Source organism: Pseudoalteromonas sp. SWN166 (assembly GCF_015864485.1).
Lineage (GTDB): Bacteria > Pseudomonadota > Gammaproteobacteria > Enterobacterales > Alteromonadaceae > Pseudoalteromonas.
The window spans coordinates 1-57,671 of the sequence record NZ_JADYXB010000003.1 but is presented as its reverse complement, the minus strand read 5'-3'; the positions used below and the strand labels follow the sequence as shown (position 1 = coordinate 57,671).

Annotated in this window: 57 protein-coding genes, 1 tRNA gene and 1 pseudogene (1 of these 59 running past the window's edge); 40 read left to right on the top strand and 19 right to left on the bottom strand. The window is 39.1% G+C overall.

The window, feature by feature from the left end:
• The 8 genes from I6F49_RS02615 to I6F49_RS02580 all read left to right on the top strand — a co-directional run.
• Positions 1-84 carry the 3' portion of an isochorismatase family cysteine hydrolase gene (locus tag I6F49_RS02615; protein ID WP_197178218.1) on the top strand. 528 nt of this gene lie to the left of the window's left edge, so the window shows 84 of its 612 coding nt (coding positions 529-612); its start codon lies off the left edge, out of view; its stop codon occupies positions 82-84.
• Positions 77-2,887 (top strand): PAS domain S-box protein, encoded by a 2,811-nt coding sequence (locus I6F49_RS02610; RefSeq protein ID WP_197178217.1) that lies wholly within the window; start codon positions 77-79, stop codon positions 2,885-2,887. The genes I6F49_RS02615 and I6F49_RS02610 overlap by 8 nt, the downstream gene beginning before the upstream one ends.
• A gap of 326 nt (positions 2,888-3,213) precedes the next feature.
• The gene (locus I6F49_RS02605; RefSeq protein ID WP_197178216.1) at positions 3,214-3,504 is read left to right on the top strand and encodes a hypothetical protein; all 291 of its coding nucleotides are present in this window, start codon (positions 3,214-3,216) and stop codon (positions 3,502-3,504) included.
• Between the two features lie 495 nt (positions 3,505-3,999).
• Positions 4,000-4,740 carry a putative bifunctional diguanylate cyclase/phosphodiesterase gene (locus I6F49_RS02600; RefSeq protein WP_197178215.1) on the top strand — a complete coding sequence of 247 codons (741 nt, stop codon included), beginning with the start codon at positions 4,000-4,002 and terminating at the stop codon, positions 4,738-4,740.
• A gap of 108 nt (positions 4,741-4,848) precedes the next feature.
• Positions 4,849-5,223, top strand: a complete 375-nt coding sequence (locus I6F49_RS02595) for an Hpt domain-containing protein (protein ID WP_197178214.1) — start codon at positions 4,849-4,851, stop codon at positions 5,221-5,223.
• 9 nt (positions 5,224-5,232) lie between these two features.
• The gene (locus tag I6F49_RS02590) at positions 5,233-6,630 is read left to right on the top strand and encodes a sigma-54-dependent transcriptional regulator (RefSeq protein ID WP_197178213.1); all 1,398 of its coding nucleotides are present in this window, start codon (positions 5,233-5,235) and stop codon (positions 6,628-6,630) included.
• 113 nt (positions 6,631-6,743) lie between these two features.
• Positions 6,744-7,274, top strand: a complete 531-nt coding sequence (locus tag I6F49_RS02585; protein WP_197178212.1) for a redoxin domain-containing protein — start codon at positions 6,744-6,746, stop codon at positions 7,272-7,274.
• A 238-nt stretch (positions 7,275-7,512) separates the two neighbouring features.
• On the top strand, positions 7,513-7,959 hold the full coding sequence (locus tag I6F49_RS02580; protein ID WP_197178211.1) for an Hsp20 family protein: 447 nt from the start codon (positions 7,513-7,515) through the stop codon (positions 7,957-7,959).
• A gap of 60 nt (positions 7,960-8,019) precedes the next feature.
• On the opposite strand, the gene I6F49_RS02575 is transcribed toward I6F49_RS02580, so the two are convergent.
• Both I6F49_RS02575 and I6F49_RS02570 read right to left on the bottom strand, forming a co-directional pair.
• Entirely contained in the window at positions 8,020-9,576 is a 1,557-nt protein-coding gene (locus I6F49_RS02575) for a cryptochrome/photolyase family protein (RefSeq protein ID WP_197178210.1), read from the bottom strand.
• Between the two features lie 192 nt (positions 9,577-9,768).
• A complete protein-coding gene (locus tag I6F49_RS02570; RefSeq protein ID WP_197178209.1) occupies positions 9,769-10,230 on the bottom strand; it encodes a globin domain-containing protein in 462 nt (153 codons plus the stop codon).
• 441 nt (positions 10,231-10,671) lie between these two features.
• Here I6F49_RS02570 and I6F49_RS02565 point away from each other — a divergent pair.
• The 25 genes and pseudogenes from I6F49_RS02565 (at position 10,672) to I6F49_RS02445 (ending at position 35,922) form a co-directional block, all read left to right on the top strand.
• A tRNA-Met gene (locus I6F49_RS02565) sits at positions 10,672-10,748 on the top strand.
• Between the two features lie 281 nt (positions 10,749-11,029).
• The gene (gene rimP, locus I6F49_RS02560; protein ID WP_149594524.1) at positions 11,030-11,485 is read left to right on the top strand and encodes a ribosome maturation factor RimP; all 456 of its coding nucleotides are present in this window, start codon (positions 11,030-11,032) and stop codon (positions 11,483-11,485) included.
• Between the two features lie 39 nt (positions 11,486-11,524).
• Entirely contained in the window at positions 11,525-13,024 is a 1,500-nt protein-coding gene (gene nusA / locus I6F49_RS02555) for a transcription termination factor NusA (RefSeq protein ID WP_166419166.1), read from the top strand.
• Between the two features lie 25 nt (positions 13,025-13,049).
• Positions 13,050-15,710, top strand: a complete 2,661-nt coding sequence (gene infB / locus I6F49_RS02550; RefSeq protein ID WP_197178208.1) for a translation initiation factor IF-2 — start codon at positions 13,050-13,052, stop codon at positions 15,708-15,710.
• 158 nt (positions 15,711-15,868) lie between these two features.
• Complete coding sequence (gene rbfA / locus I6F49_RS02545) at positions 15,869-16,354, top strand: 30S ribosome-binding factor RbfA (protein ID WP_197178207.1); 486 nt, start codon at positions 15,869-15,871, stop codon at positions 16,352-16,354.
• Positions 16,338-17,297 carry a tRNA pseudouridine(55) synthase TruB gene (gene truB, locus I6F49_RS02540; RefSeq protein ID WP_197178206.1) on the top strand — a complete coding sequence of 320 codons (960 nt, stop codon included), beginning with the start codon at positions 16,338-16,340 and terminating at the stop codon, positions 17,295-17,297. Before rbfA ends, truB begins: the two co-directional genes overlap by 17 nt.
• 153 nt (positions 17,298-17,450) lie before the next feature.
• Positions 17,451-17,720, top strand: coding sequence for a 30S ribosomal protein S15 (gene rpsO / locus I6F49_RS02535; protein ID WP_002958490.1), 270 nt, complete (start codon positions 17,451-17,453; stop codon positions 17,718-17,720).
• A 554-nt stretch (positions 17,721-18,274) separates the two neighbouring features.
• On the top strand, positions 18,275-20,401 hold the full coding sequence (pnp, locus tag I6F49_RS02530; protein ID WP_121954717.1) for a polyribonucleotide nucleotidyltransferase: 2,127 nt from the start codon (positions 18,275-18,277) through the stop codon (positions 20,399-20,401).
• 141 nt (positions 20,402-20,542) lie between these two features.
• On the top strand, positions 20,543-21,421 hold the full coding sequence (nlpI, locus tag I6F49_RS02525; protein ID WP_197178205.1) for a lipoprotein NlpI: 879 nt from the start codon (positions 20,543-20,545) through the stop codon (positions 21,419-21,421).
• Complete coding sequence (locus tag I6F49_RS02520) at positions 21,408-22,583, top strand: hypothetical protein (RefSeq protein WP_197178204.1); 1,176 nt, start codon at positions 21,408-21,410, stop codon at positions 22,581-22,583. Before nlpI ends, I6F49_RS02520 begins: the two co-directional genes overlap by 14 nt.
• 217 nt (positions 22,584-22,800) lie before the next feature.
• The gene (locus tag I6F49_RS02515; protein ID WP_197178203.1) at positions 22,801-25,593 is read left to right on the top strand and encodes a monovalent cation/H+ antiporter subunit A; all 2,793 of its coding nucleotides are present in this window, start codon (positions 22,801-22,803) and stop codon (positions 25,591-25,593) included.
• Positions 25,593-25,946 carry a Na+/H+ antiporter subunit C gene (locus tag I6F49_RS02510; RefSeq protein ID WP_149594532.1) on the top strand — a complete coding sequence of 118 codons (354 nt, stop codon included), beginning with the start codon at positions 25,593-25,595 and terminating at the stop codon, positions 25,944-25,946. The genes I6F49_RS02515 and I6F49_RS02510 overlap by 1 nt, the downstream gene beginning before the upstream one ends.
• A complete protein-coding gene (locus I6F49_RS02505; protein ID WP_197178202.1) occupies positions 25,943-27,460 on the top strand; it encodes a monovalent cation/H+ antiporter subunit D in 1,518 nt (505 codons plus the stop codon). The genes I6F49_RS02510 and I6F49_RS02505 overlap by 4 nt, the downstream gene beginning before the upstream one ends.
• On the top strand, positions 27,460-27,996 hold the full coding sequence (locus tag I6F49_RS02500; protein WP_197178201.1) for a Na+/H+ antiporter subunit E: 537 nt from the start codon (positions 27,460-27,462) through the stop codon (positions 27,994-27,996). Before I6F49_RS02505 ends, I6F49_RS02500 begins: the two co-directional genes overlap by 1 nt.
• Positions 27,990-28,259, top strand: coding sequence for a K+/H+ antiporter subunit F (locus tag I6F49_RS02495; protein ID WP_007378493.1), 270 nt, complete (start codon positions 27,990-27,992; stop codon positions 28,257-28,259). Before I6F49_RS02500 ends, I6F49_RS02495 begins: the two co-directional genes overlap by 7 nt.
• Before the next feature lie 9 nt (positions 28,260-28,268).
• Positions 28,269-28,601, top strand: coding sequence for a Na+/H+ antiporter subunit G (locus tag I6F49_RS02490; protein WP_197178200.1), 333 nt, complete (start codon positions 28,269-28,271; stop codon positions 28,599-28,601).
• Positions 28,602-28,730: 129 nt separating this feature from the next.
• Positions 28,731-29,228, top strand: a complete 498-nt coding sequence (locus tag I6F49_RS02485; RefSeq protein WP_197178199.1) for a DUF2059 domain-containing protein — start codon at positions 28,731-28,733, stop codon at positions 29,226-29,228.
• 385 nt (positions 29,229-29,613) lie between these two features.
• Positions 29,614-30,057 (top strand): MerR family transcriptional regulator, encoded by a 444-nt coding sequence (locus tag I6F49_RS02480; protein ID WP_165741484.1) that lies wholly within the window; start codon positions 29,614-29,616, stop codon positions 30,055-30,057.
• Positions 30,047-32,293, top strand: a complete 2,247-nt coding sequence (locus I6F49_RS02475) for a heavy metal translocating P-type ATPase (RefSeq protein ID WP_165741482.1) — start codon at positions 30,047-30,049, stop codon at positions 32,291-32,293. The genes I6F49_RS02480 and I6F49_RS02475 overlap by 11 nt, the downstream gene beginning before the upstream one ends.
• A 20-nt stretch (positions 32,294-32,313) precedes the next feature.
• On the top strand, positions 32,314-32,667 hold the full coding sequence (locus I6F49_RS02470) for a cupredoxin domain-containing protein (protein WP_165728929.1): 354 nt from the start codon (positions 32,314-32,316) through the stop codon (positions 32,665-32,667).
• 75 nt (positions 32,668-32,742) lie between these two features.
• Positions 32,743-32,958 carry a TIGR02450 family Trp-rich protein gene (locus tag I6F49_RS02465; protein WP_002958506.1) on the top strand — a complete coding sequence of 72 codons (216 nt, stop codon included), beginning with the start codon at positions 32,743-32,745 and terminating at the stop codon, positions 32,956-32,958.
• A 627-nt stretch (positions 32,959-33,585) separates the two neighbouring features.
• Complete coding sequence (locus I6F49_RS02460) at positions 33,586-33,798, top strand: calmodulin (RefSeq protein WP_007585535.1); 213 nt, start codon at positions 33,586-33,588, stop codon at positions 33,796-33,798.
• A gap of 169 nt (positions 33,799-33,967) precedes the next feature.
• Positions 33,968-34,174 (top strand): calmodulin, encoded by a 207-nt coding sequence (locus I6F49_RS02455; protein WP_165728928.1) that lies wholly within the window; start codon positions 33,968-33,970, stop codon positions 34,172-34,174.
• 371 nt (positions 34,175-34,545) lie between these two features.
• Positions 34,546-34,740, top strand: a pseudogene (locus tag I6F49_RS02450) (EF-hand domain-containing protein); the annotation flags it as partial.
• A gap of 234 nt (positions 34,741-34,974) precedes the next feature.
• Positions 34,975-35,922: a PDC sensor domain-containing protein gene (locus I6F49_RS02445; RefSeq protein ID WP_197178198.1), complete on the top strand. Its 948-nt coding sequence runs from the start codon at positions 34,975-34,977 to the stop codon at positions 35,920-35,922.
• A gap of 32 nt (positions 35,923-35,954) precedes the next feature.
• Here the strand turns inward: I6F49_RS02445 and I6F49_RS02440 are convergent, their stop codons facing one another.
• Positions 35,955-37,571, bottom strand: coding sequence for a M28 family metallopeptidase (locus I6F49_RS02440; protein ID WP_197178197.1), 1,617 nt, complete (start codon positions 37,569-37,571; stop codon positions 35,955-35,957).
• Positions 37,572-37,713: 142 nt separating this feature from the next.
• Here I6F49_RS02440 and I6F49_RS02435 point away from each other — a divergent pair, with 142 nt between their 5' ends.
• Positions 37,714-37,863: a hypothetical protein gene (locus I6F49_RS02435; protein ID WP_197178196.1), complete on the top strand. Its 150-nt coding sequence runs from the start codon at positions 37,714-37,716 to the stop codon at positions 37,861-37,863.
• A 13-nt stretch (positions 37,864-37,876) separates the two neighbouring features.
• Here the strand turns inward: I6F49_RS02435 and I6F49_RS02430 are convergent, their stop codons facing one another.
• Both I6F49_RS02430 and I6F49_RS20605 read right to left on the bottom strand, forming a co-directional pair.
• The gene (locus tag I6F49_RS02430) at positions 37,877-38,731 is read right to left on the bottom strand and encodes an MBL fold metallo-hydrolase (RefSeq protein WP_442961240.1); all 855 of its coding nucleotides are present in this window, start codon (positions 38,729-38,731) and stop codon (positions 37,877-37,879) included.
• Positions 38,732-38,787: 56 nt separating this feature from the next.
• The gene (locus I6F49_RS20605; RefSeq protein WP_442961239.1) at positions 38,788-38,970 is read right to left on the bottom strand and encodes a hypothetical protein; all 183 of its coding nucleotides are present in this window, start codon (positions 38,968-38,970) and stop codon (positions 38,788-38,790) included.
• 122 nt (positions 38,971-39,092) lie between these two features.
• On the opposite strand from I6F49_RS20605, the gene I6F49_RS02425 reads away from it, so the two are divergent.
• The gene (locus tag I6F49_RS02425; RefSeq protein ID WP_197178195.1) at positions 39,093-39,686 is read left to right on the top strand and encodes a TetR/AcrR family transcriptional regulator; all 594 of its coding nucleotides are present in this window, start codon (positions 39,093-39,095) and stop codon (positions 39,684-39,686) included.
• A 69-nt stretch (positions 39,687-39,755) separates the two neighbouring features.
• Here the strand turns inward: I6F49_RS02425 and I6F49_RS02420 are convergent, their stop codons facing one another.
• From I6F49_RS02420 to leuS, 14 genes are all read right to left on the bottom strand, one after another.
• Positions 39,756-39,995, bottom strand: a complete 240-nt coding sequence (locus I6F49_RS02420; protein WP_007585551.1) for an RNA recognition motif domain-containing protein — start codon at positions 39,993-39,995, stop codon at positions 39,756-39,758.
• A 170-nt stretch (positions 39,996-40,165) separates the two neighbouring features.
• Complete coding sequence (gene lipA / locus I6F49_RS02415; RefSeq protein ID WP_002958515.1) at positions 40,166-41,131, bottom strand: lipoyl synthase; 966 nt, start codon at positions 41,129-41,131, stop codon at positions 40,166-40,168.
• Entirely contained in the window at positions 41,128-41,781 is a 654-nt protein-coding gene (gene lipB / locus I6F49_RS02410; protein ID WP_166419152.1) for a lipoyl(octanoyl) transferase LipB, read from the bottom strand. The genes lipA and lipB overlap by 4 nt, the downstream gene beginning before the upstream one ends.
• 19 nt (positions 41,782-41,800) lie before the next feature.
• A complete protein-coding gene (ybeD, locus tag I6F49_RS02405; RefSeq protein ID WP_197176541.1) occupies positions 41,801-42,079 on the bottom strand; it encodes a DUF493 family protein YbeD in 279 nt (92 codons plus the stop codon).
• 175 nt (positions 42,080-42,254) lie between these two features.
• Positions 42,255-43,418 (bottom strand): serine hydrolase, encoded by a 1,164-nt coding sequence (locus tag I6F49_RS02400; RefSeq protein ID WP_165728924.1) that lies wholly within the window; start codon positions 43,416-43,418, stop codon positions 42,255-42,257.
• A gap of 99 nt (positions 43,419-43,517) precedes the next feature.
• Positions 43,518-44,282, bottom strand: coding sequence for a septal ring lytic transglycosylase RlpA family protein (locus I6F49_RS02395; protein ID WP_165739928.1), 765 nt, complete (start codon positions 44,280-44,282; stop codon positions 43,518-43,520).
• The gene (rodA, locus tag I6F49_RS02390) at positions 44,282-45,388 is read right to left on the bottom strand and encodes a rod shape-determining protein RodA (protein WP_197176542.1); all 1,107 of its coding nucleotides are present in this window, start codon (positions 45,386-45,388) and stop codon (positions 44,282-44,284) included. The genes I6F49_RS02395 and rodA overlap by 1 nt, the downstream gene beginning before the upstream one ends.
• Positions 45,385-47,253, bottom strand: a complete 1,869-nt coding sequence (gene mrdA, locus I6F49_RS02385; protein ID WP_197176543.1) for a penicillin-binding protein 2 — start codon at positions 47,251-47,253, stop codon at positions 45,385-45,387. The genes rodA and mrdA overlap by 4 nt, the downstream gene beginning before the upstream one ends.
• A 9-nt stretch (positions 47,254-47,262) precedes the next feature.
• A complete protein-coding gene (gene rlmH / locus I6F49_RS02380) occupies positions 47,263-47,733 on the bottom strand; it encodes a 23S rRNA (pseudouridine(1915)-N(3))-methyltransferase RlmH (RefSeq protein WP_007585562.1) in 471 nt (156 codons plus the stop codon).
• A 37-nt stretch (positions 47,734-47,770) separates the two neighbouring features.
• Positions 47,771-48,088: a ribosome silencing factor gene (gene rsfS, locus I6F49_RS02375; RefSeq protein WP_165728920.1), complete on the bottom strand. Its 318-nt coding sequence runs from the start codon at positions 48,086-48,088 to the stop codon at positions 47,771-47,773.
• 55 nt (positions 48,089-48,143) lie between these two features.
• On the bottom strand, positions 48,144-48,779 hold the full coding sequence (gene nadD / locus I6F49_RS02370) for a nicotinate-nucleotide adenylyltransferase (RefSeq protein WP_197178194.1): 636 nt from the start codon (positions 48,777-48,779) through the stop codon (positions 48,144-48,146).
• 21 nt (positions 48,780-48,800) lie between these two features.
• Positions 48,801-49,838 carry a DNA polymerase III subunit delta gene (holA, locus tag I6F49_RS02365; protein WP_197160000.1) on the bottom strand — a complete coding sequence of 346 codons (1,038 nt, stop codon included), beginning with the start codon at positions 49,836-49,838 and terminating at the stop codon, positions 48,801-48,803.
• On the bottom strand, positions 49,838-50,329 hold the full coding sequence (locus I6F49_RS02360; protein WP_197159992.1) for an LPS-assembly lipoprotein LptE: 492 nt from the start codon (positions 50,327-50,329) through the stop codon (positions 49,838-49,840). Before I6F49_RS02360 ends, holA begins: the two co-directional genes overlap by 1 nt.
• A 1-nt stretch (position 50,330) precedes the next feature.
• Complete coding sequence (gene leuS / locus I6F49_RS02355) at positions 50,331-52,919, bottom strand: leucine--tRNA ligase (RefSeq protein WP_166419146.1); 2,589 nt, start codon at positions 52,917-52,919, stop codon at positions 50,331-50,333.
• 196 nt (positions 52,920-53,115) lie between these two features.
• Here leuS and I6F49_RS02350 point away from each other — a divergent pair, with 196 nt between their 5' ends.
• From I6F49_RS02350 to I6F49_RS02330, 5 genes are all read left to right on the top strand, one after another.
• Positions 53,116-53,574, top strand: coding sequence for a zinc ribbon-containing protein (locus I6F49_RS02350; RefSeq protein WP_007585575.1), 459 nt, complete (start codon positions 53,116-53,118; stop codon positions 53,572-53,574).
• A gap of 77 nt (positions 53,575-53,651) precedes the next feature.
• Positions 53,652-56,072 (top strand): Lon protease family protein, encoded by a 2,421-nt coding sequence (locus tag I6F49_RS02345; RefSeq protein ID WP_231609626.1) that lies wholly within the window; start codon positions 53,652-53,654, stop codon positions 56,070-56,072.
• A 20-nt stretch (positions 56,073-56,092) separates the two neighbouring features.
• Entirely contained in the window at positions 56,093-56,569 is a 477-nt protein-coding gene (locus I6F49_RS02340) for an FKBP-type peptidyl-prolyl cis-trans isomerase (RefSeq protein ID WP_197160109.1), read from the top strand.
• Positions 56,570-56,594: 25 nt separating this feature from the next.
• Positions 56,595-56,849: a hypothetical protein gene (locus I6F49_RS02335; RefSeq protein ID WP_197159988.1), complete on the top strand. Its 255-nt coding sequence runs from the start codon at positions 56,595-56,597 to the stop codon at positions 56,847-56,849.
• Positions 56,850-56,991: 142 nt separating this feature from the next.
• Positions 56,992-57,528, top strand: a complete 537-nt coding sequence (locus I6F49_RS02330; RefSeq protein ID WP_197159986.1) for a hypothetical protein — start codon at positions 56,992-56,994, stop codon at positions 57,526-57,528.
• Positions 57,529-57,671 lie beyond the last annotated feature (143 nt).

The window sequence follows — 57,671 nt, the reverse complement described above, 5'->3', positions numbered from 1 at the left end:
TTTTACTGTGAAGAGGTTTTCCCTCTTTATGCGCGAGTTTGTGATAGCAATACTTTTATAAAGCATTGGAGAGAGCATGAATAATAATGATGAACTACAAGTGCAAATCCAATATGCACTTGTTGAAAAACTCTCCAATAGTAATCGACGTCAGGCAAAGTTGTTAGCTATTTTAGATGAGTGTATTTTTGAATGCGATAAACATTTAAACCTTACTTATATTAATGAGGCTTGGGAGAAAAAACTAGGTTACTCAAACGATTCGTTAATCGGTTCTAATATAACTAAGTTAATGAATTGCGATGATATTATGCATTTTGTTGCATACAGTTGTTGTTTGCTTGAAGGAAAGCAGGCTCCAAGTGTAGAAATACAAATAAAAAATAGTAGTGGGCTCGTAAATTGGTTTGAGCTGAGATTAGTTTATGATGATAAAAGCGGTTTTATAGGATCACTCTATGATATTCAGCGTCATAAAGACTCTCAATTTTTGCTAACGCAGCAGCAAAAATATGCTAAACGTTTATCCCTTGTTGCGAGTCATACAAACAACTTAGTTATTATTACAGATAAATTTGGTGTGATTGAGTGGGTTAATAATAGTTTTGAAGTACTTACAGGTTACACCTGTGATGAAGTTATAGGTACTACACCAGGTGAGTTATTACAGGGCCCGAAAACATGTAAAGAAAGTTGTAAGGTTATGTCTCATGCAATAAAAAATGGGCTTCCTTTTCAAGTAGAAACTATAAATTACGATAAAAATGGTAATGTTTATTGGGTTGCTATTGATGCAAGCCCAGTGCGAGATGATGCAGGGCAGGTGATGCACTTTATTGCCATAGAAACTAATATTACTCAGCGAGTTAAAGCTGAGCAAGCAATGGCTGAGATAGAATATAATTACCATTCTGTAGTTGATAATATTCCCGATATTGTTTTACGCCTGGATACACTCGGTAATTTATTATTTATAAATCAAGCGTGGCAGCATGTATTACATACTAAAGTAGATGAGAGCCTCGGATTACCTATAATTAAATTTATAGCAAAAGAAGATGTAGAGAAAGTCAGCAATACGCTGCTTGATTATAAACAAGGTAAGCGCGACATACGTCGCTTCGATATACGTTTAATTAATGCCGAAGGTATAAATAACTGGGTTGAAATTACACTAACTCCCATTGTTGGTCGCTACGAAAGTGATTTATTGTCAATTGCAGCAACACTGGTTGATATACAAGAGCGTATAGAAAGTGAACAAACATTACTTGAAGCTAAACATCAGGCTGAAACACTAGCTGAGTCAAAAAGTCGATTTATGGCAAATATTAGCCATGAAATTCGCACGCCATTAAATGCTGTGATTGGATCTGCAGATATTTTACATCATACAGGTTTAACGTCTGAGCAAATGCGCTACACACAAATGATTAAAACGAGTTCGGATGCGTTGCTGAGTGTGCTTGACGACGTATTAACATATTCGCGTTTTGAAGCACAAGCTATAACGCTCGATAATCAACCATTTAGTATTGATACGTGTATTGAAGAAGCAATAGATATTATTACTCAAAGTGCTTTACAGAAAGGGCTTGAGGTTATTTTTGATTTATATCCAGATGTTCCCACTCAAGTAATTGGCGATCATGCGCGTATAAGGCAAATAGCTATTAATTTATTAGCCAATGCAATTAAGTTTACGCAGCAGGGCGTAATAACGGTTACGGTTAGATGTACTCACAATAAAGGTAATAATTTAAATCTTCATTTATCTGTGAAAGACACAGGAATGGGAATAGCAAAAAATAAGATCGAAAGCATGTTTATGCCTTTCATCCAATCCGATAATTCAATTACCCGAAAACACGGTGGTAGTGGCTTAGGGCTAGCTATATGTAAGCAGATTTGTGATGTAGTAGGTGGAGATATTTCGGTTAGTTCTGAGCTTAACAAAGGGAGTGAGTTTGTAGTTAACTACCCACTACAAATAGACACAACTGACTCAATTTTAAGAGAGGGATTTGCAGCTCGAAGTAAAAAACCAAAAGTATGGATAGTAGGAAGTAACCAAATTCTAAAAACAGCGTTAGAGCACACGGTAACTCGATTTTCTATCGCTTTTGAGCACTATGAAATATGTCCAGATATACCAGAATATAATGATTTTCCAGATGCGATTATATTAACTGACCCTCAAATGTTAGTCCAAACGCGCGTGCGTATAAGTACATATAACTCCCTTAATTCACCGTGTTTATTCATTATAGACTTACATGGAGAAAGCTTATTACCGCAAAATCTTAACGACAGAGAGCTTAGGTTAAATGGCCCTTTTAAAGTATCGCATGTACCGCGAGCAATTAGTTTGCTGGAAGAGCAGCTGTTTCATTTGGATATTATATTTACCAATCGTGAACAAAAAGAGGTTTTAGAAAGCCCCTCAGGGTTAACTCAGTTGAACGGAACCACCATATTGGTTGCTGAAGATAATACAAATAATCAAATTGTAATTAGGCAGTTTTTAGAACAAAAAGGATGCCAGGTACATATAGCTAGTGATGGGCAAGAGGCAATAGGCAAGGCTAAAAACAATAAAATTGATATTATTTTTATGGATATCCAAATGCCAATACTCGACGGGATCTCTGCGACCAAAGCAATTAGGCAGCTAGGTATAGTAACCCCAATAATAGCACTCACAGCAAATGCGATTCATGGTGATAAAGAGCGATTTATAGAAGCGGGGATGAATGATTATTTAGCTAAGCCAATTGTAAGTGAAACACTTTATTTATTACTTGATAAATATGCACCAAAACTGGCTATTGAATCTAAGTATTTAAAGCTCACTCGTTTAGCGCAAGCGTGGGAAATGTTGAGTTAAGCAATATAAAAGTAGATTTATGTTGCATAAAACTTGATAAACGGAGAAATTGACCTAGTATTTTAGGAGTAAGTTAAATTTATTTTTTAGTATTTAATGAGTGTTTTTATTATGGTTTTTCAATTTGATTCGCAAATTGCAATTCAAAATAAAAATATAATGTTACGTATTGCTTTTTTATTCTAAATTTAATTTTCAATTTGTTTTAATGTTCTGATTTTATTGTCTATTTTATTTTCCGTTTGTTTTTGCCTAGTTGGCACGGCTTTCGCAATATATTAAATACCAAATCAAGACGAATTTAGTTAAATTTTAAGGGGTGCAATATGCAAACAAATACAAAAGCCAAACAACAGCCTAAAAGTAATAATTGGGTGCTTACACCTGAAATCATGGTTTTGTCTATTTTGCTTGTAGCTACTTTAGTAATAGGCATTACAGTTTTACGCGGTAGCGATTCTGTAGAGCCGTTAACAAATATTCAGCCGATTACTTTTACACAAGCTGATGTTGAAAATGCACAGTCAATGAGTAACACGTTTGACTCGCAAAATACTAACTATGCACAACATGTAACAGCCCTTAAAAACGAAAATAACGACACCCTTTCAAACTAGAGACTTTTGCGCAGGTAACTATTTATTGTTGCCTGCGTTTTTTTGTTTTCTACCACAATTATTAACTTTTTAAAACTAGCTTTAAAATTATCTGAACGCCTTCCAACTTAGGTCATGGGTAATCTAATCAGTTTTATAAAACCTCCCCTTTATGCTCACCTTTAATTACTAACTCTAACTTTTTGCCAATAATTGTTTGCTGATTTCTAAGCTTTTTAGGTTTAGTAAACGCTCACTTATTAATTTAGGTGCATTGCAAACTGAATTGCAAAATGCAAATAAAATGAAACAATTTAAAATTTCAAAAAAATAAATTTAACATACTGAATTTAATGGTTTTTATTTTTATTCTTTAGCTTTTTAAATGGTCTATAACTTGCTCTTAAATGTATAAGTCACTAAGGGTGAAAATCGGAGCAAACCATGAATGCATTTAAATATCTAGAATCGGAAAGTCCAGTCAATCTCGCAAGATGGCATGAGTTAGAGAGAATCATGTCTGATGCGATGCAAAATAATTATTTTAAAATGGTTTATCAACCGCTTGTATCACTAGGGACAGGAAAGTTGGTCGGCTTTGAGTCGCTAGTAAGGTGTCAATCACCAAACTTTGGTATTGTAGGTCCTGATGAATTTATACCTCATGTAGAGCAATCGGGAATGATTTTAGAGTTAGGTGACTGGATTTTTGAACAGTGTTTGTCTGATTTAAAACATATGCGACAGTTTGGTATGACAGATATTGCTGTTTCATTAAATATTTCACCGGTACAAATTTTAGATGGCGATGTGTTTTCAAAAGTAATGTCTTTACTCGAAAAGTACCAAATACCGCCAGAGGCTATTAAAGTAGAACTAACGGAAACTGCACTCATTCATAGTCCTGATAAAATAGCTAAGGCATTTGAAAACTTCCATAAAGAAGGCGTAAAAGTGTGGATAGATGATTTTGGTACTGGGTATGCATCTTTAGGTTTACTTCGTCAGTTTAATATTGATGGTTTAAAAATTGATCGTAGTTTTGTAAGTGGTATTTCAACTAATAATGAAGACTTTACGCTATGTAGTGCAATTATTGCCATGGCTCAGCGGTTGGGTTTACAAACGGTAGCTGAAGGTATTGAAGAGAACGAGCAGTTACAAATATTAGAACAACTTGGTTGCGATATTGCTCAGGGCTACTTGCTTGATAGGCCGCAAACATTATCAAAAAGTATTGATACTTGGGCTCTGTAATTGTTTATATTCATTTTGATTTGCAAAATGCAAAAAACAAATTACTCTTAAACTACAATTCCTACATTTTATTAATGTACGAAGCTTTAACTTACACAAAGGTGGTTTATGCCTATATCAGAGCAGTTTGTCGATAAAAGTATTACCGAGCTAAATGTATTAACTCAACTCGAAAAGGATGTTGGGACAACCGTGTTAGCTCGATTAATTAACTTATTTATTGACGAATTAGTCACTATGGCTAACCAATTAGATACGGCAATTAGCAGTGAAAATATTATAAAAATTAAAGAAGTAATGCATGTTCTAAAAAACTCAGCCGCTTTATATGGAGCGTCTCCTTTAGCTGCATTAGCAACACAATTACATGATTCACCACCATCAACCACAGAAGAAAACTTGCACGCAGCGCTTGTTATTAAGCACAACTTGGATAAAACCCGAGATGCATATCAAATAATGAGTAATAGTATCGCTATTTAGGAGAAAGCCGTGTCAGATGTAATGGATAAAGGTCTTGTTTATATTGTTGAAGATAGCATCGCCAGTGGTGCTTTGTATGCAAGTCAGCTTGAACAGGCAGGTTTTGAATGTAAGCATTTTACTGATGGTTATTCTGCCTTGGTCGGTATTAAAGAAAAAATGCCGGCGGTAATAGTACAAGATGTTTGCTTGCCAGATATAAGTGGGCTGGAGGTTTTACAATTTGTAAATAAACAAAAAAATCCTGCTAATGTAGTAATGATCACCTCTAATAGTTCTATTGATATAGCAGTAGAAGCAATGCGTTTAGGAGGCTTTGATTTTTTAGAAAAACCCTTCACAAGTCAGCGACTCATTAGCTCAGTAGAAAGTGCGTTAACACCAAAAGAGCAAGTTAAAGTACAGCCATTGGTTAAAAACAGAGATAAAAGCCAAGATTTTGTTGGTGAATCTCTCGCAATGAAAACCGTTTTTAGATTGCTTGATAGTGCCGCTAGAAGTAAAGCATGTGTATTTATTACAGGTGAAAGTGGTACTGGTAAAGAAGTGTGTGCGCAGACCCTCCATGATGCAAGCCCGCGAAATAAAGGACCTTTTATTGCTATAAACTGTGCAGCAATTCCTGCTGAGTTATTTGAATCAGAATTTTTTGGTCATGTTAAAGGTGCGTTTAGTGGTGCGTTAAGCGATCGAAAGGGCGCAGTTGAAGTGGCCAACGGCGGCACGTTATTTTTAGACGAATTATGTGAAATGGAACTTAACTTACAAGCTAAATTGTTACGCTTTTTACAAACAGGCATATTTAGCAAAGTTGGCAGTAGTGAAGTATTACACAGCGATGTTCGCTTAGTCTGTGCAACAAACAGAAACCCAATAATAGAGGTTGCTGAAGGGCGCTTTAGAGAAGATTTATATTATCGTTTAAATGTTATTCCCGTAAAATTACCTCCATTAAGAGAGCGCGGAAACGATATATTACTGCTCGCTGAGTATATTTTAAAACAAAAAAGCGATAGTAATGCAAAGCACTTTATTGGCTTTTCTGATGAAGTTAAGGCGCTTTTTTGTAATTACGATTGGCCAGGAAATATTCGCGAACTACAAAATGTAATTGAAAACACAGTCGTTATTAATGATGGCGATATAATTGAAAAGGACATGCTACCAAATTCATTTGGATTAGGCGCTGTAAAGCATTCAAGCTCAACTAAGTCAATTCACAATACAAACGAGCAGAGTGTCCAATTATCTCCTATGTCTGTTCACGATATAGAACCTTTGTGGCAAGTTGAAAAAAGGGCTATTGAAAATGCAATTAAAAGCTGTGAAGACAACATTCCTCTTGCTGCTGCTTATTTAGGGGTAAGTGCATCCACCATTTATAGAAAAATAAAAGGATGGTCTTAAAGTTGTAATAGATTTTTAATTACATTTTTCAGGTTGAATTAATGAAAGTTACCCTAAGCTCTATGGGTAAGAGCAAATTAATTTTTAATCTGAAACAGTAAAAGGAGATCGCAATGAGTAACACTAGTTTAAAACCTGCGGATATTATGCCATCACTAGTAGTGAGTGATGTTGATGAGAAAAAGATAGATTTAGTCGACAGAATAAGTGACTCTGCGTGGAAAATGATTGTTGTTTATCGAGGCCAGCACTGCCCTAAGTGTACTGCGCAACTCAACGAGCTTGCTAAAGTTCATAAAGACTTTAAAGATGCTGGTGTTGAAGTGGTTGCAGTAAGTGGTGATAGCCATGAGCAGCTTAATAAACATCTTGAAAAAATAGATATTAACTTCCCAATTTACTATGGTTTAACAATCGAACAAATGACAGATTTAGGGCTACATATTAGCGAGCCTCGCAGTGATGCAGAAACTGACCATCCATTTGCTGAGCCAGGGATTTTTGTACTTAATGAAAAAAATCAGCTTCAAATGGTCGATATATCAAACAGCCCGTTTGTTCGTCCTGATTTAGAGCAACTGCTAGGTGGGATTAAGTTTTCAAGAGAAAACGACTATCCGATCCGAGGCACATTTATTAAATAACATTCGTTTTACATGGTTTCAAACAAGGCACTTTTCAGTGCCTTTTTTATTTATTTTTAATTTTTTTAAATTAATCTCTTGAAAACAATTTTACCGTCCATATATAGTTAAGTAGGACGCCTGATGGGTCCTAAATTAAACTTAAACAATTGAAATTTATATTATTAATTAAACTTTGCTTGAGCTTGTTCAATGGAAAAGCACATGCAAAATATCGCTTAAATATGAGGGTATTATTATGCGTACAGTAGACTTATCACCACTTTATCGTTCATTTATCGGCTTCGAACATTTAGCATCACTTATGGATGCGGCAGCTAATACAGACAAGCAGCCGAGTTTTCCTCCTTATAATATAGAAGCACTCGATAAAGACAAATACAGAATCACTATGGCCGTAGCAGGTTTTAGCGATAGTGAATTGACCATTGAGTCAGAAAACAACACATTAAAAGTTGCAGGTATTAAGGCTAACAAAGATGAAAATAACGAACGTAAGTTTATTCATCAAGGTATAGCAGAGCGTAACTTTGAACGAAAATTCCAGCTTGGAGATCATGTAAAAGTACTTGGTGCAGATTTAGCTAACGGCTTGCTAAGCATAGAGTTACAGCGTGAAATTCCAGAAGCACTTAAACCACGAAAAATAGAAATTGGTAGTGGTAACTTACTAGAAGGTAAGTAAACCTATTTAACATTAGTTTCCCCTGATTATTTAACCGCCTCACATGAGGCGGTTTTTTGTTTAAAGAGCTTCTAAATTATCAAGGTAGTAGGTTGCTTGTTGCAGCGTTTGTTCTTGAAGTGCTTTATCTTGTTTATCCCAGTTTCTATAAACCATACCAATGCGTGGGTTCTTTTCTAGCTTATCTCTGTGTCTATCCATAAAATGCCAATATAAGCTATTGAGCGGGCAAGCTTTATCACCTACTTTTTGTTTAACATCGTACTGACAGCTTTTGCAGTAATCGCTCATTTTATTAATGTAGTTACCACTTGCTGCATAAGGCTTTGTTGCAATTATTCCATCATCGGCAAACTGACTCATACCACGGGTGTTGGGCATTTCTACCCATTCAATAGCATCTATGTAAACACCTAAATACCATTCATCCACTTCATCAGGATTGATTCCCGTGAGCATACAAAAATTACCAATAACCATTAATCGCTGAATATGATGAGCATAAGCAGTTTCAAGGCTTTGCTTAAGCGAGTGGCTAAGGCAATTCATTTTAGTAGAACTGTTCCAAAAATAAGATGGTAATTTATTTTTAGCTTGTAGTTGGTTTTTAGTTGCGTAGTCGGGCATATTTACCCAGTAAATAGCACGAACATACTCTCTCCAGCCTAGTATTTGTCTAGTAAATCCTTCTACTTGCGAGAGTGAAATTTCATCAGGTCTTTGTTCGTATTCTTTTATTACACGTTTAATTACATATAACGGGTGGAGTATTTTGGCATTTAAGGCAAACGATAATCGGCTATGGTACAGGCTGGTATTATTTTTACTTTGATCTGTCATCGCATCTTGAAAGTGACCAAAGCGACTAAGTAAGTGTTCACAAAAGTATTCGAGTACTTCAATTGCCTGTTTACGCGTTGTTGACCATTGTAATATTTGCCCATCTAGCTCACCCAAGTAAGCTACATTATGCCTATCTAAGCGGGTAATAATACTACTTACATCATTATTTAATAGTTTTGGTTTTGGGATATTTGCTAAGTCGGTTTTAGAAAACTTATTACGATTGTTACTATCAAAATTCCATTTGCCACCTGTTGGCTTTTCGTCATCAATTAATATATGAAATTGTTTACGCATAGCACGATAAAAGTGTTCCATTGTTACATGCTTGTTTTTTGTAAAGCGCGTTTTTATATCGGTGAACGGTAATAAAAAATGTTCTGTGTCTGTGGCAATCACATTAAACGAACTTTCACTTTCAAACTGAGCTAATTGAGATTTAAGCCTAAACTCATCAGGGTATTGGTATTCAATAGTATCGCACTGGTATTTATTGGCGATTCGCTTAAGTAATTCAATTAGGTTTTTGTCATCAACGGTATCATCAAGTGTTAAATGCAAAACATTAAAACCTGCCGTTTTTAATGCGATAGCAAAGTTTTCCATGGCATTAAAAAATGCACACAGTTTTTGAACGTGATGTTTGACGTAGTCAGTTTCTTGTTTTAGCTCTGCAATGAGATAAAGCGTATCGTCGTCTTTTTGCTTGTACCATGAATGAGATGGATTTAGCTGATCGCCTAGTATTAGTCTGAGTGTTTTGTGATGAGTCATAGTAAAGCCAAATTTTTTTATACGGATATATTTAATTAAAGGATCGTTTTACTATTTAACTACGGGTGAATAGAGCAAAAAGGCTTAACCGATTATCAAGGCAATAAAGGCGTGTTAGACCATGGTGTTCAAATGAGTTTAATTTAGGGGGAAGTTAAGTAAGTTAAGTCGCCACCCCTAAAAATTGTATATTTAAATTTTATTACTTTGCTTTTGTTGCATTCTTTGCTGTAACGAAATGACATTAGACACATCAAATAGAGTACTACTGGCAAAACTTTCAAAATATCTAAGGGCTTTTTTCCAAGCGAGCTGGCTCTCAGGAGTAAAGTGCCTACCAAGATGTTCCTTAAGGGTTTCGTAAAACGCGTCAGATAAAAGTACAATGTCACTTTGTGAAACACTGCTTTTTTTTAGGTACATTAAATGATGTGCTAAAAAAGGAGCTACCGATGCTGGTTTATCTAAATGCTTAACAATTCGCTCTAACACACAAAAGAGAGTGAAACTCTTTTCGTTAAACTGCAAGGCCGTTGGATAATTCATCTCAATACTAGATTCAGCCAATTTGCTATGAAATCGAGCCGTAAACGCATGAAAATTTGGCTTAATAATTGTTAAGTTATTTAACAATGCTGATTGTTGTTGCTTCATTTCTATCTCGCTGCAGTGAATAATAACTATTATTATCAAGTAGGATAAAATTGATTATAGCGGGCAGTTGAAATTCTGCACGTTTATTTAGTGTTAAAGTATGGGTTTTAGTTATATCAATTTATTTTCTAGTAAACAGTAAGCATCTGAAACATATTTTAAGCATATTAAAGTTATTCAGGTTCGGCTTGTTTGATTTTCGTCCGATGCAATAAGTTATTATATTTTATGACTTAAATATGGGTATTTTATAAAGTTGACTGATTACTTATGTTACTTACATATACATTAAATTAGCATCTTGACGAATTGGAAATTTTATAAACTAATTGCGTATTATAGTTGCTAATTACCCCACACGTCCTTATAATAGCGGCCATTGTTTAGTATGTTGTAAAACAGCTAACAGCGATATTAAATTTAAGGTTTGATATCTATTGGCGCGGGATGGAGCAGTCTGGTAGCTCGTCGGGCTCATAACCCGAAGGTCGTCGGTTCAAATCCGGCTCCCGCAACCAATTCTACTAGTAAGTATTACCTTACTAATTTATATCGCGCATTCTAAGTAATGCGCGTTTTGCGTTTTAGGCTATGTAGTTTAATTAGGTCAGTTTACTGACTCGCAACCAAGCTTGGCCCTAGGCCACACAGTTTTATGCTTTATTGGTGTGACGCCCCGCTTGGTTCGGGGCGTTGTTGTATCTGCACCTTACGATTTGTGGCAATTGTCATCAAATTAAAATTTAAACTTAGTATTTTAGGGCTATAAGCCCTTTTTTTGTTTGTATGGAGGATTTTCGTGACAAAACTTGAACAAGATTTAGTAACCATGTTAACGCCTGCGGTAGAAATGTTAGGCTTTGAGTTGCATGGTCTTGAATTTGTGCAAGCGGGTCGCCATTCTACCTTAAGAGTATATATTGCTCATGAGGATGGGATCTCAGTTGATAACTGTGCGGATGCAAGTCGCCAAATTAGTGCGATTTTAGACGTCGAAGACCCAATTACAAATGAATATGATTTGGAAGTGTCGTCTCCTGGTGTTGATCGTCTATTATTCAAACAAGATCACTACGAGCAGGCGCAAGGAGAGGAAGTACGCGTGCGTACTAAACTTCCACAGGATGGTCGTCGTAATTTTAAAGGCGACTTAGTAGCAGTTAGCAACGATATGATCACACTATCTAGCGATGGTGAAGAGCATCTGATCATGCTTAGTAACATCGAACGTGCGAATTTAATCGCGAAGTTTTAAATTCGAGTGCGAAGGAATAGGGCAAGCGAGGCATTACCCATGGCAAAAGAGATATTATTGGTTGCTGAAGCCGTTTCCAATGAGAAAGCGGTTCCAAAAGAAAAGATTTTTGAAGCTCTAGAGTTCGCTCTAGCGACAGCGACAAAGAAAAAACACGATGGCGAAATTGAAGTACGTGTAGCAATTGACCGTAAAACCGGTGATTACGATACGTTCCGTCGTTGGCAGATTGCCGCTGTATTAGAAGATGGTTCTTTAGAGAATCCATACAGCGAAATCACTCTAGAAGCAGCACAGGTTGAAGAACCTGATTTGCAAATGGGTGATTATGTTGAAGAACAAATCGACTCAATCAAATTTGACCGTATTACAACACAAATGGCTAAGCAAGTTATCGTACAAAAAGTACGTGAAGCTGAGCGTGCTTTAGTTGTTGATGCATACAAAGATCAAGTAGGCGAGTTAGTAACAGGTGTAGTTAAAAAAGCAACGCGTGACTCTATTGTTCTTGATTTAGGCAATAACGCAGAAGCAGTAATTTACCGTGATGACATGTTACCACGTGAAAACTTCCGCCCGGGTGACCGTATTCGTGGTCTTTTATATGAAGTTAAGCCTGAAGCACGCGGTGCACAATTATTTGTAACGCGCTCTAAACCTGAAATGCTAATGGAATTATTCCGCATTGAGGTGCCAGAAATCGGCGAAGAGATGATTGAGTTACGTGCCGCAGCACGTGATCCAGGTTCACGCGCTAAAATTGCTGTTAAATCTAACGACAAACGCATTGACCCAATTGGTGCATGTGTTGGTATGCGTGGCGCACGAGTTCAGGCTGTATCGTCAGAACTTGGCGGTGAGCGTGTTGATATCGTACTTTACGATGACAACCCAGCACAATTTGTTATTAACGCAATGGCGCCAGCAGAAGTTGCTTCAATCGTAATGGATGAAGACACTCACTCAATGGATATCGCTGTAGAAGCTGATAACCTAGCGCAAGCAATTGGTCGTAATGGTCAAAACGTTCGTTTAGCAAGCCAGTTAACTGGCTGGGAACTAAACGTAATGACTGTTGAAGACATGCGTACTAAAAATGAAGCTGAATCTGATAAGTTACTTAACTTATTCACTGAAAATTTAGAAATTGATGATGAGTTTGCATCATTACTTATTAACGAAGGTTTCTCGACACTTGAAGAAGTGGCGTATGTACCAGCGTCTGAATTTTTAGAAATTGATGGTCTTGATGAAGAGACTGTAGATTTACTGCGTTCACGCGCAAAAGATGCATTGACAACTAAAGCACTTAAAACGGAAGAAAGCTTAGATGGCGCAGAGCCAGCTGAAGACTTACTTGCGCTTGAAGGCTTAGAGCGTCACTTAGCATTTGTGATGGCAAGCAAGGGTGTTGTTACACTTGAAGACTTGGCAGAACAAGGTATTGACGAATTAGTTGATATCACAGAAGTTTCATCTGAAAAAGCGGGTGAACTGATTATGGCTGCACGAAACATTTGTTGGTTTGCAGACGAGTAATTTATTAACGGAGGTATTACACACTATGGCAGAAGTAAATGTTGAAAAACTAGCCGGCGATATAGGTACGACTGTTGATAAATTGCTACAGCAGTTTTCACAAGCAGGTATCACTAAGCAAGCAACTGATAATGTAACAGAAGCTGAAAAAGCAACGTTACTTGATCATTTAAGTAAGCATCATGGCGGTACAGGTTCAGATGGCCCTGCGCGCATGACTTTACAACGTAAGAGCAAAAGCACGCTAAGTGTGACTGGCTCTACGGGTAAAGCAAAAGATGTTCAAGTTGAAGTTCGCAAAACACGTACTTACGTGAAGAAAAGCGCAATGGAACAAGAGCAAGAGCAAGCTCGCTTAGCTGCTGAAGAAAAAGTGCGCCTTGAAGAGCAGCAAAAAGCTGACCAAGAAGCCGCAGAATTAAAAGCGAAACAAGAGGCAGAACGCAAAGCGAAAGAAGACGCTGACCGTAAAGCCAAAGAAGAAGCTAAACGCAAAGCTGATGCAGAGCGTAAAGCGAAACAAAAGCAGATGACCCCAGAGCAAAGTGCTAAGTCTGAGAAAGATCGCATAGAAGCTGAGCGTCTGCAAAAAGAAGCAGAAGAGGCCGCATTGAAGAAAGCTGAAGAAGAAGCGAAACGTCAAGCAGAAGAAGCAAGAAAGCTAGCTGAAGAGAACTCAGCACGCTGGAAGAAAGAAGAAGAAGAACGTAAGAAACGCGAAGAAACAGCGGATCACCATCTTACGACTTCTACTTATGCACGTGAAGCAGAAGATGTTGCCGATGCTCGTGATGAGCAAGGTACACGCCGTGCTAAGAAAAAGAAAAAAGCGCCAGCAAAAGATAAATTTGCAGCGTCAAGAGGCCGTAACAAGTCTAAGCTAAAAGCGCCAGCATCATTACAACATGGTTTCCAAAAACCAACTGTTGATGTTAAAAATGAAGTGCGTATTAGCGAAACAATTACAGTAGCCGAGCTTGCATCACGCATGGCCGTTAAAGGCGCTGAAGTTGTTAAAACAATGATGAAAATGGGTGACATGGTTACTATTAACCAAGTGATTGACCAAGAAGCTGCACAACTAGTTGCAGAAGAAATGGGTCACAAAGTTATCATTGTTAAAGAAAACGAATTAGAGCAAACAGTACTTAATGACCGCCATGAAGATGGTAAGTCAGAGCCTCGTGCTCCAGTAGTAACAGTAATGGGTCACGTTGACCATGGTAAAACATCAACGCTAGATTACATTCGTTCTGCGAAGGTTGCTTCTGGCGAAGCCGGTGGTATTACACAGCATATTGGTGCATACCATGTTGATGTAAACGGCAATATGATTACGTTCTTAGATACTCCAGGACATGCTGCATTTACATCAATGCGTGCTCGTGGTGCTAAAGCGACTGATATCGTAATCCTAGTGGTTGCAGCAGATGATGGCGTTATGCCACAAACTAAAGAAGCGGTACAGCATGCACGTGCAGCTGGCGTTCCTTTAATCATTGCTGTAAACAAAATGGATAAAGAAGGCGCAGATCCAGATCGCGTTAAAAACGAACTTGCTGTACTAGACGTTATTCCAGAAGAATGGGGCGGCGATACGCAGTACGTTCATATCTCAGCTAAAACTGGCTTAGGTATTGACGACCTTCTTGAAGCAGTATTGAACCAATCTGAGCTTCTAGAGCTTTCTGCACCGACTGAAGGTATGGCGGCTGGTGTTGTTATTGAATCTCGTCTTGATAAAGGCCGTGGTCCAGTAGCATCAGTACTTGTTCAATCTGGTACGCTTAACCAAGGTGACATTGTATTATGTGGTCTTGAGTACGGCCGTGTTCGTGCAATGCGCGATGAAAACGGTAAAGACATTAAGTCTGCTGGTCCATCTATTCCAGTTGAGATTTTAGGTCTTTCTGGTATTCCAGCTGCGGGCGACGAAGCGACTGTAGTTAAAGATGAACGTAAAGCGCGTGAAGTTGCTTTATACCGCCAAGGTAAGTTCCGCGATGTTAAACTAGCACGTCAGCAAAAAGCTAAGCTTGAAAACATGTTTACTAACATGACTGAAGGCGATGTTTCTGAAGTTAACGTGGTACTTAAAGCTGACGTTCAAGGTTCTATCGAAGCAATCTCTGATTCACTAACTAAACTTTCTACTGATGAAGTAAAAGTGAAGATTGTTGGTTCAGGTGTTGGTGGTATTACCGAAACTGATGCAACACTAGCTGCAGCGTCTAACGCAATTGTAGTTGGCTTTAACGTTCGTGCGGATGCTTCAGCTCGTAAAGTTATCGAGACTGAGAACTTAGACCTACGTTACTACAGCGTAATCTACAGCTTGATTGATGAAGTTAAACAAGCAATGTCAGGTATGCTAGCGCCAGAGTTTAAACAAGAAATCATTGGTCTTGCTCAAGTACGTGACGTATTCAAGTCTCCAAAAATTGGCGCAATCGCTGGTTGTATGGTTACTGAAGGTGTTATTAAACGTAGCGCTCCAATCCGTGTACTACGTGAAAACGTGGTTATCTATGAAGGTGAACTTGAGTCACTTCGTCGCTTTAAAGACGATGTTGCTGATGTTCGTAACGGCATGGAATGTGGTATCGGCGTTAAGAACTACAATGACGTACGTGTTGGTGACCAAATCGAAGTATTTGAAACAGTTGAAGTACAACGTACTCTATAATTGTTACTAGGGTGTATTGAACGCTTAAGGTTAACGCCCGAACGTTCTACACGCTCTACGCTAAGATTTTAAATGGGGGCTTAGCCCCCATTTGCATATCCATTATTTAGTTAACTTATTATTAAAATTCAATAAGTTATTATTTTAGGACAAGTATAATGAGAGAATTTTCTCGCACTGATCGTGTTGCACAGCAAATTCAGAAAGAAATAGCTGTAATTTTGCAACGCGAAATTAAAGATCCACGCTTAGGTATGGTGACAGTGTCAGCGGTAGAAGTATCGCGCGATTTATCTTATGCCAAAATTTTCATCACGGTGTTTAACACACAAGATGAAGACGCAGCAAAGCAAAGCGCAAAAGTACTTAATGAAGCAACGGGCTATATTCGCTCGTTACTTGGTAAGCGTATTCGTGCACGTATAATGCCTGAGTTAAAGTTTGTAGTTGATAACTCATTAATGGAAGGTATGCGTATTTCTAACTTAGTGGATTCTATTATCCGCGAAGATAACGCAAAGCATGTTGATGAAGACGTAGAAAGTGTTGATGCTGCTGATGTTTTAGATAGCGAAGAAGGTACTGAGCACGTAGACGATACAGATAGCGAAGAAGGCACTGATATAGATGGCAAAGCGCACTAAAGGCCGTGCAGTTGACGGTATTTTGTTGTTAAACAAACCTGAAGGCATTTCATCAAATAAAGCATTACAGCAAGCAAAGAGTGTTTATTTTGCGCAAAAAGCTGGGCATACAGGTGCTTTAGATCCACTTGCTACAGGTATGCTACCAATTTGTTTTGGTGAAGCGACTAAGTTTACTCAGTTTTTACTCGATACAGATAAAACCTATATCGTTCGAGCACAGCTGGGTGAACGTACAACAACATCAGATTCTGATGGCGAAATTGTTAGCACTAAAGAAGTGAACGTAACGCGCGAACAGCTAACAAAAGAAATTGCTGCTTTTGTTGGTGAGTCTGATCAATATCCGTCAATGTACTCGGCACTTAAGTACCAAGGTAGACCGTTATATAAATATGCGCGCGAAGGTATTGAAGTGCCTCGTAAATGCAGAAAAATAAACGTGTTTAGCTTATCGTTTGATGAATTTGATGAACAAAGTAACGTATTACAAATGACGGCCCATGTATCTAAAGGGACCTACATTCGTACAATCGTTGATGATTTAGGCGAAAACCTAGGCTGTGGCGCACACGTTATTATGCTTCACAGAACCGCTGTTGGTCAGTATCCGGCAGATAAAATGGTCTCGCTTGATGAGATTGAAGCGCTGCTTGCTAAAGCGAAAGAAGAAGAGCTCGCGCCTTCAACTTATTTAGACTCGCTATTGCTACCAATTGATACTGCTTTAACTGATTTACCCGTTGTTGAAATTACAAAAGAACAAGGGGGAATTTTTAGTCACGGGCAAGCTGTAGAATTACCAATCACTTTACCTGATGGGGCTATTAAAGTAGTTGCAGATGGTGTGTTTATTGGTACTGGTGAGCGTAACTCAAACGGTCATTTAAAGGTTAAACGCGGTCTTGCTAGTCAGCAAGACGATTACGTAAAGCCTGAATAAGCAACTAATGTGCCTAGTAGTGGCTTATTAGTTGTAGATGGGGATAATTAACTTGTAGTTATTCCCACAGTTGGTAGAATACGCCCGCTTAATCGTTTTGGCTGAATTAGTGATCGGCTAAGACACCTTTTAAATTTAATTTTTGGAGTTACTATGTCACTAAGCAATCAAGAAAAAATCGATATCATTGCTAAATTTGCACGTGCAGAAGGCGATACAGGTTCATCAGAAGTACAAGTAGCATTACTTACTTATGATATCAACAAGCTTCAAGGTCACTTTGCTGATCACAAGCATGACTTCCACTCACGTCGTGGTCTGCTTCGTAAAGTAAGCACTCGCCGTAAACTACTTGATTACCTTAAAGGTAAAGACATCACTAGTTATACTGCGTTAATCAAAGAACTTGGCCTACGTCGCTAAGAACTAGATTATAGAAAAAGGAGCTTTTTAGCTCCTTTTTTTGTGCCTGAAATTTGTGTTTTTAAATTAAGAAAATTCTTAAACCTATTGAATTGCAATTTAATACCAACCTGCATAAATCTTTGATCAATTTAACGAATTAAATTGCACTACAACGTTGTTAAAAATTTTTTATTTAGAACAACTAGATACAAAAATTTTTGCCTAGTTCTAGCGTAATTTCCTTAACGTTAAATAGACCCCATACATAAGCAGATTGGTATAACCCCCATTTCATAGCCTACCAGTAGCTGTTGTATTTATCCGCTAATTAGCCCCGCTTAAATCTAGTGGCTAGGTTGAACAAATTTCAATCCACAAAGATCAACACACCCTAGACTCGCATTTTGAAGCAGCTTTGGTATATACTATGCGCGTAGGTAAAAAGGTTTATCTATGCTTATTCACATCATTGCCAATTGTAGTACTTAATTGATTTCCAACTGAATACAATTATGTACTGTAATTGGTACTTTGATGACAACTTATTAGAATACATTTAAGGAATATTTTAAGTGCAAGCAATTATTAAAGAATTCAAACTAGGTCAACATACAGTGACTCTAGAAACTGGTGCAATCGCTCGTCAAGCTGACGGCGCTGTACTTGCAAGCATTGGCGACACTTCAGTTTTAGTAACTGTTGTTGGTAAGCGTGAAGCACAACCTGGCCAAGACTTTTTCCCACTAACAGTTAACTACCAAGAGCGTATGTACGCTGCTGGTCGTATCCCAGGTGGTTTCTTAAAGCGTGAAGGTCGTCCTAACGATGGCGAAACACTTATTGCACGTCTTATTGACCGTCCAATTCGTCCACTTTTCCCAAGCGGTTTTGTAAACGAAGTACAAGTTATTGCTACTGTTGTTTCTGTTAACCCTGAAATCCAACCTGATATGGTTGCGATGATCGGTACTTCAGCAGCACTTGCTATCTCTGGTATCCCGTTCAGTGGTCCAATTGGTGCATCTCGCGTTGGTTACATCAACGGCGAATACGTACTTAACCCTACATTAAAAGAGCTTGAAGAAAGCCAACTTGATTTAGTGGTAGCTGGTACTGATAAAGCTGTACTTATGGTTGAATCAGAAGCTAACGTACTTGCAGAAGACGTAATGCTTGGCGCTGTTGTATATGGTCATGAGCAATCTCAAGCGATCATCACTGCAATTGAAGAATTTAAAGCAGAAGCAGGCAAGCCTACTTGGGATTGGACTGCACCAGCTAAAAACGTAGCACTTGAAGATAAAGTAGCAGCAATTGCTGCTGATAAAGTAGGCGCAGCTTACTTAATTACTGATAAAGTAGCGCGTAAAGAAGCACTTGGCGTAGCTAAAGATGAAGTTGTTACAGTATTAACAGCTGAACTTGCTGAAGGCGAGTCTTTAGATAAGCAAGAAATTGGTAAAATCTTCGGTTCACTTGAGAAGAAAATCGTTCGTGGCCGTATCGCTTCTGGCGAAAAACGTATCGATGGTCGTGAACCAGATATGATTCGTGCACTAGACGTAATGACTGGCGTATTACCGCGTACTCACGGTTCTGCTATCTTTACTCGTGGCGAAACTCAAGCGTTAGTAACAGCTACACTTGGTACAGAACGTGATTCACAGTTAATCGACGATTTAACGGGTACTCATAAAAACCACTTTATGCTTAACTACAACTTCCCTCCATTCTGTGTAGGTGAAACTGGTTTTGTTGGTTCTCCTAAGCGTCGTGAAATCGGCCATGGTAACCTTGCTAAACGTGGTATTGCTGCTGTAATGCCAACACTGACTGAATTCCCATATTCAATCCGTGTAGTATCTGAAATTACTGAATCAAACGGTTCATCTTCAATGGCTTCTGTGTGTGGTACTTCACTTGCACTTATGAATGCTGGCGTTCCAATTAAAGCGTCTGTTGCGGGTATCGCGATGGGTCTAGTTAAAGAAGACGATAAATTCGTTGTTCTTTCTGACATCTTAGGTGATGAAGATCACTTAGGTGACATGGACTTTAAAGTTGCGGGTACTGCTGCTGGTATTACTGCACTTCAAATGGATATCAAAATCGAAGGTATCACTCAAGAAATCATGCAAATTGCGCTTAAACAAGCAAAAGCTGCACGTTTACATATCTTAGAAGTGATGGACGAAGCGATTTCAGCTCCTTCTGAAGAGCTATCAATGTTTGCTCCTCGTATCTACACAATGAAGATCCCACAGAAGAAAATCGCTGAAGTTATCGGTAAAGGTGGCGCAACTATTCGTCAGCTTACTGAAGAAACAGGTACAACGATTGAAATCGGTGATGACGGTACAATTAAGATTGCCGCTACAGATGGCGAAAGTGCAGCTAATGCAATTAGCCGTATTGAGCAATTAACAGCTGAGCTTGAAGTAGGTACCATCTACGAAGGTAAAGTTGTACGTATCGTAGATTTTGGTGCGTTTGTAAACATTCTTCCTGGTAAAGATGGTCTAGTACATATTTCTCAAATTAGTACTGAGCGCGTTAACAACGTTGCAGATCACCTTTCTGAAGGTCAAGAAGTTAAAGTTAAAGTACTAGAAGTAGATCGCCAAGGCCGTGTACGTCTAAGTATTAAAGAAGCAATGGAATCAGCAGCACCTGCAGCTGACGCGCCAACTGACGCGTAATTGCTAACTTATTAATCTAGTTATATTAGCTAGATAGTAAAAAAGGGGCTGTTTAGCCCCTTTTTTTATGCTTTAATGAAACCTTATTAGACAAGGTCTGTCTTATATTAATCGCGATATATCTTGGTATTAAGGATTTTAATGATACTCAAACATTTAGCTTTGGCATCTTTTGCTATTTTGTCTTTAAGCGCTTGTCAAACTACAACAGAATCAGAACCAACCCCGATTGTTAATGTGCCTTTTATAGCACCGTTAGCTTCTGACTTTAGAAGTGAAATTGCTATTGCTCGTTACTCTGAATTATTAAACAGAGCCGACTTGAGCGAAGAACAACAAGCTAAGCTTTATTACGACCGAGGTGTACTTTTTGATAGCCTAGGTATGACTACTCTTTCGCGTATTGATTTTAATCGTGCAGTAAAACTCAAACCTGACTTAGCCGAAGTGTATAATTTTTTAGGTATTCAACACACGCTAATGCAGCAGTTCGAAAAAGCCTATGAGTTTTTTGATTCAGCACTAGAGCTTGATGAAGAGCATGAATATGCTTATTTAAATAGAGGTATAGCCCTTTATTACGGTGATAGACCAAGCCTTGCTAAAAACGACTTTGATGAATTTTTAGCGCGCTCTCCAAATGATCCATACCGCGTTTTATGGGTTTATTTAGCAAGTGCACAAGAAGATAAAGTAGCAGCAATTGAGTCACTTAAAACGAATGCAACGGCACTTGATGAATCGCAATGGGCGTATCAGTTAATCTCTCTTTATACGGGCGATATGACTGAGCATGCGTTTTTATCAGGCATTAGTGATGGTGTTAGAACTGAGCAAGAATATGCGCAGCGTTTATGTGAAGCTTATTTTTACTTAGCTAAAATGCATCAAGCAGCGGGTGAGCTTTATTTAGCATCCGATTATTTTAGGCTTGCGCTTGCGACTAACGTGCACGAGTTTATTGAATACAAATATGCGCGTTTAGAACTTGAGTTGATGGAAGGTGTTGACGCAAGTTAAGCGTTTTAAATTAGTAGGTGTATTACTTTGTTGTTTGTTAATTACAGGCTCGAGTAATCATCTTGGCGCTATTGGCTTTTGGCATGTTTTAAATGCAAAAGCCAATGTGCTACAAAGTTACTGGAATTCACCCGTTTATTTCTCAGCTCATTTAGAGCAGTTACCAAATACCTCTTTAGCTGTACTCGCTCGCAATCAAATTTCTTCAGCACAATATATGTATTCTCTTAGGCTTATTAAAAAAGATCAGAGTGATACTGCAAAACAATTTTGGCTCTCTGGTATAAATGAGTTAACAATTTCAGAGCGTAAAATATTAGCAGCAAAGTTGTTTGAACAATCACGTTGGAGCGATCTAAAACTACTCGCTAGTAAAAATAAATTACCAGCAGGGGATGTGCTAAACCATCTGAAACTTCAATTAAAAGCACCTCAGAGTAAAATATCTACCGCGTTTATTCATGATCTTGGTTTTTCATCTTTAAAAAATATAAGTAAGCCTAATACGCAATGTATGTTCAACGTGTTGGCAATGAGCGACCATCGTAGTGGCTTATATAAACTTACTGAGTTTATTAATGCTTATAACAAACAACCAGAGCCTCGCGAAAATATTTTTTGCTTTTCAAAACCAGTTTACGTAGCGGGTACACTTGAGTGCAAAAGTAATGTTAATCAGGTAGCAAAATGTGATTGGCAATCATCTAAACTCAATGATCAGCTACCGGAAGGTTTTGATTTTATAGTGATGATGCCCAAGCAGGGAACGGCTAATGTTACTAAGGGAACAATGTTAATAAACTCAAAAGCAAATTACAGTGTATTTTTGCATGAGCTAATGCACTTTAACGGTTTTGAAGATGAATATGCATTGCCTAAAACTAAACAAGCATGGCTGTGTGCACAAAGTGGTTTTGTTGCACCTAACTTATTTGTTTCCCATGGTGAGTCGCCGCCAGCCGGTTGGTATAGAGCAAAGAGTTGTCAGCTAGGTGGTATTGCTTATAAGCCTAGTGAAAAGTGGTCTATTATGCAGTATCAGCAGCTAGGGCTCTCGGTGCAGTATAGGAAGCTTTGGTTGAAGCATTTAGATATGACCAATGGTAATCCTTATCGCCATCCCAGCGCGCTTATATTTGCAAATAAGGCTACACTAAATTAAGTGTTATCAGTATTAATTAATTGTTCTTATGAGCTAAATAAAATGTTTGAAGTTGTATGAAAATCAGCCATGTGGAGTCGCTTTTTATAGACAAAATCAGTGTTTTTCAGTATAACTATAGTCATTAATGTCGTTTAAAAACAGGCAGTAAAAGCATCCCCTAGTTACCAAAATAGGGATGCCCTGATAAACTTATAATTATAAAAGGCCCTACACTATGACTTTGCTCTGGATACCCCTGTTATCCTTAATTGGCAGTGTTATTTCTGCATGCACCGGTAAGTTATCTCGTAATCAAAGCGCAGGCCTAACGGCTGTTGCTCCTTTGATTGCTTTGGGTATTACTTTATACCATGCACCTGCAGTTTTAGCGGGCGAAACCATTCGTTACTCTTTATCATGGATCCCGTCATTAGGGCTCGATTTATCCTTGCGCTTAGATGGCCTCAGTTTATTGTTTATGTTTATGATTTTAGGCATAGGCTTGCTTGTCATCCTCTACACGCGTTACTACCTCAGTGCTAACGACTCAATGGCTAAGTTATATAGTTATTTAATGTTGTTTATGACCGCAATGCTCGGCATCGTTATGTCTAACAACGTTATTCAACTTTGGTTGTTTTGGGAATTAACTAGCATCAGCTCATTTTTATTAATTAGTTTTTGGTGGCATAAGTCAGAAGCACGCAAGGGCGCGCGTATGGCTCTGGCGGTTACCGGGGCAGGCGGCTTAGCATTACTTGCAGGCTTGATGCTCCTAGGTGATATTGTTGGTAGTTACGACTTAGATGTAATTTTAGCAAGCAAAGCAATAATTCAATCTCACGATTTATACGAACTTGCCTTGGTACTTGTATTACTCGGTGCGTTTACAAAGTCAGCACAATTTCCGTTCCACTTTTGGCTACCACATGCAATGGCAGCACCTACGCCAGTGAGTGCGTATTTACACTCTGCGACTATGGTAAAAGCCGGTATATTTTTATTAGCGCGCTTTTATCCTGCACTAGCAGGCACCGATACGTGGTTTATTCTTGTTGGATTAACGGGTTTAGCTACATTGTTGTTTGGTGCTTATATAGCCTTATTTAAACACGATTTAAAAGGGCTGCTAGCCTATTCAACAATAAGTCACTTAGGTTTAATAACGCTATTATTAGGGCTTGATACTGAGCTTGCGACTGTTGCCGCTATTTTTCATATAATTAACCATGCAACCTTTAAAGCGTCGCTATTTATGGCTGTGGGTATTATTGACCATGAAACAGGCACCCGAGACATGCGCAAACTTAACGGTATGTGGCGATTTTTACCTTATACGGCCACACTTGCAATGGTCGCGGCTGCATCAATGGCAGGTGTGCCTTTACTTAACGGCTTTTTATCTAAAGAAATGTTTTTTGCAGAAACATTACATCAGCAAGTGCTGGGCTCTATGTCATGGTTAATACCGGTATTAGCTACGATTGCGGGTGCATTTTCGGTCGCGTATTCTGCGCGCTTTATCCATGATGTATTTTTTAATGGCGACCCAATTGATTTACCGCGTACTCCTCATGAACCTCCGCGTTACATGCGTGTACCGATAGAAATCCTCGTTGTAATTTGTTTGCTTGTGGGTATGTTCCCGCACTTTATTGTCGGCGGTATTTTATCTGCAGCATCTTCAGCTGTATTAGGCAAAGCAATGCCCGATTATGTAGTGGCTTTATGGCATGGCTTTAACTTACCGCTACTGATGAGTGCCATGGCTGTGGCAGGCGGTTTGTTTATTTATATTAATCGTCGATATTTATTTCAGTTCCAAGCTTCGTTACCGCCACTCAATGCTAAAAAAACCTTTGAGCGCGCTGTTTTATCGATGGTCGCGTGGTGCCAATCAAGAATCAGTCACATTGAAAATGGCTCTCTACAACGTTACTTAGTTATTATGTTAGGCGTTGTATTACTGTGTGCAGGTTGGCCATTATTTGAAATGCGAGAACTGGCAGGTACTATGCCGCGCACACCGGTAGATGTTCACAATGCAATTGGCGCAGGTTTATTAATAATAGGTGCAATAGCTACCGTTATTTGGCATCGTTCGCGAGTCGTCGCGCTACTAATGATTTCAATAGTGGGGTTAATGGTATCGGTGGCGTTTACACGTTTTTCGGCCCCTGATTTAGCCCTTACTCAGTTAACAGTAGAAGTTGCTACCGTTATTTTACTTATGTTGGCACTATTCTTTTTGCCGCAACACACCCCAAAAGAGTCAAGCTCATTACGTATATTGCGCGACTTAGGCATTGCCTCAACATTAGGTGTTGTTATTGCAAGTATTTGCTATGCATTGCTTACTCGCCCGCTTGATTCAATTTCTGACTTCTTTATTGCTAACGCTAAAACAGGCGGTGGTGGTACCAATGTGGTTAACGTTATTTTGGTTGATTTTAGAGGCTTTGATACGCTTGGAGAAATTACCGTTTTAGGTATTGCTGCACTGGGTATATTTAAAGTACTTTCGAGAATCCCACTATTTATGCCAGCCAGTGATGGAGAGGGCAGACCTTGGGCACGAGAGCGCCATCCTATTTTGTTAGCCAGTATTTCACACAGCTTATTACCACTTGCATTGTTGGTATCGGCTTATATTTTCTTACGTGGGCACAACCTTCCGGGCGGTGGCTTTATAGCAGGCTTGGTGACGTCTATTGCCTTTATTTTACAATATATGGCACATGGTTCGGCGTGGATCAGCGAACGTTTTGGTGTTAACTATCGAAAAATTATTGCGTCAGGTATTGGTATCGCACTATTTACTGGGGTAGGAAGTTGGTTCTTTGATAAGCCATTTTTAACCACATGGTTTGATTATTTTGATATTCCATTTATAGGTAAAACAGAGCTTGCCAGCGCCATTGTATTTGACCTAGGTGTTTACCTAACCGTGGTAGGTGCTACGTTAATGATTTTAGCAAGTTTAGGTAATATGACAGCAGATACCCAGAAAAAAGAGGTAAATATTTAATGGAATTATTGTACGCATCTTGCGTTGGAGTATTGGTCAGTTGCGGTATATTTTTACTGCTAAGAGCTCGTACGTTTCCTGTTGTACTTGGGCTTACTATGATTTCATACGCTGTTAACTTATTTTTGTTTTCAGCGGGTCGTCTTACTATAAATAAAGCGGTGGTATTGGGTACTGGTACAGATTATGCCGATCCTTTGCCACAAGCCTTAGTACTTACTGCAATAGTGATTGGCTTTGCAATGACCGCCTTTGTGGTTATTTTAGCAATACGTGGGCGCGCCGATTTAGGCAGTGACCATGTTGACGGCCATTTAGTAAAAAGTGCAGCTGAAAGTAAGGAGCAAAAATGATTCAACATTTAGCTTCTCTCCCTATTTTACTGCCTATGCTAGCAGCCGTTATTTTACTGCTACCACCATGTGGAAAAAGTTTACATATTCGTCGTATTGCGTCGTCCATTATGGCAATTATCACATTTGCTATTAGCTTACTTCTTTTAATACACGTACATAATACGGGTATTAACGTTTATGCCATCGGTAACTGGTCAGCACCATTTGGTATTGTGCTTGTAGCCGACATGCTTTCTACGCTTTTGGTTGCACTTACATCGTTACTTGGCCTAGGTGTTATTTTATATAGCTGTGCTGGTGATGATGCTAAGGGGAACTTTTTTCACCCACTTGTTCACTTTTTAGTGTTAGGCGTTAACGGCGCTTTTTTGACCGGTGATTTATTTAACGTATTTGTATTTTTTGAAGTATTACTTATAGCGTCTTATTCATTACTTATGCATGCGGGCGATAAACAAAATACACGCGCGGCGCTGCAATATGTAATATTAAACTTAGTTGGTTCAAGCGTATTTTTAATTGGCTTGGGTATTTTATACGGTGTACTTGGTACATTAAATATTGCAGATATGGCTCAAAAAGTCTCATTACTAACAGGTGACGACGTATATTTAGCTAAAGCAGGTGGTTTATTACTGTTAGTTGTATTTGCACTTAAGAGCGCACTATTACCACTGCACTTATGGTTGCCAAATACTTATGCAAGCGCAAAACCTGTTGTCGCTGCGCTGTTTGCAATTATGACTAAGGTAGGCGTTTATGCCATGTTACGTGTATATACCGTAATATTTGGTGAGCAAGCGGGTTTGCTTGAGCACATGGCCCAGCCTTGGTTATGGGGCTTAGCAATTGCGACCATTATTGTAGGCGCTATCGGCGTTGTGGCAGCGCAAGACTTACGTAAGCTCACCGCAAATTTGGTTGTAGTATCGGTAGGAACTTTGGTTGCTCTTGTCGCACTACAAAACATAAATGCAACAGCTGCGCTTTTATACTATTTAGTACATTCAACGCTTGTATGTGCGGCGCTCTTTTTATTGGCCGATTTAATTGCAACTCAGCGAGGTAAAGCTGCCGACAGACTCGTTGGCGGACGCATGGTTAATCAGCCATTCCTGTTGGGAGGATGTTTTATTATTGCTGCGTTAACCGTAGCTGGCATGCCGCCTTTATCGGGTTTTATAGGCAAAATATGGATTCTTAAAACCACTTTAAATAGTGAGCAAGCCCAGTTGTTTTGGCCTGTTTATTTAATTATGAGCTTTGTATTACTCATTGCGCTTTCGCGCGCGGGTACTAGCTTGTTTTGGGAACGTAAAGACAGAAAAAATGAAAATTCAGATGGAGTAAATGCGCATCCACTGCAAGTAATAGTCATTATTGGATTACTGGCTTGCTCGCCATTATTAGTTATTTTCGGCGGTCCAATAAGCGAATACATGCTTGATGCAGCTACGCAACTGCACGATATAAGCGGTGGTATTAACGCTGTAATTAGAGGAGGTGCGTAATGAGATTACAAGCCCGTTATCGTTGGTTACCTACACCGTTTAGAAGTGTATTTTTATTTGTAATATGGCTGTTACTAAATAATAGCGTATCAGCAGGGCATTTAGTGCTGGCAACTTTTTTTGCCATATTTATACCGCTACTAAGTTTTTCGCTACGCGACCCTCAGCCACTTATTTTAAAGCCTGGCTTAGCATTCAAACAGTTAATTATAGTGCTTTACGATATTGTTGTGGCTAATTTACAAGTTGCTTTATTAATAATGGGGCCTGCAAAAAAGTTACGACCTGCATTTGTAAAAGTCCCTATAGATTTAATGCATGATATGCCAATTACAATACTCGCTAGCTGTGTATCATTAACACCTGGTACGGTTAGCGCCGAGGTTTACCCTATTCCAGAATCACTCGCGGAAGGGGAGGAACCAACTCAACGCTATTTATTGATACATGTGCTCGATTTAAAAGATGAAGAAGCACTTATTAAGCAAATAAAGCAACGCTACGAAGCTCCACTAAAGGAGATATTTCAATGTTAGACACTGTATTACTCATTGTTTTTTCGATGATTGGATTATCGCTATTACTTAATTTATGGCGACTTATTATTGGCCCATCAGTGCCAGATCGTGTTTTAGCGCTCGATACAATGTACATAAATGTAATCGCCTTGATTATTTTGTACAGCATTAGTATGGACACTGGGCTTTATTTTGAAGCAGCACTGCTTATTGCTATGCTAGGTTTTATAAGTACAGTTGCAGTATGTAAGTATTTACTGCGCGGCGATATAATTGAATAAGGTGAAAGCATGATCAGCGAATGGGTTGTATCAATATTATTATTGTTTGGTGGCGTGTTTATTTTAATTGGCTCCATAGGCTTAGTTAAGTTACCCGACTTTTTTATGCGTTTACACGGGCCAACTAAAGCTACCACGCTTGGTATGGCAAGCATGTTAATTGCGGCTATGGTTTATTTTGCTAATTCAGGGCACGGTCTAAGTGTTAAAGAAATACTGATCACTATATTTTTATTAATTACGGCACCTATTAGTGGCTACATGCTAATAAAGTCCGCAATACATTATAAGCTTAAAGCTAAAGAAGGCACTAAAGGCTTGGATAATGTAGAAGACGATTAACACGTAGTAAACTTATAAAAAGCCGAATAAATTCATTTTATTCGGCTTTTTTAGTCATTGCTTGTACCCTTTACAATACTGATTAATCGTGTGACTATAAAATAATTATTTATATTAAAGGATACTATTATGGGTAAGGCATTACTTTTATCGTTACTGATTTTTTCTAGCAGTTTATACGCAGATGAAGCGGCTAAGCAGCAAAAAATAGATGAACTAATTAATGTAATGAACATGGATGCTATGGTTGATTCTATGTATGGTCAAGTTGAAGGCATGATGAAAGGCATGTCTGATCAAATGGGTGTTAAACCTTCTGAGCAGCCAATTTTTGATAAATACTACGCAGATATGACAGCAGTATTAAAAACGCAAATGAGCTGGGCTAAAATGCAGCCAATGATGGTTAACGTGTACGACAAACATTTTAATGAACAAGAAATTGCCGATATGTTAGCCTTTTATAAAACAGATACTGGGCAAAAAATACTCGCAAAAATGCCAGTTGTAATGCAAGAATCTATGCAAATGTCACAAAGCTTAATGCAAGATGCAATGCCTAAAATACAAGCTTTAGCGCAGCAACTAAGTGACGAATTAAAGCAAAGCCGTAGCGAATCAAACTAGGACATGTAGATCTTTGTGGATTGAATTTGTTCAATCCAAGGAAGATTAACTTGCGGCGCGAGGTTTGTAACCTAGTGGGCTCGGTAACTGCTCCTGCGTTATCGCCTATTTATGGGTAATTACCACACTACACAGGCTCTGACTTGCCTGAATATTAAACATGTCGCTGTAAATTAAACCACCAATGATCCGCACGCCCTAAGATTAATGCGCCTTATTTAGGCGCTTCTTTCCTGAATTACACCCCCTCCAAATAGTACACGCCTGATATCAGCTCAAGTTAACTATATTTGTGTCATTATTTTATTAGTTTTGAAATAGTCATTGACCTATGTGTTGCACCTAGGTTTATTATGAAACTACTGAAACATGACGGAGCTAAATTATGTATGTTAAACAACTCGCCAAGTTAATGGGCGTGACTGCCGATACTGTTCGTCATTACACGCGTGTTGGGTTACTTAATCCAATACGCAGTGAAGAAAATGGCTATCAAGAATATACAAAGCGAGACCAGCAACGTTTAAAGTTTATTATTAGCTCTCGTCAACTTGGTTTTTCACTCAAAGATATTCAACAGATTATAGGCGAGTCAGAGCAGGGGAATTGTCCTTGTCCGTTAACGCGTAAACTCATTACTAAACGCCTAGAAGAAACCGAAGCACTATTTCAAGAAACATTAAAATTACGAAACAGAATGCATGCAGCTCTGGAGCAATGGGATACATCAGCCGATGGTGCAAATACCAGTGACGTGTGTAGTTTAATAGAATCTTTTGTTGATCCAATAAACGATTCTGCAAATAAGGAGCAGCGTAATGACGACTAATACAAAAGACACCGCGCAAAACTTTATTATTGAAGGTGCTAATTGTGGCAGTTGTGTGGCCAAAATTGAAAAAGCCCTCAATAGTGTTCAAGGTGCGCAAAGCGTAGAAATGAACTTTGCTGAGCGTACTGTACGTGTAGAAGGTAAAGCCGACGAAAGCACGCTTATTAAAGCAGTCGAAAACATTGGTTATTCAGCTAAGCCAATGAGTAACGAATCTGATCAAGATGCACTTGATGAAAAAGCAAAGTCAGACGAGGCACATTACAAAAAGCTAATGCGTAATATGATATTAGCGTTAGGAGTCGGTACACCGTTAATGATATACGGGCTTATTTTTGACATGAGTGTAACCACCGACACACAACGAATAGCGTGGTTTTTAGTGGGTATAGTCACGCTTGTAGTTATGGCTATATCAGGTAAACAATTTTACAACGGCGCATGGCAAGCATTTAAAAACCATGCGGCAAATATGGATACATTAATAGCGCTTGGTACAGGTACTGCGTGGTTGTATTCGATGTTTGTAGTAATCGCACCAAATTTATTACCAGAAGTCGCAAGACACGTATATTTTGAAGCGTCATCGATGATCATCGGTTTAATTAGTTTAGGGCTCGCTTTTGAAGTAAAAGCACGTGGGCGAACCTCACAGGCAATTAAACGCTTAATTGGTCTGCAACCAAAAACTGCACGCGTAATACGCGATGATCAAGAGCAAGACATCGACATTAGTGATGTTGTAAAAAATGATGAAGTACGTGTTCGCCCGGGTGAAAAAATCCCTGTAGATGGCGACGTTATTGAAGGCAGCAGTACGGTTGATGAGTCAATGCTTACTGGTGAGCCAATGCCTGCCCGCAAAAAAACGGGCGACAAAGTCGTTGCCGGAAGTATTAATAAAAGTGGCACTTTATTATTTAAAGCCACGCACATTGGTAGCGAAACCACACTTGCCAATATTATCAATATGGTAAAGCGTGCACAAAACTCTAAGCCATCAATAGGGCGCTTAGCTGATGTTATATCAGGGATATTTGTACCAACAGTCATGATTATAGCAGTACTTGCTGGCCTTGCATGGTTAAACTTTGGACCTGAGCCATCAATTGCTTATGCCGTTGTTGCTGTAACCACGGTACTTATTATTGCTTGTCCTTGTGCGCTGGGACTCGCAACCCCTATGTCGGTTATGGTGGGTATTGGTAAAGCCGCTGAGTCGGGAATATTAATTCGAAATGGCGAGTCGCTGCAAACTACATCTAAAATCACCACCATGATTTTAGATAAAACAGGCACTATTACTCAAGGCACACCGCAAGTTACCGATGTGGTTACATTTAACAACAGCGACGAAAATACAGTAATGCAATGTGTTGCAAGCCTTGAAAGTAGCTCAGAGCATCCACTGGCTGAAGCAATTACGGCATACGCTAAAAAGCATGGCTTAACACTGAGTAAAGTTACCGACTTTGATGCCATTACAGGTAAAGGCGTAACTGGCAGTGTTGACGGGCAAACATTGTTATTTGGCAACAAAGCGCTAATGGATAAATACAATGTGAGTGTTGATGATGCAACCGAGCAAGCTCAAACACTTGCCAGTGATGCTAAAACGCCCATGTATTTTGCAAGTAATAATAAGCTCCACGCTATTATTGCTGTAGCAGATCCTATTAAAGAGGATTCAGTAGAAGCGATTAAACGCCTGCAAAATAAAGGTATCCACCTAGTTATGCTAACTGGTGACAACAAAGCCACTGCACAAGCTGTTGCTAAGCAAGTTGGTATTGATGACTTTATTGCAGAAGTAATGCCCGATGACAAAGTAAACGAAGTAACAAAACGCCAAGCCAATGGTGAAATAGTGGGTATGACTGGTGACGGTATTAACGATGCTCCCGCACTTGCGCAAGCCGATGTAGGCTTTGCAATTGGTACAGGTACTGATGTAGCAATAGAAAGTGCAGACATTACCTTAATGCGTGGCTCGTTACATGGCCTTGCTGATGCAATTGCCGTGAGTAATGCAACTATTTCAAATATTAAACAAAACCTATTTGGTGCCTTTATTTATAACGTGGCGGGTATTCCGATTGCAGCCGGCGTGTTGTATCCATTTTTTGGCATATTACTTAACCCCGTTGTAGCAGGAGCTGCTATGGCACTTTCATCGCTTACTGTGGTAAGTAACGCTAATCGCTTACGTTTTTTCAAACCAAATAAATCGTAATTTAAGCTAAGGAGTACATTATGTTGATGATTAATATAGGTGGTGCACTGTTAATAGCCGCAATTATTTATTGGTTTTGGCTATACAAACCAGAGCAAACACAAAGTGATGACAATAAAGTAACGATAGTCGTTGATAACGGTATCTATAAGCCTGGCCATATTCAAGTGGCTGCCAACAAAGAGGTTGTACTTACCTTTGATAGAAAAGACAGCGCACCGTGCGCCGAAACAGTGATATTTCCACAGCTTGATATAAGTAAAGCTCTGGCAATGGGTGATGGTAATACAGTTAAACTACCTGCGCTTGAAGCTGGTGAATATGACTTTCATTGCCAAATGCAAATGTACAAAGGTAAGCTAGTTGCGCAGTAACCTGAACTAAGTAGGTGTTGGGGTCGTATAGTTGCTTTATATAAGCTGTGATATTAGCAGGAGTCGCTATATTAAATGAATAAATTAAACCCTAAAAAATTATTGAATAGTAAATGGACCGCAACACCTGCTATAAATAAAGAAAAGCACTTTATTATTGTTGAGGTGGAATTTGATGAAGACGGCAATGTAATTGAGTGTATTACCGAGGCTGTTATGTCAAAAAATCAATATCCAATTAGTTGGCGAGATTTAAAAGACAACCAAAAGTGGCTACAAGGGTGGAAGTAGTTTAAATCTATATAATTTACCTCCCTCAAATAGTGGCACTTTTAGCGGTACTTTTGCAGATGGCTGGCACACGATGTAGGTTTGCTTAACTCAAGCGAACCTATATTTTACGGCGCATTAAGTTATGAACTCAATGCTATAACTTAGCTTTCACATTGCAACCTTTCTAGATGAATTCGCCATTTGGCAACAAAACAGTTAATTTCAAAATATCACTTCACAATTTTTATAAAATACCTCAAAAAAATATAACTATCTAATTTTAAATAAGTTTATTTTTTAATAAACTTGAATAAATCCTATGTAATTTCCATGTTCATATTCAGTTTATTTTGAAGACGAACCTAAATGCTCCCGTCACTGGCTTTTTAGCTAAAGTGTGTCTTTTTAATTAAAGTTAACTTATTGATTTATATTGGCTTATTTTTTTTAGTTAAATGACTGTTGCTAAAAAGCAACAAAAGCATCTCCCCAAATTTAGCTTCTCTCGCTTTATATTGTTTAACCCATTGTTTTTAAATAACAAATAAAAAGTGGCATCGAAGTTGTAATACCAAGAGTGTATTAAGCAAAACGTGATGAAAGCCAAAGGCCTTAATCGCAACAACCCAATGAAGGAATACTATTATGAAAACATTTCAATCAACATTAGTACTAATGGCGCTAGCTTCTTCATCAGCGGCTTTTGCAGCAACAGATTTTGATACGCTAGACGTAGATGGTAATGGCGCAATCAGCCAAGCCGAAGCTTCAGTAGATGCTGAGCTTTTAAGCAAATTTGAAGAACTCGATACAAACCAAGATGGTGAGCTATCTGAAGATGAGTTTTCTAAGGCCTAAAATTAAAGCCTTAAGCAGTTAATGCTCTGTGATGTTATCTAAATTCTGAGTTGCCAAAGACAACCTAAGTAGGCAAGGGAGCCTACTAAAAAGAATAACCAGGAAGTGACTAGAGAACACTATTGAGCAAATTTATTTAGGACACCGCATACTTTTGAAGGATTAAATTATGAAAAAGCTACAATCAATATTTGTGCTCATAGCTATTGTTTCCTCGTCAGTTGTATTTGCAAACACAGACTTTGAAACACTTGATACAGGCGGCAATGCTTTAATTAATCGCTCTGAAAAATCGGCGCAAGTGATAGAGCAATTTGACGAGCTGAATGTTCAAAGTAGTGGTGGTCCGACAGAAAATGATTTTTTTGAATATTAATTTATTCAAACTTTACTCCTAAAGGATCTTTGAAAAGGACTTCTTACCTCTCTCTTATCAGGCACAAAGCCTAAGGAAACGCTTATGAAAACATTACACAAAACTTTAGGGCGTATTGATCTTTGTGGATTGAAATTTGTTCAATCTAGGAACGATTAAATCGCGGCGCGAGGTTTGTAACCTAGTGGGCTAAGTAAAAACCGAGCAACAAAGAGTTAATAGTCCCTAGAAAGAACCCAAAGGGCAGCGCATGTTTGGTATTTATGCTGCGTTATCGCCTATTTATGGGGAATAACCACACTACATAGGCTCTGCCTTGCCTAAAAACCAAACAGACTGCTGCAAATTCACCCACCAAAGATCAACACGCCCTACCACTTGTAGCCCTAGCTTCTTCTTCAGCGGCGTTTGCTGCGGTAGATTTTGATTCTTTTGATACTGATGGCGACGGCGTAATTAGCAAATCAGAAGCAGAAGTAAACTCGCAACTAGTACAGTTATTTGATCAATTAGATACAGATGGAAATGGCGAGTTATCTAAAGAAGAGTTTTCAAAGGTTCAATAACAGGCTCTATATTTAAGTTAGTCGTAAAGCCTTACCAGTCATACTCACAAAGCAGCTAAGTATTTAATACTTAGCTGCTTTTTTTGTGCATTAAAAATATTAGTAAGCTATTTTTCACCAAAACAGTGCAGCCTTTAATTTATTAAATCTGTAAGTTAATGATTTTATTTTAGTTTAATACTTGGTTTTAAACTTGCTTAGCTACTTATAAAGCGAATTTATGAGTATAAATGTATGGCAAGAATGAGTTATATCAGTAGTGTTGAGCGCTACCATGAGTACGAGCACGTGATACACAGTTTGCTTGAATCTATTTTAATGAGCATTGAAGATGGACTGACCAAAGAGCGTGATACACGCTATCTTATTAAGCAATATCCATTTTTAGAATTACAGTATTGCTTAAATGCAGAAGGTTTACAGCAGGGTAATAATGTCTGCTTTAAACGCGCCTATATAAAAAAGTTAGGGGCGAGTGGTAATCAGCAAGATTTAAGTGAGCGACCCTATTTTTTGAACGCTAAAGCAAGTGATAAAGTGTGCTTTACTGATCCCTACATTTCTATAGCGACTAACCATTTATGTATATCTGCAATAAAAGAGCTCAAAAAACCAATTAATAATCAACATTACTTGGTCGTTGATGTGAGTTTAACGCAGCTTATTGAGTTTATAATGGGGGATACAGCACGAGCCAATATGTCTCCTTATTTTAAAGCGGGGTACGGAATTATAGTTGCGTGTTTATTTAGCTTAGTGCTGTTTTTATTAAACATTGTATTTGGCGATATATACGCTTTATTAACCCATGTAGATACCTCCTCAGATCCGCTAGAGCCCTTTAGCATTATTATTTATATCACCTTGGCATTAGCAGTATTCGATTTAGGTAAAACAATACTTGAAGAAGAAATCCTTATGCATAAGGATATTTTTAGGCATTCATCTACGCGGCGTACCATCACACGGTTTATATCTACAGTGCTGATTGCTATATCAATTGAGGCGCTGTTAACCATGTTTAAGGCAGCACTTGGGCAGGCGGAATATTTAATGCCTGCAATAGCGATGATGCTGGCAGTGGTAGGGCTTTTAATTGCACTGGCTATTTATGTTTATTTAGGTGCAAAGGCCGAAACGTTATTAATGCAAGCTCGTATAAAGCAAAAACCCTCCAACTAGGAGGGTTTTATATTACTCAGTAATAGCTATTACTACTTATCTTGTGCGCGCTTAGCTTTAAAGTCAGACTCGCTAGTCCACTTTGGCCAATCGCCATTGTTTGCAAGTTGAGCGGCTATATCAACAATAAGATCTATATCTTGCTTAACTCCCTCTAGCGACCAATCAGCAGAGTAGTCGTCTGCTTCTTTATGGTATTTATGCGCAATGTACTCAGGGTCGGTATCGCCCAGGCTCATAAATAATAAACTAGGCACGCCTTGCTTAGAAAGCGAGAAATGATCAGATCTAAAAAACAAGCCATTTTGCGGGCGAGGATCCATTTTAACAACACGGCCTTGTGATTTTGCAGCCTTCGCTAAATAGTTTTCCATTGTCGATAAGTCTTTACCGTATTGTAAAATGTAGTCAGTACCATCAAGCACGTTCATGCCATCAATATTTAATAAACCGACCATTTTTTTTGTTGGTACAACCGCGCCCGATGCAAACTCTTCAGAACCAATTAATCCCGTTTCTTCTGCTGTAAAGTTAGCAAAAATAATTGAGCGTTTAAATGGTTTTTGCTTGTTCATTTCGCTCATGATGCGTGCAATTTCAAGAGTTGCTGCTGTGCCAGAAGCATTATCTACTGCGCCATTGTAAATTTTAGGACCAGTGTCGGTTTGCTTCGTACCAAAATGATCCCAATGTGCGCTTATAACCACGTACTCGTCAGGTGATTCGCTACCTGTAATTTGTGCAACGACGTTATGCGATTTTGCATGGGATATTTCGTTTTTAAAAACTAGGTTTGCTTTTAAGTTAAGAGGCGTCGCTTTAAAGTCATCACTTAATGCTGCTTGCTTTAAATCTTGATAGTTTAGCTTTGCAGCATTAAACATTTGCTCGGTCGCATCAAGTGTTAGCCAGCCCATAACCGGTAATTTTGATGCGTTTAAGTTGTTATCCATTAACGTGTATTTAGTACCCGTGTTTGAGCTTTCAACTACGCCCCAAGGGTACGCTGCGGGTGCTGTTTCGTGGACAATAAATACAGCCTTTGCACCTTGGCGAGCCGCTTCTTCATATTTATAAGTCCAGCGACCGTAGTAGGTCATTGCATTGCCAGTAAATAAGGCATCATTTTGAGTCGCAAAGCCTGGGTCGTTAACTAGCACAACCACTGTTTTACCCGTTACATCAATATTTTTATAATCATTCCACTTATATTCTGGCGCATTAATACCATAGCCAACGAATACAACGTCAGAGTTACGTACATCAATTAATGGCTGAAGTTGCTCGGTACGTGCAGTGAAGTCTTTACCTGATTCAAAGCTTAAATCACCTACCTTTAACTGCATATCCTGATTAGCCGTCACCATTGCCATTTTTACAGGCTGTAAGTATTTACCCTTATAAGCTCCGGTTAAACCCAGCGCTTTATATTGCTCGCTTAAGTAGCCTACTGTTTTTACTTCGCCATGAGTAAGCGGGCCGCGGCCTTCAAAGTCATCCGAGGCTAGCGTTTTAATATGTTGTTTAATATTGCTAAGGCTTACACCAGGTGTGTTTTCAAGGTTGGTTTGCTCATCAACAGGGTCTGAGCAGCCAAATAAGGTAACTAGCAAGCTTAAGCTTGCGCCTTTTAAAAGAGTCGATGCCATAGTCTTCATATTGTTATTTAATTAGGCTTTCAATATAAAGGAAGCACCGCAGCGATGTCGAATTTTTATCGAAAACTTTTCACGCAATTGCAGATTAGTTTTATAAGGTGTATAAATAACGAACAACCTAAAGGAGCATATAATGAGCCAATGTAAAAAAAGTGGGTATTTATTTATAGCTAGTGGGATTGCATTTTGTGCTGCAGCATTATTAGCTGAGCAAGCAATGTTTTTTGCCTTAGCTGCAGCCTTTGTTGTACTAGGCACAATTACTATAAAAAAAGCGGCTTAATAGCCGCTTAGTTTTATTTAAATGATTGCAACCACCACTTATCGTGTATGGGGGCATCATTTATTGTAAATATTTGACCAAACTGTGGTGTACTTAATGCAACGTTATTGGCTGTACTTGCTGCTGTCACTCGCTCAAGTGGGTCTATCCAGGTATGAAACGCTAAATCAAATGTACCATTATGAATGGGCACCATGATTTTACCTTGCAAGTCCAAGTGCGCCTTAACAGACTCTTCCGGCGTCATATGAATATCGGCCCAGTCTTTATCATAAGCACCGGTTTCAATAAGCGTTAAATCAAATGGCCCGTACTTGTTACCTATTTCTTTAAAGCCAGCAAAGTAGCCTGAGTCACCACTGAAAAAGAGGTTTTGTTCCTTTGATTTAATAACCCACGACCCCCACAAGGTATTATTTGTATCACTAATACCTCGGCCAGAAAAATGCTGAGTAGGTGTAAAGGCAACTAATGCATGCTCAGTTTCTTGTTCTTGCCACCAATTAAATGAAGATATTTTACTTGGTTCAATCCCCCATTTTTGTAAATCAGTTTCAACACCTAAAGGAACATAAAACTGTTTTGTTTTTGCAGCTAGTTGTTTTACAGCTGCTTTATCAAGGTGGTCGTAATGATTATGCGATATAAGCACTCTATCTATCTCAGGTAGATCAGTAATGCTAATTGGAGTGGGCGAAAAGCGTTTTGGTCCTAAAAACGAAAATGGCGAAGCGCGCTCACTAAATACGGGATCAAGTAGCCAGTATTCACCATGCACTTTTAATAGCACCGTAGAGTGCCCTAATTTAACTACGTGAATGGTATTATTGCTTAATTTATCTAGCATATCTTTTGTTAATGAGTGCATAGGCACCGGACTAGAAGGGCTAATATTGGTACGTTTTTCTTTAATATAGCGCGCTATTAGTCCCAGTGTTTTTTCAATGTAGTCGGCTCAACTTTGGCATCGTTGTGAAACTTACCATTGTCAAAATGCTTAATATTAGCTGTATTTTCTAACCCATGAGCAACTAAACTTTTATTCACGCTATACACTCTACAAATAATGACGGCGATGATCACAACTAACCATTTAAAAAATGTCATCGTTAAACCTTAAAGTAAACTAGTGAGTGTAGTTTTTCATTGTTTATATAAAAAGTAAACTACTTAGTGCATTTTTTTATTGTTTGGTTAAAATACATGTATAAGTAATTGAAGATCCCATTATGAAATTATCAGAAAAAAAACGCATAGATATATTAGAAGCTGCAGAGCAATTATTTTATGAAAATGGTGTAGAGCATACCAGTATGGATCAAATTGCTGCTAAAGCGGGTGCATCAAAGCGTACTGTGTATAACCATTTTATGACTAAAGACGAACTGTTTCAGGCTATATTATCAACGATGCTGGCTAAAATTAATCATGGTGATATTATTCCCTTTGATAAAAACAAGCCTATTGAGCAGCAACTTAGCGCTATTGCAGAGCAAGAAGTAGGGATGCTCACTTCCCCCGATTTTTTACGCATTGCTAAAATAGCTTTTATGCAAATGCTACAAGAGCCACAGCTAGCTAAATCTTTGAGCAATAATACAATGGGATGTATGAGCTACTTTGAAGGTTTTTTAAAAGAGGCTACTAAGGCTAATACTTTAAAAGTTGATGACTTAAACATTGCAGCAAAACAGTTTGTGTATCAGTTAAAGTCTTTTGTATTTTATCCGTTGCTTTATGGGTTTGAAAAAGCAGAAGAGCAGCAAAATAATAAAGTAATAGAGCAAACTGTTAGTTTGTTTTTAGCTAAATATAAAGCCTAAATACAATACTGTGCACTAAAAGCAAAAAACCAGCATTAGCTGGTTTTTTAGCATAAGTTGCAGTTAGCTTTAAGCGTCTGCAAGTTTTACGCGGATCTTACTTTTATCAACAGTAGATTGGTTAAGTGCTTTAATAGCGCTTTTACTTTCTATGTCGTTTGGCATTTCTAAAAAGGCAAAACCTTTAGATTGGCCAGTTTCTTTATCAAGTACTAAGTTACAGGTAGTCACTTTACCGTGCTCTGCAAATAAAGTACGAAGCTCATGCTCTGTGGTAGCACGAGACAAGTTACGAACTAATAGTTTCATAATGAACCTAAATAATTATGTCAGTACTAATTATCTCAACTTAGATGGGTTTAACCTAATTTTATTTGATAAATGGTAAAAAAAATTTATCACATACAAAAATGCCGTTAGTTTAATTTATTAACTAACGGCATTTTTTACTATAAAAGTAGTTTAATACTTAAGTTTATTTATTTCACTTCTTTACCAGCGGCTTGTTGATCTGCGTGGTAGCTTGAGCGTACAAACGGGCCTGAAGCCGCGTGAGTAAAGCCAATTTCGTCTGCATACGCTTTTAAGCCATCAAACTCTACTGGTGGCACGTAGCGCTTAACCGGTAAGTGATGCTTAGAAGGTTGTAGGTATTGGCCTACAGTTAGCATGTCAACGTTATGCGCACGTAAATCGCGAAGTACTTCTTCAATTTCGCTAATCTCTTCACCTAAACCTACCATTAAGCCTGATTTAGTTTTAACTTCTGGGTGAGCTTCTTTGAAGCGACGAAGTAATTCTAATGACCATTTGTAGTCAGCACCTGGACGAGCTAGTTTGTATAAACGTGGCGCAGTTTCAAGATTGTGGTTAAACACATCAGGTGGCGTCTCGATTAATATCTCTAGTGCACGGTCCATACGACCGCGAAAATCTGGTACTAAAATTTCGATAGTGATTGTTGGATTGTGCTTACGAATTTCGCGAATACAATCAGCAAAGTGTTGTGCACCACCATCACGTAAATCATCACGGTCAACCGAAGTGATTACAACGTAGCTTAGCTTCATATCTTTAATCGTAAGTGCTAGCTTTTCAGGTTCAGTGGCATCAGGTTTTAATGGGCGACCATGGGCAACATCACAAAATGGGCAACGGCGAGTACATATTGCACCTAAAATCATAAAAGTAGCTGTACCGTGGTTAAAACATTCTGATAGGTTAGGGCACGAAGCCTCTTCACATACCGAGTGTAAGCCATGTTTACGTAGCGCTTTTTTAATGCCGTCAATGCGATCGGTAGATTTAGGTAAGCGAATTTTTAACCATTCTGGCTTACGTAACATTTCAGTTTTTTCTGTAGGTAAAACTTTTACTGGGATCAACGCCATTTTTTCTGCGTCGCGTAGTTTTACACCTGGTTCCATTTTGACTGGTTTATTCATTCGTTTTCAAACCCTTCAGTATGCTTAACCTGTGTTGCATTAAGCTTATTGATCATGTGTTTCACCAATCCTTCACCCGCACTTTCTAGGTTTTGAGGACCATCTAATTCTTTAGTTTGCACCATATTCATGCCCGCATAACCACATGGGTTAATGCGTAAAAATGGACTTAGGTCCATATTAACATTTAATGCTAAGCCATGAAACGAGCAACCACGACGAACTCTTAACCCAAGAGATGCAATTTTGCTGTCGTTAACGTAAACACCTGGTGCATCAGCTTTAGCATACGCCTTGATACCGTATTCGGCGAGTGATTCAATAATGCACTCTTCAAGCCACGTAACTAGTTCACGTACACCAATTTTTAAACGACGTAGATTAAATAATACATACATCATTTGCTGGCCAGGGCCGTGATAAGTTACTTGCCCGCCACGGTCAACTTTAATCACCTCAATGTCGCCAGGAGCAAGTAAGTGTTCGTCCTTACCAGCTTGACCTTGGGTGAATACACTCTCGTGCTCTACAAGCCAAATTTCATCTGGCGTATTTTCATCACGGGTGTCGGTAAAGTCCTGCATTTTTTGCCAAATTGGCATATAACGCTGGCGACCCAGTTGGCGTACGATCAAAGTGTTTTCGTTCACAACAAATCTCAACTATGGATTAAAGCATGTGGCGTACGTCATCAATATTGCTGATCACGTTGTAAATTTCTTCAATGTGTTTGCCACTAGTAACTGTTGCTATAAGGCTTACTGACTCGTAATTACCTTTACTGCTTGGTTTTACTTTAGGGGCGTAATCGCCAGGTGCTATTGGTTGTAACTTAGCTAAAATTTGATCAGTTAAGTTTACATTAGCTAAACCCATTATTCTGAATGTAAATGGGCAAGGGTACTCTAGGTACTCATCAAATTTAGTATCTTTAACAGGTTGAACCACGACGGTGACTCCTCATACAAAAGTGTGGACTCTATGCAAGCTCGAAGCTTAATACAGATAGGCAATTAGCAGTCTTGCTTATATGGGGCGCATTCTAACATTTTTCAAGCAAAAAAAAACGCCTCACAGTGGAGACGTTTAAATTAGTTACCCACGTTAGTAGGGCAACTGTAAATTACTGCATTATCTGTAAACGTAAGTAATCATAAATTTTGCTAAAGAAGCTGCCTTCTTCCACTTCTTCAAGTGTTACTAGCGGGTATTGAGCAATATCTTCGCCCTCTAGTTGTAAGAATAACGTACCTACTTTAGTACCTTTAGCAAGTGGTGCTTCAAGCGTGTTATCTAGCTCAAAGTTAGCTTTAAGGTTTTTATGCTGACCACGTGGGATAGTAATCGGTGTATCTTCTAAAATACCTAAAGATACATTTTCTTTGTTACCCATCCAAATACGTTGTTCTGCAAAGCTATCGCCTGCTTTGTACGGAGTAATTGTTTCATAAAAACGAAAACCATAGTTAAGTAGCTTTTTACTTTCTACTTTACGAGCACGTTCGCTGGTAGTACCCATAACAACAGCAATTAAACGCATATCGTTTTTAGTTGCTGAGGTAACTAGGCTGTAGCCTGCTTCTGATGTATGGCCAGTTTTAATACCGTCAACATCTAAGCTTTCGTCCCACAATAATGAGTTACGGTTATATTGCTTAATGCCGTTATAAGTAAATGACTTTTGCTTATAAAGTGCGTATTCATCGGGTACATCACGAATAAGTGCAGCACCAAGTGTCGCCATATCGCGCGGAGTTGTGAAGTGCTCGTCAGTATCAAGGCCGTGGCTGTTGATAAAGTGGCTGTTGCTCATACCTAATTTAGCAGCATGTGCATTCATTAAATCAGCAAATGCGCTTTCGCTTCCAGCAATATGCTCAGCCATTGCAACACATGCATCATTACCAGATTGAATAATAATACCGTGGTTAAGCTGATCAACACTAATTTGCTTACCTACTTCAATAAACATTTTAGAAGATTCTGGGAAGTTTTTAGCCCATGCTTTTTCGCTTACCGTTACCATATCGGTATTGGCAATGTTACCGGCTTTAATTTCAGTACCAATTACATAACTGGTCATCATTTTAGTTAAACTTGCAGGTGCTAGCTGTGTGTCAGCTTCACCTTCAGCAATTACTTTACCAGTTGTAAAGTCGACTAAAAAATAACCTTTTGCATTAACTTGAGGTGGTGCCGGAATAATTTGGGCGCTGGCTGAGAATACGGCGGCTGTACAAACTAGGCCGCATACACCTTTGAGGATTTTATGTTTAATAGATTTCATCATACTCATTAATGGTTAAAGTTAAAGATTCGCGTTACGCCATTTTATACCCAAACTACCCTGAGATGCGAGCATCCTGGGGTAGTTTGGGTATTAGTCTTACTGAGTGTATAGCAAGAACGCGTTTTGAAATTGATCTTGTTTTAATTTTTGTAATACTTCTTTTGCATGCTGGGCATCTTTAATAGGGCCGAGGTGCAATCTATAAATAGCGTCCTTTTGAACGATATTTGTTGGTAATTTATACTGACTTCTTAACGTGCTTGCTAGCGCTTCAATGTTTGTTAGTGTACTACCTGCAGCTACTTGAATATAGGTTTGATTTACAGCAGAGCCAGCAAGCGTAACGGCCTCTAGCTTAACCTTTGCTGTACCATGAGTGTAATAACCAAGCTTATAAGCGGCTGCGTACGAAAGGTCAATCACTCTATCGTCATGAAACGGGCCCCGGTCGTTTACGCGCACTATTACCGATTTACCATTTGCGGTATTGGTTACTTTAACAAAGCTAGGTAATGGCAGTGTTTTATGCGCTGCGGTCATGGCAAACATATCGTAGGTTTCACCATTTGAGGTGTGATAACCATGAAACTTACGACCATACCACGAGGCAATACCTTCCTCAGAATAACCTGTTTCATCAAGCATCGGGGAATAGCTTTTACCAAGCACTGTGTATGGGCGGCTAGCGCTAGCACTTTTAGTGGTTTCGGTTACTATAGCGTCTTGCATCTCAAGTGTAGTTGGGGCTCTTAATGGCGCTGCATCATGACGCATACTATAACGGCTACTTGATCCGCTACTACAAGCACTTAAAAGTAAAATTAATAATGTAGTAAATATAAGCTGATTAGTGTGTCGCATTATTTTAAAAGCATCCTTTTATCTGTCGCAATTGACATAATAATGCCAAATCCTGCCATTAACGTCACCATCGATGTACCACCATAACTAATCAGTGGTAAAGGTACGCCTACAACAGGTAATAAACCCGACACCATGCCTATGTTTACAAATACGTACACAAAAAAGGTGAGGGTGAGTGCGCCTGCGAGCAATTTACCAAATGCATCTTGTGCATTAACAGCAATGTATAAACCACGGCCAATAATAAACAAATACAGGCTTAGTAAAACACATACGCCAAATAAACCAAATTCTTCGCTTAAAACCGAAAATATAAAGTCGGTGTGGCGCTCTGGCAAAAATTCTAATTGCGATTGCGTACCAAGCAGCCAGCCTTTACCTTCTATACCGCCTGATCCAATAGCAATTTTAGATTGAATAATATGATAACCCGAACCGAGCGGATCGCTCTCAGGGTCTAAAAAGGTGAGTACACGCTGCTTTTGATAATCGTGCATACCGTAGTGCCAAAATGGCCATGCGGCAAGCGCTACAATAGAGCTTAAAAAGCCGATTAAACGCCAACTTAAGCCCGACAAAAACAATACAAATATACCTGAACTAGCAATAAGTATGGCGGTACCTAAATCGGGCTGTTCTTTAATTAATAATGTAGGGAGCATTACAATCATAAAACCAATAATTAAGTGCAATGGACGAGGAGGTAGGTGATTACGCCCTATATACCAAGCAACCATCATCGGTACTGCTAATTTCATTAGTTCAGCAGGTTGAAACCGTGTAACGCCTAAATCAAGCCAGCGCTGTGCGCCTTTTGAACTTACACCAAACAAAAGTACACCCACTAGCATTAATAAACCAACGCAATAAAGTGGGATTACTAAACGCTTTAGTGTGGCAGGCGAAAACTGGGCTAAAATAACCATAGCAACAATCGCACCGCCCATACGGGTCATGTGCCTAATCATCATTGAAGAGTCTTGCCCGCTGGCGCTGTATACAACCATTATGCTACCAGCCATCATGATAAGTAATGCGATAAGCAGTGGTAGGTCTAGGTGCATGCGCATCCAAATAGAGCGTTTATCGTGCAAGTCGGTCATGGTGTATCGTTCCTTGCAAGATTAACTGGATTGGCTGCAAAGTAATAATCCATAAGTTGGCGAGCAATTTGAATACCGCCGTGGTTGTTTTCTAATACAACAGAAACCACAATTTTTGGATCGTTATAAGGTGCAAACCCTACATAAATAGTGTTGTCACGTTGGCGCTCTTTAAGCGATTTAGCATCGTAACGTTCACCTTGTGCAATACTTACTACTTGCGCGGTACCGGTTTTACCCGCCGAATCGTAGTTAGTGCCTTTAAATGCTTTGTGCGCTGTACCAGATATTTTTCGGACCGTGTTATGCATAGCATCTAACGATACCTGCCAATGACGTGGATCTTTTAAAATAACAGGGGGTTTTTCTTCGTTATTTATTTGCGTTACATCGCTATCTTTTTTAACCACTTGCACTAAATGAGGCGGGTGATTAATACCACGATTAACCAATATGTTAGTTGCGTTTGCAATTTGAATTGGTGTAGCAGTCCAATAACCCTGTCCAATACCTACCGAAATAGTATCGCCGCGCCACCAAGACTCTTTAAAGCGACCTTCTTTCCATTCTTTTGAAGGTAGAATAGCGGTGGTTTCTTCGTGAATATCAATACCAGATAAATCGCCATAACCAAAACGCGCCATAAAGTCGCTTATTTTAGTTATGCCTAATCGATAAGCCGCATCGTAAAAGTAAGTATCGCAAGACTCTTCAATCGCTTTGTATACATCAACATGACCATGACCCCACCGTTTCCAGTCTCGCCATTTGTGTTCAACGTTTGGAATTTGAAAAAAGCCAGGATCCCACATTGATGTTGATTCATTTACTATATTTTCTTCAAGCGCTAATACAGCCATTAAGGGCTTTACCGTAGAGGCAGGCGCATAACGACCTTGCGTAGTACGGTTTATTAACGGACGGTCTTGGTTAAGTAACGCTTTATAATTTTTGCTGCTAATGCCGTGTACAAATAAATTTGGGTCGTAACTTGGGTTTGAATAAAGTGCCAGCACGCCACCATCTTTTGCATCCATAACTACAACAGCGCCACGCATATCTTTAAGCCCATGCTGTGCAATTTGTTGCAAGCCAATGTCTAAGGTAAGTACTAAATCGCTACCAGGTTGTGGCTGGGTCATGCTTAGAGTGCGAATTACACGGCCACGGTTATTAACTTCTACCCGTTGTGAGCCCACTTTACCGTGCAATGTCTCTTCATAGTATTTTTCTAATCCGAGCTTGCCAATATCATATGTAGCACGGTAATTGGTTGCACGATCTTCTTGTTCTAATTGGTTTAGCTCTTTTCTATTAAGCTTGGCAACATATCCAAGCGCATGCGTTAGCGTGTCGCCAAATGGGTAGTAGCGAGCCAGACGTGCCTCAATACTAAAACCAGGAAATTTATGCTGATTAACCGAAAATTTCGCCACTTCTGTTTCGTCTAAGCGGGCTTTTAATACTTGTGATTTAAAACGACGGGTGTGTTTTATATCTTTTAAAAAGTCTTGTTTATCTTGCTCTGTAATCGCAATTATTTTACTTATTTGATCAAGCGATTCGTCAAGGTCATCTACCTCTTCGGGGATGACTTCAAGGTTGTAAACAGGTTTGTTTTCAGCAAGTAGCACACCGTTACGGTCGTAAATTAAACCACGGTTGGGTGCAATAGGAATAACTTTAATGCGGTTATCGTTGGAGCGGGTTTGGTAGTCTTGGTGATCTTCTACCTGAATAGTATAAAGATTAGAAAGTAATACAGCGACTAATCCTAATACAAAAACAAAACCCACGAATGCTCGCCTAGCAAATAAGTTTGCTTCTGCGGAGTGGTCACGAATAGTGGGTCTATGTTTTAGCATGGCAAGGGGTTACTCGCGATGATAAGGATGGTTGTTATTTAAGCTCCAGCCTCGGTAAAGGCTCTCTGCAACAATTATACGCACCAAAGGGTGCGGCAATGTTAAATTAGATAACGACCATTTTTGCTCAGAAGCTGCAATGCACTCTGGAGCAAGTCCTTCAGGTCCGCCAATAAGTAAACTTACATCGCGGCCGTCGAGTTGCCATTTTTCCATATTTTTAGCAAGTTGGTGAGTATCCAGCGCTTTCCCTGTTACCTCTAACGTTACAATACGATTGCCTTTTGGAATAGCCGCTAATGTTTTTTCACCTTCAATGTGTAAAATACGCTTTATATCTGCGTTTTTACCACGTTTTCCGGCTTGAATTTCAATTAACTCAAGGGCCATATCTTTAGGGAAACGGCGCTGATATTCTGCAAATCCCGTTTCTACCCATGCTGGCATTTTGGTACCAACAGCAATCATTTGTATTTTCACGTATTACTTCCAAGCATTGTCTAAAATAAGTGAGCGTTTAGCCCCACAGTTTTTCTAGATCGTAATAGATACGTGCTTCGCTTTGCATCACGTGTACAACCACATCACCTAAATCAACCAGTGCCCATTCGCCGTCGCCTTCACCTTCATAACCTAGTGGTTCTGAATCTGCATGACGCGCTTCTTTTGCTAAGTGATCAGCAATTGACTGTACGTGACGTTTAGAAGTACCAGAACAAATTACCATGTAATCTGTGATATCTGATGTCTTAGTTACGTCAATATGAACGATGTCACGCGCTTTCATATCGTCAATTTTATCCATTGCAAAGGCGAGTAGTTGTTTTGAATCCAAGGTTTTGTCTCAATTTAAAAATTTAATGGCGCGCATTTTAACACGCTAGGAGTTTTTAAGCATCAATTTGATAGAGCTGATGCATTTGTATGTAATGACTCACTGCATCGGGCAATAGTTCATTCTTTTTATTACTTATTTTTAGCTGCTTGCGAATAGTACTTGAGGCCGCATCGAGCATTTCACCGGGTAAAAAATAAAGTTTACCGGCAAGTGACTGTTTAAGTGTTGCTGCTTCGTCTACATTTGCGTGCTGCATATAGCTTTTTAGCTCGCCATTAACAGTGCAATGTTGAGCAGGGCGCTGGTAGACCACAATATGACAAAGTTGCGTTATTGCTTGCCACTCAAACCATTTATCCAGATTGTTAAATGAGTCCATACCAATTAAAAATAAAATAGGTGTAGTGGGGTGCTCTTTACGAAGTTCTTGCAAGCTCAGTAACGAGTACGATGGACCTGTTCGGTTAAGTTCTCTTAAATCGAGTTCAAAATGAGGATAAGGTGCAATAGCTGCGTTTAGCATATTAATTCGATGCTGCGTACTAATACCCGGCGCTGCTTTGTGAGCAGGGAGTGCACACGGCATAAAATAAAGCGTATCTAAATTAAACGCATTAACGCATTGCTGCGCCATATTTATATGGCCTAAATGGACTGGGTCAAAGGTACCACCAAAAATTGCGATCATTTAACACCCATTAGCTATTTATTAATTAGCCGTGTGGCACGGCATAGGAATGTTAAGCGGCTGGCAAAATTTAATGCAAATATGTGCAAGCGCTTGGTAAGGTGCTATTAACTTACCTTGCTTATAACTGGCATCAAACAACGCTACATCACTATTTATTTGCTCTAGTGTGTGCATGTTTAACCGGTTAATAGCATTTTGAACTGGGCCTTGTTGGTTTTTCCAAATAGCCTTTTGTTTAAATAAATTAGCGATAGGCTCGCCATTTAGTAAACCAAGTTGCACACTTATTAGTGTATTAAGCTCTTTGGTAATTGCCCACAAAATGCTCACCACTTCGGTGTTATCGCTCGCAAGTTTGTTTAATACTTTTATAGCTTGTTTAGCGTGACCATTTAATAGTGCATCACTTAAATCAAAAATATCAAACTTGGCTTGATTTAAAAGCCCTTGCATTACTAATTGCTGAGTAATTAAAGTATTGCCGTGCAGTAGTGAGAGTTTTTCAAGCTCCTGAAAACACGCTAATAAGTTACCTTCAGTGGCATTAATTAAGCTTACTTTGGCGTCGTTTTGTACATTGAGCGATAAACGTTGGCATTGATCGTCAAGCCATCGTTTTACATGCGTGCCTGTAAGCGGGTAACAAGGAACAAATACGCCTAGTTTATCAAGGGCTTTAAACCATGCACCACGTTGTACTTCTTGGCTGGCTTTAGCGCCTTTAACAATTAAAATAGTATCGGGATTAACCAGCTCAACTACTTTTTTAAAGGTGTTGCTGCCTATAACGCCTGGCTTTTGTTGGTTCAAATCAAGCTCAATAATAGTGCGCGCACTAAACAGCGACATGCTTTGATACTGGGCTATAATTTCTTGCCAATCGAACCCTTGCATTAAAGTAAACTTAATTACCTCATCAAACCCTTGCTGCTTAGCAACGTCACGAATTTGCTGTACGCATTGCGTTTCTTGAAAAGGCTCTTCCCCAAACACTAAATAAAAAGGCTTTAGCCCTTTACTTAGTTCACTCGGTAATTGATTAGCGTAGCAGCGCATTATAGTTGCGACAGCTCTCTAACAATACGACGACTGGCTTGCTCACGAATCTCGCTAATGAGTAGCTCAAGCTCTTTTGCTTTTGCTAATGCATGATCCGGATCGTCTTGGTAATTACGGTACAGTTCAAAGCGTTTTTCTATCGCTTTTTCACCTGGTCGTTTAACTACATACGATACGCCATAAGCGAGCTCGTATTCAGCAACCTGACCATTTTGAAACAACGAAAGTGTTTGGCGTTCGATAGTTTCTTTACGTAAATACAATTGAGCTTTATCTTTAGCTGACGATACTAGCTTTACATTACTCGCTTTAAGTTCTTTTTTAAGCTCAGTAAATAAAGTCGATTTTTCGTCATCGCCTACAAGTGTTAGCTGTTTTAAGTTATCAGGCAAGCTAGAGGCTTTTTTTAAATGAAAGCCACAGCTTGATAACAAAAAACAGACTAGCACTAAGGCTAGTCCATTTTTAATGGCGTTAAATGCAGCCATATTAGTTAGCTACCACGTTAAGTAGTTTGCCTGGTACGTAAATAATTTTACGAATAGTTGAGCCATCTGTAAATTTAGTGACGTTAGATTCAGCAAACGCAAGGGCTTCTACTTGCTCTTGAGTTGCACCAGCTGCCACGGTTAACTTAGCGCGAAGTTTGCCATTTACTTGCACGATGATTAATTTTTCATCTTCTACAAGAGCCGACTCGTCAACTTTTGGCCACGCAGCATCTAAAATCTCGCCTTCTTTACCAAGCTCTTTCCAAAGCTCATGTGATAAATGCGGAGTAATTGGTGCAAGCATAATAATTAATGCTTCAAGTGCTTCATTAGCAATCGCTACATCTTGTTTGTCGCTCAGTGGTGCTTTTAATAACTTATTAGAAAGCTCCATAATAGCGGCAATAGCGGTGTTAAAGGTTTGACGACGTTCAACATCATCAGTCACTTTAGCAATGGCTTTGTGTAAGTCGCGACGTAATACTTTTTGTGGGTTAGTTAGCGCTGATTTATCAAGTGCTTGGTAACCTACTGTTTTAACGTCTACCGCGTATTTCCATACACGCTTTAAGAAACGGTGTGCGCCTTCTACGCCCGAGTCTGACCATTCAAGCGTTTGCTCTGGTGGTGCTGTAAACATCATGAATAAACGCACTGTATCTGCACCATACTGGGCAATTACATGTTGTGGGTCTATACCGTTGTTTTTAGACTTAGACATTTTGCTCATACCTGATGAGAATACCGGTTCACCATCTTCTTTGTGCCATGCTTTAGTTACACGGCCTTTATCGTCGGTTTCGGTGTTTACATCAGTTGGCGAAATCCAAATGTCGCCGCCTTTTTCATCTTTACGATAAAATGTTTCAGCAAGTACCATACCTTGACAAAGTAAGCGGTCAAACGGCTCGTCTGAATTTACTAAACCAAAGTCACGTAATAATTTATGGAAAAAGCGCGAGTACAATAAGTGTAAAATTGCATGCTCAATACCACCAATGTATTGGTTTACTGGTAACCAGTAGTTAGCAGCCGCTGGATCTAGCATGCCTTCGTCGTAGCGTGGGCTACAGTAGCGTGCGTAGTACCAAGACGATTCCATAAAGGTGTCAAACGTATCAGTTTCGTGAAACGCAGGTGCGCCATTTACGGTTGTTTTAGCCCACTCTGGGTCTGCTTTAAGTGGTGAAGTTACACCGTTCATTACCACATCTTCTGGTAGTCGAACGGGTAGCATATCTTCTGTTGCGGCAAGTTCTTTACCATCTTCATCGCTAAGCATTGGAATTGGAGAACCCCAATAACGCTGACGGCTAACACCCCAGTCACGCAGGCGGAAGTTTACTTTACGCTCACCAACGCCTAGTGCTTCTAATTTGTCGGCAATCGCTTTAAAACCAGCTTCAAAATCAAGGCCGTTAAATTCACCCGAATTTACAAGTACGCCTTTATCAGTAAACGCTTCTTCTTTTAGGTTTACTTCAAGGTCTGAACCCTCAGCAGGTGCAATAACTTGTTTTATATCTAGGCCGTACGCCGTTGCAAACTCAAAATCGCGTTGATCGTGTGCAGGTACTGCCATTACAGCGCCTGAGCCATAATGCATTAATACAAAGTTAGCAACCCAAATTGGTACTTGCTCGCCCGTTAATGGGTGAGTGGCGTAAAAGCCTGTTGCTATGCCTTTTTTCTCCATTGTTGCCATGTCTGCTTCGGCAACTTTGGTGTTTTTGCATTCTTCAACAAACATTGCAATAGCATCGCTATTTTTAGCGGCTTCTTGTGCAATAGGGTGGCCACCGGCAACAGCAACATACGTAACACCCATAAAGGTATCTGGACGAGTTGTGTATACGCTAAATGTTTCGTCGTTATCGGTGCGTTTAAATTCAATATCACACCCTTCAGAGCGGCCAATCCAGTTACGCTGCATTGTTTTAACTTGCTCTGGCCAATCTTCTAACTTGTCTAAATCGTCAAGTAGCTCTTGTGCGTAGTCAGTAATTTTAATAAACCACTGTGGAATTTCTTTTTGCTCAACTACAGCACCCGAACGCCAACCGCGACCGTCAATAACTTGCTCGTTAGCGAGTACGGTTTGATCCACTGGATCCCAGTTAACCGTCGACATTTTTTTATACACTAGGCCTTTTTCATAAAGCTTAGTGAAAAACCACTGCTCCCACTTGTAGTATTCTGGATGACACGTCGCAATTTCGCGATCCCAGTCATAACCAAAACCTAATTGCTTAAGTTGGGTACGCATGTAATCAATATTTTCGTAAGTCCACTTAGCGGGTGCTGTTTTGTTTTTAATAGCAGCGTTTTCTGCAGGTAACCCAAACGCATCCCAACCCATAGGTTGCATTACGTTTTTGCCTTGCAGGCGCTGGAAACGAGAAACAACATCACCAATGGTGTAGTTACGCACATGACCCATATGCAGTCGACCACTCGGATAAGGGAACATAGAAAGGCAGTAATACTTTTCTTTGCTCTCATCTTCAGTGACTTTAAATACCTGGTTTTCTTCCCAGTAGCTTTGTACTTTTGACTCTATATCTTGCGGGTTATATTGCTCTTGCATCTATGGTTCCAGACTTCTTGCAAACTAATAAAAAATTGCCGTTAGGATACCCCAAATAAAACACTATTCACAGCGTCAAAAACATGCTTTTATTAAATTGTAACTTTCAGTGCAGGTTAACCTGCTTTTTTATAGTGTGGTTAGCTAAAGACATAAGTTACAGACTGATTTAACAGCAATTTTGAAGGAGTAAAAAATGACTGATTACAAAACATGGCTTAGCAGTTTTACCCATTGGATAAAAGATGTAAAAGAGCATGGTTTAAAAGATGTGGTTTCTGGGTTTGTTGAATCTGAGCAGGCGCTTAAAGATTTAAGTCAAGAAAGATATGAGCTCTATAAAAGCTATTTAAAGAATGATATTGAACATATAGTAGAGAACGAATCACACTATAATTCGCTTGCATGGCAAGAGCTTAAAGAGTCTCTTTGGTTTGAACTTTCGCATATAGAAGATAAAACCCAGCTTGAGTGGCAATCTTTAAGTCAAGATTTTAAGCACAATGGTGTGTATCACGCAGGCGAATGGATAGCCATGGGCACATTAGTATGTAAGAATTGCACCCATAGTTACGATGTTTATCACGCTACACAAATTACACCGTGTATTGAATGTGATGGAATCTATTTTAGTCGTAAGGCACTGCACCCTTAAATATAAGTATTAAGTGGCTGCGGGCCACTTAATACGCCCAAAGGCCAGCGAATATGCTGGTAAAAAAAGAAGTTAGAATGACGAAAAAATTGCTGCCACTATCTGTTTCAAAGCTCGCACCGAGTATTTCTACTAATCACGTAAACACGTGCATGAGCAATCCATACCCAGAGCAACTTACGTTTATAGGCCAACAACGCGCCCAAAGTGCTTTAGATTTTTCATTAGGGATGGAACTGCCGGGTTACAACGTTTATGTAATGGGCGAGGCTGCTCACGGGCGCTTTACGCTTGTTAAAGATAAACTTAAGCAACACGCAAAAGACCGCTCAACGCCAAACGAATGGTTATACGTAAATAATTACGATGATCACAGAGAGCCCATTGCGCTGTTTATGCAACCAGGGCAAAGCAAGCAACTTAGTGACGATATAGATTCATTTTTAGATGAAGTGCTCGACACCTTTCCAGCTGCATTTGACAACCCAGCGTACCAACGTAAGAAAAAATCAATCGACCGTGAATTTAACGACGCCTACGACAGTGCTATTACCGCAGTAGAAATTGCGGCGTTTGAGCAAAGCGTTGCATTAGTTGAAGAAAAAAATTCAGTCGGGTTTGCACCACTTGTAGATGGTAAACAATTAAGCGACAGCGAATTTGGCGAACTTGAAGAAACGTTACGTGAAGAGTTTTTTGAAAAAATTGAAAAGCTAGAAGATGCATTAATAGAAGCATTAATAGAACTGCCACGTTGGAAACGCGAATCAAAAGAAAAACAACGCAACCTTAAAAAATCGACTGCAGAGCAAGCCACTAAACCACTTTTAAAAGACTTAGAACATAAATATGCCACGCATATTGGTGTACTGCGCTATTTAAAAGATATACGCGTTGAAATTATAGACGCGGTACTTGAATGGCTAGATGACGAAGATGAAAGTGAAGAAAGCAAAGAAGACTTTGATCGCAAAGGCATGCTTACCGACTTTTTTGCACCTAACATTTTAGTTGAGTTTAAAGAGGACGACGCAGCACCGGTTGTGTACGAGCCCAACCCAACGTTTGGCAATATATTTGGCAAAATTGAGTATTCAACATCGCAAGGCTCTTTAATTACCTGTTATCGCTCAATTCAGGCTGGTGCATTGCATCGTGCTAATGGGGGTTATTTAATTATGGACGCTGAAAAAATCATGGCAAACCCACAAGTGTGGGATGGTTTAAAACTCGCGTTAAAAACACATCAAATTAAAAACGATTTACCGTACCAAGACAGCACAGTAGGGACTAGCTTTACACTTCGCCCGCAGCTTATACCGCTTGATGTTAAAATTATTTTATTAGGTTCGCGCGAGTTGTACTACACCATAGGTGAATACGATGAAGAATTTGCAGAACTATTTAGAGTATTAGCCGACTTTGATTACTACTTGCCAAGTAGCGATAAATTGCAATACCAGTTTATTACTAAAGTAACCGAGTATTGCGAGCAAACATTAAAGTGCACTGCAACGCAGGCTGCTATGGTGCGTTTACTTAAATTTAGTTACCGCCAAGCTGAGCATCAAAATAAATTATCAGCGCGTTTTGCTGATGTACTTGAACTTATTGCAGAAGCGAGTTACTACGCAAAACAAGACAAATTAGCCGTTATTGACGCGCACCATATTGACGAAGCCATTGAAGGCAAGCAATACCGTACCGGCCAAATTAGCGAAAATATGCTCAGTGATATAAAAGAAGGCCACACACTTATTGCAACCGACGGCCAAGCCATTGGTAAAGTAAATGGCTTAACCGTATTACACATTGGCGATACCTCATTTGGTACCCCTGCGCGTATTACGGCAACGGTTTATGCTGGCGCCGATGGCGTAATAGATGTTGAACGCGAAGCTGAGCTTGGTAAAGCAATTCACTCAAAAGGTGTTATGTTGCTTACCGGTTATTTAGGTAATAAATATGCGCAGCACTTTAGCTTAACGCTTAGCGCTAATATTGCCATTGAGCAAAGCTATGGTTACATAGATGGCGATAGCGCATCTTTAGCAGAGCTGTGTGCGCTTATTTCGTCTATTACAAGCCTACCTATTAGCCAATCAATTGCGCTTACAGGCTCTATAAACCAACATGGTGATGTTCAAGCCATTGGTGGCGTAAACGAAAAAATAGAAGGCTTTTTTAAACTGTGTAAAATGCGTGGTTTAACAGGTTCGCAAGGCGTTATTATTCCTAAATCAAACCAAGTTAACTTAGTGCTTGATGACGAAATACTTAATGCGGTTGAAGCGGGTAAATTTAATATTTACGCAGTAGAAACCGTAGACCAAGCGCTTAACTTATTAATGGATATAGAAGCTGGCGATATTATTGATGACCAGTATCCAGAAAACTCAGTAAATGGCATTGCGCTTGCTCGTCTTAAAGAAATTGCCGACATAGTTAATGGCGATGATGACGACGAAAAAGACGAAGAGCCAGATAACGAAAAGTAAAACAACGAAAAAGGTTAATGATGATCAATATAATTTTGGCGGTGGTTATCGCCATTTTTTGTTTTTTAATATTTCAAAATAGTAAAAAAGCAAAACAACAAGCAGGCATAAATGCACAAATAGGTGCAGATTACTTAGCGGCTAACGCAAAAGTAGAGGGCGTGGTCGAAACCGCATCTGGCCTACAGTATAAAGTAATCCATAAAAGCGATAGTGAAAACACACCAACCCCAAAAAGTATGGTTAACGTGCATTACCATGGCACGCTAATCGACGGCACTGTGTTTGACAGCTCAGTAGAGCGTAAAACACCGATTAGCTTTGGTTTACACCAAGTTATTAAAGGCTGGACTGAAGGCTTACAGCTTATGAGTCCCGGCGACAAATACACGTTATACGTACCGCATCAATTAGCGTACGGCGAAAAACGTGTAGGGAGTATTCCTCCTGCCTCAGTACTTATTTTTGAAGTAGAGTTACTGGCAATTGAGTCTTAGTGATCAAATAACAAGGAAGTAAATTATGAATAAAGATGAATTACTTAAAATAGCCAAGGGTGATATTAACTTTACCTTTCAATCTATTATTTATGCATTAGCGCTATGCTTACTAATTGCAGCTGTTTTTTTACTAGAGATGAGCGTTAACCTACAAATGGGTTTAATAGTTTGTATTATCGGTGTGTTTGCCATGACTATTTATAATAATTTAAATACTCGCCTAAATGCAGCCCTTGCTCTTATTGCACTCTCGCAAGATAGCCAGAGCACTAAGTAACGAGTTAGTTTAATAAATTGGTATAAGCCCTACTTTAATAAAGTGGGGCTTTTTGCTTTTAGCTAACAATAAAATTTACTTAAGGATTTTAATACGAGGTCGATACCTATAATAGTTACAAAGCTATTTTAGGGATAAAATAATGAAGATTTCACCGACTCCCATTCCATACCAAGTACACAACCCAAATACTCAACCTTTAGCGCAATCAGATAAACTATCTGTTGAAAAAGCGAGTGGAGAAAATAGCGAGGAAGAGAATGAAGAAGAGCCAAAATATGTGTTATCTAAGTTTCTAGATACCAAAGCGCAAGAATATAGTGAAGATAACGCTACGTTTAGCAATCAATATAAAAATCTAGAAAAAGTATACAAGCACTTTACTGGGCGAGTTATTGCGCTGCAAGAACAAATTAGCAAGCTTAAACAAAGTCCCGTACAACGTAGTTTAACTATAAATACTTCTGCAAGTGAGCCGAATAAAAGTGATGCGAGTTTAACTTTAGATGCAGAGCATCTAGGTGCAAAACAATATAAAAACACGCAACAACAAGAGCAAATAGACATGCTAGAGCTGCAACTTGGAGAGCTAAAATCAGAGCAAGCGGCAGTAAAGCAACAAATGGTTGAGTTGGTTATTAGTGAAATGAAAAGGCGAGGTGACGACTATACTATTTAGCGCCATCAACATGCTGGTGGGCTGGTAGTGTTTAGAAATCTGTGTCATTTCAGTATTATTAAGAAAACAGGAGTGACACATGACTCAATCTTTCGATTTCAACAAAGCATTAGCTGAACTTCAAGCTGGTAAAGGTCTTACTG

Bases quoted from the DNA above. Each gene is read 5' to 3' on its own strand.
- I6F49_RS02595 (WP_197178214.1), top strand. From the start codon at position 4,849: ATGCCTATATCAGAGCAGTTTGTCGATAAAAGTATTACCGAGCTAAAT.
- infB (WP_197178208.1), top strand. From the start codon at position 13,050: ATGGCAGAAGTAAATGTTGAAAAACTAGCCGGCGATATAGGTACGACT.
- I6F49_RS02500 (WP_197178201.1), top strand. From the start codon at position 27,460: ATGAGATTACAAGCCCGTTATCGTTGGTTACCTACACCGTTTAGAAGT.
- rbfA (WP_197178207.1), top strand. From the start codon at position 15,869: ATGAGAGAATTTTCTCGCACTGATCGTGTTGCACAGCAAATTCAGAAA.
- I6F49_RS02430 (WP_442961240.1), bottom strand. From the start codon at position 38,731: ATGCACTCATTAACAAAAGATATGCTAGATAAATTAAGCAATAATACC.
- I6F49_RS02425 (WP_197178195.1), top strand. From the start codon at position 39,093: ATGAAATTATCAGAAAAAAAACGCATAGATATATTAGAAGCTGCAGAG.
- I6F49_RS02460 (WP_007585535.1), top strand. From the start codon at position 33,586: ATGAAAACATTTCAATCAACATTAGTACTAATGGCGCTAGCTTCTTCA.
- I6F49_RS02480 (WP_165741484.1), top strand. From the start codon at position 29,614: ATGTATGTTAAACAACTCGCCAAGTTAATGGGCGTGACTGCCGATACT.
- I6F49_RS02435 (WP_197178196.1), top strand. From the start codon at position 37,714: ATGAGCCAATGTAAAAAAAGTGGGTATTTATTTATAGCTAGTGGGATT.
- I6F49_RS02470 (WP_165728929.1), top strand. From the start codon at position 32,314: ATGTTGATGATTAATATAGGTGGTGCACTGTTAATAGCCGCAATTATT.
- I6F49_RS02505 (WP_197178202.1), top strand. From the start codon at position 25,943: ATGATTCAACATTTAGCTTCTCTCCCTATTTTACTGCCTATGCTAGCA.
- I6F49_RS02350 (WP_007585575.1), top strand. From the start codon at position 53,116: ATGACTGATTACAAAACATGGCTTAGCAGTTTTACCCATTGGATAAAA.
- I6F49_RS02600 (WP_197178215.1), top strand. From the start codon at position 4,000: ATGTCTGATGCGATGCAAAATAATTATTTTAAAATGGTTTATCAACCG.
- I6F49_RS02445 (WP_197178198.1), top strand. From the start codon at position 34,975: ATGGCAAGAATGAGTTATATCAGTAGTGTTGAGCGCTACCATGAGTAC.
- I6F49_RS02575 (WP_197178210.1), bottom strand. From the start codon at position 9,576: ATGACTCATCACAAAACACTCAGACTAATACTAGGCGATCAGCTAAAT.
- rodA (WP_197176542.1), bottom strand. From the start codon at position 45,388: ATGACCGACTTGCACGATAAACGCTCTATTTGGATGCGCATGCACCTA.
- I6F49_RS02510 (WP_149594532.1), top strand. From the start codon at position 25,593: ATGGAATTATTGTACGCATCTTGCGTTGGAGTATTGGTCAGTTGCGGT.
- I6F49_RS02400 (WP_165728924.1), bottom strand. From the start codon at position 43,418: ATGAAATCTATTAAACATAAAATCCTCAAAGGTGTATGCGGCCTAGTT.
- truB (WP_197178206.1), top strand. From the start codon at position 16,338: ATGGCAAAGCGCACTAAAGGCCGTGCAGTTGACGGTATTTTGTTGTTA.
- lipA (WP_002958515.1), bottom strand. From the start codon at position 41,131: ATGAATAAACCAGTCAAAATGGAACCAGGTGTAAAACTACGCGACGCA.
- I6F49_RS02395 (WP_165739928.1), bottom strand. From the start codon at position 44,282: ATGCGACACACTAATCAGCTTATATTTACTACATTATTAATTTTACTT.
- I6F49_RS02515 (WP_197178203.1), top strand. From the start codon at position 22,801: ATGACTTTGCTCTGGATACCCCTGTTATCCTTAATTGGCAGTGTTATT.
- nusA (WP_166419166.1), top strand. From the start codon at position 11,525: ATGGCAAAAGAGATATTATTGGTTGCTGAAGCCGTTTCCAATGAGAAA.
- I6F49_RS02420 (WP_007585551.1), bottom strand. From the start codon at position 39,995: ATGAAACTATTAGTTCGTAACTTGTCTCGTGCTACCACAGAGCATGAG.
- holA (WP_197160000.1), bottom strand. From the start codon at position 49,838: ATGCGCTGCTACGCTAATCAATTACCGAGTGAACTAAGTAAAGGGCTA.
- I6F49_RS02485 (WP_197178199.1), top strand. From the start codon at position 28,731: ATGGGTAAGGCATTACTTTTATCGTTACTGATTTTTTCTAGCAGTTTA.
- I6F49_RS02345 (WP_231609626.1), top strand. From the start codon at position 53,652: ATGACGAAAAAATTGCTGCCACTATCTGTTTCAAAGCTCGCACCGAGT.
- I6F49_RS02440 (WP_197178197.1), bottom strand. From the start codon at position 37,571: ATGGCATCGACTCTTTTAAAAGGCGCAAGCTTAAGCTTGCTAGTTACC.
- I6F49_RS02455 (WP_165728928.1), top strand. From the start codon at position 33,968: ATGAAAAAGCTACAATCAATATTTGTGCTCATAGCTATTGTTTCCTCG.
- I6F49_RS02340 (WP_197160109.1), top strand. From the start codon at position 56,093: ATGATCAATATAATTTTGGCGGTGGTTATCGCCATTTTTTGTTTTTTA.
- I6F49_RS02610 (WP_197178217.1), top strand. From the start codon at position 77: ATGAATAATAATGATGAACTACAAGTGCAAATCCAATATGCACTTGTT.
- I6F49_RS02605 (WP_197178216.1), top strand. From the start codon at position 3,214: ATGCAAACAAATACAAAAGCCAAACAACAGCCTAAAAGTAATAATTGG.
- I6F49_RS02330 (WP_197159986.1), top strand. From the start codon at position 56,992: ATGAAGATTTCACCGACTCCCATTCCATACCAAGTACACAACCCAAAT.
- nlpI (WP_197178205.1), top strand. From the start codon at position 20,543: ATGATACTCAAACATTTAGCTTTGGCATCTTTTGCTATTTTGTCTTTA.
- leuS (WP_166419146.1), bottom strand. From the start codon at position 52,919: ATGCAAGAGCAATATAACCCGCAAGATATAGAGTCAAAAGTACAAAGC.
- I6F49_RS02585 (WP_197178212.1), top strand. From the start codon at position 6,744: ATGAGTAACACTAGTTTAAAACCTGCGGATATTATGCCATCACTAGTA.
- I6F49_RS02475 (WP_165741482.1), top strand. From the start codon at position 30,047: ATGACGACTAATACAAAAGACACCGCGCAAAACTTTATTATTGAAGGT.
- I6F49_RS02570 (WP_197178209.1), bottom strand. From the start codon at position 10,230: ATGAAGCAACAACAATCAGCATTGTTAAATAACTTAACAATTATTAAG.
- mrdA (WP_197176543.1), bottom strand. From the start codon at position 47,253: ATGCTAAAACATAGACCCACTATTCGTGACCACTCCGCAGAAGCAAAC.
- I6F49_RS02490 (WP_197178200.1), top strand. From the start codon at position 28,269: ATGATCAGCGAATGGGTTGTATCAATATTATTATTGTTTGGTGGCGTG.
- I6F49_RS02465 (WP_002958506.1), top strand. From the start codon at position 32,743: ATGAATAAATTAAACCCTAAAAAATTATTGAATAGTAAATGGACCGCA.
- I6F49_RS02335 (WP_197159988.1), top strand. From the start codon at position 56,595: ATGAATAAAGATGAATTACTTAAAATAGCCAAGGGTGATATTAACTTT.
- I6F49_RS20605 (WP_442961239.1), bottom strand. From the start codon at position 38,970: ATGACATTTTTTAAATGGTTAGTTGTGATCATCGCCGTCATTATTTGT.
- rpsO (WP_002958490.1), top strand. From the start codon at position 17,451: ATGTCACTAAGCAATCAAGAAAAAATCGATATCATTGCTAAATTTGCA.
- I6F49_RS02360 (WP_197159992.1), bottom strand. From the start codon at position 50,329: ATGGCTGCATTTAACGCCATTAAAAATGGACTAGCCTTAGTGCTAGTC.
- I6F49_RS02495 (WP_007378493.1), top strand. From the start codon at position 27,990: ATGTTAGACACTGTATTACTCATTGTTTTTTCGATGATTGGATTATCG.
- I6F49_RS02580 (WP_197178211.1), top strand. From the start codon at position 7,513: ATGCGTACAGTAGACTTATCACCACTTTATCGTTCATTTATCGGCTTC.
- nadD (WP_197178194.1), bottom strand. From the start codon at position 48,779: ATGATCGCAATTTTTGGTGGTACCTTTGACCCAGTCCATTTAGGCCAT.